Below are 56,207 nucleotides of genomic sequence, written 5' to 3'. Positions count from 1 at the left end.
TACGTCACCATCGGCGCGTCGGTGATGCTGGCCAGCCTGTCGGGCTCGGCCATCGCCGATACCGCGGCGCTCGCCACGCTGCTGATCCCGATGATGCGCGACCACGGCTATCCGGTGCCGCGCGCCGCCGGCCTGATCGCGTCGGGCGGCATCATCGCCCCGATCATCCCGCCCAGCATGCCCTTCATCATCTTCGGCGTGACCACCAACACCTCGATCAGCGCGCTGTTCATGGGCGGCATCGTCCCCGGCCTGCTGATGGGGCTGGGCCTGATCGGCGCCTGGATCTTCGTCGTCCGCGACATGACGGTGAAGCTGCAGCCCAAGGCGAGCGGGCGGGAACGGGTGAAGGCGCTGATCGACGGCATCTGGGCCTTGGCCCTGCCGGTCATCATCATCGGCGGCCTGCGCGGCGGCATCTTCACGCCGACCGAGGCCGCGGTGGTCGCCGCCGTCTATTCGCTGCTGGTGGCGCTGTTCGTCTACCGCCAGGTCACGCTGCCGCAGCTGGTGCCGCTGCTGGTCCAGGCGGCGCGCACCACCAGCACGGTCATGTTCCTGTGCGCCGCCGCGCTGGTGTCGTCCTACATGGTGACGCTGGCCGACCTGCCGCAGCAGATGACCGAGCTGCTGGCCCCGCTGATGAGCCATCCCAAGATGTTGATGCTGGCCATCGCCGTCCTGCTGCTGGCCGTCGGCACGGTGATGGACCTGACGCCGACCATCCTGGTGCTGGGTCCGGTGCTGACCCCGCTGGCGATCAAGGCCGGCATCGACCCGACCTATTTCGGCGTGATGTTCGTGCTGATCGGCACGCTGGGCCTGATCCATCCGCCGGTCTGCACGGTGCTGAACGTGGTGTGCGGCGTCGCCCGCATCTCGCTGGAAAGCGCCACCAAGGGCATCTGGCCCTTCCTTTTGACCTACATCGTGCTGGTCGGGCTGCTGATCGCCGTGCCGGAGATCGTCACCGTGCCGCTGCACATCTTCCACTGACGCCTACAAGATCAAACACAACGAAACACCAGACGGTTAAGGGAGACCGACACCATGTTCCGCAAACTGCTGCTCGCCACCGGCATCGCCGCCGCCCTGCTGGCTCCGGTCGCCGCCGCCACGACCGCCTCTGCCCAGGACGTGAAGTCCCGCATCATCCGCTTCGGCTACGGCCTGTCGGAGAACAGTAACCAGGGCCGCGCCGTCAAGTTCTTCGTCGAGGAGGTGTCCAAGCGCAGCGGCGGCAAGCTGAAGGTGAAGGGCTTCGGCGACAGCAGCCTCGGCAGCGACATGCAGATGCAGAACACCCTGATCGGCGGCGCGCAGGAGATGATGGTGGGCTCCACCGCCACCCTGGTCGGCGTCGTCAAGGATTTCGGCGTCTACGACCTGCCCTTCCTGTTCAACAACGAGAAGGAGGCGGATGCCGTCCTCGACGGCCCGTTCGGCGAGAAGCTGATGAAGGCGCTGGACGACAAGGGGCTGGTCGGGCTGGTCTATTGGGAGAACGGTTTCCGCAACCTGACCAACAGCAAGCGGCCGATCACCAAGGTCGAGGACATGGGCGGCATCAAGCTGCGGGTGATGCAGAACCCGGTCTACATCGACATGTTCAACAGCTTCGGCGCCAACGCGGTGCCGCTGGCCTTCTCCGAACTGTTCACGGCGATGGAGACCGGCACGGTCGACGGCCAGGAGAACCCGGTCACCACCATCCAGTCGTCCAAGTTCTATGAAGTGCAGAAGTACCTGACGATCTCCCGCCACGTCTACAGCCCGTGGATCATGCTGGCCAGCAAGCGCTGGTGGGACGGCCTGTCGGCGGACGAGAAGAAGATCCTCAAGGACGCCGCCGTCGCCTCGCGCGACTTCGAGCGCAAGGACAGCCGCGAGGCGTCGGCCCAGAGCGTGGCCTACCTGAAGGAGAAGGGCATGCAGATCAACGAGCTGAGCCCGGCCGAGCTGGAGCGCATGCGCGAGATGGTCAAGCCGGCCTTCGACAAGTACGCCGCCGACGGCGGTGCCGAGGTGCTGAAGGACCTGCAGGCCGCCATCGCCGCCGCCCGCAAGTAATTAAGGCGACGCATACCCGTGAGGGTGCAGGGGGGCGGACCGGGACGACCGGTCCGCCCCCTTCGTCTTTTGGGCTGCTTCCCGGACTTGCTTCAGCAGTCGAAGAACACCGTCTCCCGTTCGCCCTGGATGTGGATGTCGAAGCGGTAGACCACGCCGCCGGGTACCTCGGCGCGCTTCGCGATCAGGGTGTCGCGGCGGTCGGCCGGGACGGTCGCCAGCACCGGATCCGCCGCATTCGCCGCCGTCTCGTCGGAGAAGTGCAGGCGGGTGAAAGCGTGGCTCAGCATGCCGCGGGCGAAGACGGCGACCGCGATGTGTGGGGCGTGACCCTCGTCGCAGGCGCCGGGCTTCACCGTGTCGAAGAAATAACGGCCCTGGTCGTCGGTGCCGCAGCGGCCGAAGCCGGCGGCACCGGGGGCGTGGCGGCCGTCGGCGCCGGCCTGCCAGATCTCCACCACGCAGTCGCGGACGATCTGGCCCTCGCCGTCATGGACGGTTCCTTCGATGCGGATGTGCTCGCCCGGCATGTCGCGGGTGGCCAGCCGGTTGGTCGCCAGCGGGCGGCGGCCGTAGAGTTCCGGCGTCCAGGCATAGGCGAAATAGGGACCGACGGTCTGGGACGGGGTCTGTTTCAGCATCTGGCTCATGAGGGTCAGCCTTCCATCGGCGTGGCTTGGCGTCCGCGCAGGACGATGTCGAACTCGTAGCCGAGCGCCCACACCGGCTCGGTCACGTCGATGGAGAAGCGCGAGACCAGCAGCTCGCGCGCGCCTTCCGGTACCCCGTTGTAGATGGGGTCGAGCGGCAGCAGCGGATCGCCCGGGAAATACATCTGGGTCACCAGCCGGGTCAGGAAGGACGGCCCGAACAGCGAGAAATGGATGTGGGCCGGGCGCCAGGCGTTGTGGTGGTTGCCCCAGGGATAGGCGCCGGGCTTGATCGTGGTGAAGCGATAGCGGCCTTCGGCGTCGGTGAGGCAGCGGCCGGCCCCGAAGAAGTTGGGGTCGAGTGGCGCATCATGCTGGTCCCAGCGGTGGACGTAGCGGCCGCAGGCATTGGCCTGCCAGATCTCCAGCAGCGTGTGCGGCACCGGCCGGCCGCTTTCGTCCAGCACGCGGCCGGTGACGATCATGCGCTCGCCGATCGGCTCGCCGTTGACGCGGCCATTCTTCGTCAGGTCGTGGTCGAGCGGATCGAGGCTGTCCTGGCCGAAGACCGGGCCGCTGCGCACCGACAGGCCCTGCTTCATCGGGATCAGCGGCTTGCGCGGCGAGCGCAGCACCGTCGATTTGTAGAGCGGCGACAGGTAGGGCGGGTGCTGTGCCCAGTCGCGGGGGCCGAAATCGCCCTCCGTCTCGTGAACGACCGTGTCCATCTCGGGACGCCTCCTTGGAAAATTGCAGGGATCCGGCCTTGAGCGGCCTGTTGGGTTCATTATGGACCTCTGGTCCATTTTTCAGAAATGCGAAGACTGGACCGCGATGGTTCACTTTTCGGACTTTCAGTCCTGCTGACGCTTTGCGCCTCTATGGTCCGTCAGAACGCGCTCGATGAAATGGCCGGCGGAACCGGTGTAGCGCAGCGGGTTGAACAGGCGGTCGAGACCGTCGGCGCCCAGCGCCTGCATCACCTCGGCATCCTCGGCCAGCACGTCGCGCAACGGACGGGCGGCTTCGGCGGCGCGGCGGCTGGCTTCGGCGACGCGGGAATGGGCGGCCATGCGGCCCATGCGGTCGCCGAGCGCCATGGTGACGGCCTCTGCCAGGATCAGGCCGCGGGTCAGGTCCAGGTTGGCCCGCATGCGCTCGGCGTCGACGGTCAGGCCGGCGACGGTCTCGCGGGCATGGCGGGCGGCCCCGGCGGCGAGGCGGCAGAGGTCGGGCAGCGCTTGCCATTCGGCATGCCAGCCGCCAAGGCCGCGCTCATGCTCCTGCACCTGCGCCGCCAGCAGCCCGCCGACCAGCGCCGGGGCGCGGATCGCGGCGGAGAGCAGGACGGCGCAGGACACCGGGTTGCGCTTGTGCGGCATGGTGGAGGAGCCGCCGCGGCCGGGGCCGGCCGGTTCGAACGCCTCGCCCACTTCCATCTGCATCATCAGCGAGATGTCGCGGCCGAGCGTGCCCAGCGTGCCGGCGAGGATGCCGAGCGCCGAAGCCGGTTCGGTGACACGGTCGCGGCTGGCGTGCCAGGGCAGGGCGGGCAAGGGGAGGTCCAGTTCCGCTGCCAGCGCCTCCGCCACCGCCGGGCCGGCATCACCGAGCGCGGCCAGCGTGCCGGCGGCACCGCCGAATTGCAGGGCGAGGCGGGCACGGGCGGCGGCGATGCGCTGGCGGTCGCGGCCCAGCGCGTCGAGCCAGCCGGCGGCCTTCAGGCCGAAGGTGGTGGGCAGGGCGTGCTGAAGCCAGGTGCGGGCGACCATCGGCGTGGCACGGTGGCGGTCGGCGAGGTCGGCCAGGCCGTCGGCGAGGGCCGCCAGATCGGCGTCGAGGGCGTCGAGGAAGCGGCGCAGTTGCAGCATCAGTCCGCTGTCCATGGCGTCCTGGCTGGTGGCGCCCCAATGGACGTAGCGGGAGGATTCCTCGTCGGCGGCCTTCACCCTGCGGGTCAGGTGCTTGACCATCGGGATGGCGGTGTTGCCGGCCAGCGCCGCTTCCGCCCCCAGCGCGTCGAGGCGGTAAAGCCCGGCCTTGCAGGCCGCCTCGATGGCGGCGACGGCATGGGAGGGGATGACGCCGACCGCCGCCTCCGCCCGCGCCAGCGCCGCCTCGAAATCGAGCATGCCCTGTAGCCGTGCCGCGGGGGAGAAAGCGTCGGCCGCCGCGTCGGTGGTGAAGAGCGGGTCGAGCAGCGGGTCGGCCCAAGGGGTGGCGGTGCGATTGTCGGAACGAGGGTCGGTCATGGGCTTCACCCCTTCTTCGCGTCCTCTTCATCCATCTCGGCGTAGACGGCGCGGGCCAGCGCGATGGCGTGGTTTCCGGCCGGGACGCCGGCATAGACGGCGGCCTGCATCAGGATTTCCTTCACCTCGGCGCGGGTGACGCCGGTGTTGCGGGTGGCGCGGATGTGCAGCTTCAACTCGCCGTCCTTGCCGAGCGCCGCCAGCATGGCGATGGTCAGCATGCTGCGTGTCCGGATGTCCAGCCCCGGCCGGGTCCAGATCTGGCCCCAGGCGGTCTTGGTGATGAATTCCTGGAAATCGGCGTCGAAATCGGTGGCGCGCTCCAGCGAGCGGTCGACATGGGCGTCGCCCAGGACCGAACGGCGCACCGCCATGCCGCGGTCGTAGAGGTCCTTATCCTTTATTTCACGGTCGGCCATCACAGATCCCCCAGGAAGCCATCGATCAGGGCGGCCAGTTCCGCCGGCTTCTCGACGCCGGGGATGTGGGCGGCGCCGGGCAGCAGTTCGAAGCGGGCGCCGGGGATGCCGGCGGCCAGTTCGCGGGCGACGCCGGGCGGGGTCGCCACGTCCTCCGCGCCGCAGATCACCAAGGTGGGGGCGGCGATGGCGGCGTTGGCGGCGCGCAGGTCGGCGTCGCGGATCGCCATGGAACAGCCGACATAGCCGTCCTCGGTGGTGCGGGCGACCATGGCGGTGTAGCCGCGGATCTGGTCGGGCCGGCCGTCGCGGAACCCTTGCGTGAACCAGCGGGCCATCACCCCGTCGGAAATCGCGGTCATGCCGCGGGCGCGGATGGCGGCGATGCGGTCGGCCCAGATCGATTGCGGGCCGATGACGCCGGCGGTGTCGCACAGGATCAGGCCATGCACGCGGGCCGGCGCCTTGACGGCGAGGCGCTGGGCCATCATGCCGCCGATCGACAGGCCGCAGACATGGGCCCGCGCGATGCCGAGGGCGTCGAGCAGGCCGGCGGCGTCGTCGGCCAGCAGGTCCATGCTGTAGCCGGACGCTTCCGTCACCGGCGTCACCTGGGTCAGGCCGTGGCCGCGCATGTCGTAGCGCAGGATGCGGTAGCGCTGCGACAGGTGGGGCACCACGGCGTCCCAGATGTGGAAGCTGGTGCCGATCGAGTTGGCGAACAGCAGCACCGGCGCGTCGGCCGGGCCGGTCAGGTCGTAATGCTGGGTGATGCCGGCGGCTTCGATGAAGGGCATGGGGCCCGCCTGTGGTTGTTGTTCTGGTCAGGTATCGGCTGACGGTGCCCCCACCCTAACCCTCCCCCGCTCTCGCGGGGGAGGGGACAAGCGCTTGTCTGGGAGGGCGGCGGCAGTCCCTCCCCCACCCAGTGGGGGAGGATAGGTGGGGGTCTAACGTTGACGGCTACACCCGCTCGATCATCACCGCGATGCCCTGGCCGACGCCGATGCACATGGTGCAGAGCGCGGTCCGGCCGCCGGACTGTTCGAGCTGGTGGACGGCGGTGGTCGCCAGACGGGCGCCGCTCATGCCGAGCGGATGGCCGAGCGCGATGCCGCCGCCGTTCGGGTTCACATGGGCGGCATCGTCGGGCAGGCCAAGCTCGCGCAGGACGGCCAGCGCCTGGGCGGCGAAGGCCTCGTTCAGCTCGATCAGGTCGATGCCGGCGATGGTGCGGCCGAGCCGTTCCAGCAGCTTGCGGGTGGCGGGGACCGGGCCGATGCCCATGACGCGGGGCGGCACGCCGGCGGTGGCGCCGCCGACGATGCGGGCGCGCGGGGTCAGGCCGAAGCGCTTCACCGCCGCTTCCGACGCGATCAGCAGGGCGGCGGCGCCGTCGTTGACGCCGGACGCATTGCCGGCGGTGATGGTGCCGCCGGGGCGGACGATGGGCTTCAGCGCCGACAGCGCCTCGATGGTGGTGGCGCGGGGATGCTCGTCGGTCGTCACCACCGTCTCGCCCTTGCGGGTCCGGATGGTGACGGGGACGATCTCGCGGGCCATGCTGCCGTCGGCGATGGCGCGGGCGGCGCGGTCCTGGCTGCGCAGCGCGAAGGAATCCTGGTCGGCGCGGGCGATCTTCCAGTCGTCGGCGACGTTCTCCGCCGTCTCCGGCATCGAATCGACGCCGTAGGCAGCCTTCATCGCCGGGTTGACGAAGCGCCAGCCGATGGTGGTGTCGAAGATCTCGGCCTGCCGGGAGAAGGGAGCGTCCGCCTTGCCCATGACGAAGGGGGCACGGCTCATGCTCTCCACCCCACCGGCGATCATCAGCTCGGCCTCGCCCGCCTTGATGGCGCGGGCAGCGGTGGCGAGCGCGTCGAGACCGGAGCCGCAGAGCCGGTTCATCGTCGTGCCCGGCACCGCGTCGGGCAGGCCCGCCAGCAGCGCCGACATGCGGGCGACGTTGCGGTTGTCCTCGCCGGCCTGGTTGGCGCAGCCATAGATGACGTCGTCCACCGCCGCCCAGTCGACCGCGGGGTTGCGCTGCATCAGTGCGCGGATCGGCACGGCACCGAGATCGTCGGCGCGCACCGACGACAGGGATCCTGCATAGCGGCCGACGGGGGTGCGGATGGCGTCGCAGATGTAGGCTTCGGTCATGATGTCATCCTTCCCCGCCGCCACCGGCTTGGCCGTGGGCGGCGGCGGTGCGGGCCTGGAGGTCGCGCAGCGCGGCCAGCGCGCCGGCGTCCGGGATCTCGGTCGTCTTCAGGTCGGGCGCGATCTTCAGCTCCCAGCCGGTGGCCGCCTTCACCTGCTCCACCGTCACGCCGGGATGGATGCTGGTCAGGGTCAGTTCCTTGGTCACCGGGTCGGGGGTGAGGATGCCGAGATCGGTGATGACCGCGGTCGGCCCGGCGCCGGGGATGCCGGCCCTGGCCCGCGCGTCGCCGCCGTCGAGATAGCCCGCCGAGGTGACGAAGGGCAGCTTGGCGACGAAGGCCTTCGGGCTCTGCTTCAGGACGATGAAGACCTCCTTGGCCTGGGAGGCGATCTCCGGCGCCCCGCCGGCACCGGGCAGCCGCACCTTGGGCGTGTCGTAGGGGCCGATGACGGTGGTGTTGATGTTGGCGAAGCGGTCGACCTGGGCAGCGCCGAGGAAGCCGACATCGATCCGCCCGCCCTGCAGCCAGTAGCGGAAGATCTCCGGCGTGCCGACCACGGTGTCGGCGGTCAGCGCGAGGTCGCCGTCGCCGATCGACAGCGGCAGCACCGTCGGCTTGGCGCCGATCGGACCGGATTCATAGATCAGCACCACGTCCGGCGCATGGGTCAGCCGGGCGAGGTTGGCGGCGGTCGACGGCAGGCCGATGCCGACGAAGCAGACGGTGCCGTCTTTCAGCAGGCGGCTAGCCGCCACCGTCATGATCTCGGTCGCGGTGAAATCGAGAGTTTCGGCGTTGGCTTCGGCCGGCATCACGCGGTCTCCTTCATGCTTTCGGCCAGCACGCGGCGGAAGCCGGCGAAATCGTCGGTGTCCAGCACATGGCGCTGCATCCAGGCCTGGAAGGTTTCGCGCGAGCGGGCGATGGGGTCCCAGGCCTTGTAGAAACGGTTGTCGCGTTCCGAATAGCCCTGAGCGTAGGACGGATAGGCGCCGCCGGGGACGGGACAGACGGCGGAGAGCGCCCAGCTCGGCAGCACGCAGGCGTTGGGCGGCGCCTCCAGGTCGTCGACGATCTCCTCCACCGTGACGATGGAGCGCTTGGCGGCCAGCACCGCCTCCTTCTGGACGCCGAGGATGCCCCAGATCAGGACGTTGCCGCGGCGGTCGGCCTTCTGGGCGTGGATCACCGTCACGTCGGGGCGGACCGACGGGATGGCCGCCAGCTTCTCCCCGGTGAAGGGGCATTCGACGAAGCGGATGTTGGGATTGACCTTCGGCAGGTCGGAGCCGGTGTAGCCGCGCAGCAGGGCGAAGGGCAGGTTGGAGGCGCCGGCGACATAGGCGTTCGCCATGCCGGCATGGCTGTGCTCTTCGATGGCGAGCCGCTGCGGCCAGCCCTGTTCGACCGCGTCGCGGAAGCGGTGGAGCGAGCCGACGCCGGGATTGCCGCCCCAGGAGAAGATCAGCTTCGCCGCACAGCCCATGCCGATCAGCTGGTCGTAGATCAGGTCCGGCGTCATGCGCACCAGCGTCAGGTCGCGCCGGCCCTGCCGGACGATCTCGTGGCCGGCGGCATGGGGAATCAGGTGGGTGAACCCTTCCAGGGCGACGGTGTCGCCGTCGTGCACGAGGCTCGCCACCGCCTCGCGCAGGGGCGTGATGTTAGCCATATGACCTCCCGAATGTGCGGAAACCGCACGAGTATTCGTCTTTAAGCCCAGAGTGGCGACGGTGTTCGGCGGCTGTCAAGGGCGAAAAACATACATAATGTACGATTATCGCCCATATTGCGGCGCAGCATTGGGAATTTCCGATAGTACGGCTGGAATGAAAGCTGGAAATCCCAATATTTCAATTGGATAACCGAGACTGTAAGTTCGTGCGATTATAGAACTTTAAGCCAAGTATCGAACTTGACGGTTCGGGCATCCCTCAGTACGGTTGGCGAAACAGTCGCCGACCGGGACGAAGGTTTCCGGTACCGGACAATGGTCACATGTGGGAGGGACGATGACGAGGACTCTGCGCAACGCGCTGCTGGGCACGGCGTTCGGCCTGGCGCTGGCGGCCGGTCCGGCCGGAGCCGCCACCATCAAGGTCGGCGTCGTGGCGCCCTTCTCCGGGCCGTTCGGCGTCGCCGGCAAGACCTTCCGGGAGGCGATCGAGGTCTATCAGGCCCAGCATGGCAAGACCGTCGGCAACGACACGGTGGAGTTCGTCTACAAGGATCTCGATCAGGCGAATCCGGCACAAAGCAAGGCGCTGTCGCAGGAGCTGATCGTCAAGGAGAAGGTCTCCTTCCTCGCCGGCTATTTCTTCACCCCCGACGCGCTGGCCGTCGCCCCGCTGATCGACGAGGCGAACATTCCCTGCGTGATCTTCAACGCCGCGACCTCCGCCATCACGGAGAAGTCGCCGCGCTATGTCCGCACCTCCTTCACGCTGTGGCAGAACACCGTGCCGCTGGCCGAATACATGGCCAAGCAGGGCATCAAGAAGGCGGTGTCGGCGGTCAGCGACTATGGTCCCGGCCTCGATGGCGAAGCCGCCTTCAAGACCACCTTCGAGAAGCATGGCGGCACGGTGGTGGACAGCATCCGCATGCCGCTGAAGTCGACCGACTTCGCCCCCTTCATGCAGCGCATCAAGGATTCGGGCGCGGAAGCGGTCTACGCCTTCCTGCCGGCCGGCCCGACGACCCTGGCCTTCACCAAGGCCTTCAGCGACACCGGCCTGAAGGCGGCCGGCATCAAATTCTTCGGCCCCGGCGACCTGACCCAGGAACCGGACCTGCCGGCGCTGGGCGATGCGGCGCTGGGCGTCACCACCAGCTTCAACTACAGCCGCGCCCACGATTCGGCGATGAACAAGGCCTTCGTCGCCAAGCACAAGGAGATGTTCGGCTCGACCGACACCGTCACATTCAGCTCGGTCGGCGCCTATGACGGCGTGCACGTCATCTATCAGATGATCAAGAACGGCGGCGGCGGCAAGATCGACGGCGCCAAGGCGGTGGAGTCGGTGAAGGGCATGAGCTGGGAAAGCCCGCGGGGGCCGCTGACCATCGATCCCGACAGCCGCCACGTCACCCAGACTATCTATCTGCGCACGGTCGAAAAGGTCGACGGCAAATTGGAGAATGTCGAGAAGGAGGCGTTTCCGAAGCAGCCGGACTATGGGTACAAGGTGGCGAAGTGAGGGGGGAGTTTCCCTCTCCCAACCAATAGAGAGTCCCCTCTCCCCCCTGGGGAGAGGGTTGGGGTGAGGGGGATGCGCGGCAGGATTTTCGGGCAAGGCACGCGGTGCTTCCCCCTCACCCCGACCCTCTCCCCGGGGGGGAGAGGGAGATTGGGCTGACGGAGAGGCATCATGGAAACCATGTTCGGGATCGCCGTCGACGGGGTCGCCTACGGCATGATCCTCTTCATCATCTCCGTCGGGCTGTCGGTGACGCTGGGGCTGATGCGGGTGGTCAATCTGGCGCATGGCGCCTTCGCCATGGTCGGCGGCTATGTCGCCTCCTATGCCGCGCAGACAGCCGGGCTGTCCTATGGGCTGGCGCTGGTCGTGGCGGTGGCGCTGACGGTGCTGGCGACCCTGCCGCTGGAACGGCTGCTGTACCGGCGCATCTACGGCTCGGCCAACGAGCTGGCGCAGGTGCTGCTGACCATCGGCCTGACCTTCGTCATCGTCGCCGGCATCAACTATCTGTTCGGCCCGACGCTGAAGCGCATTCCGCTGCCCGAGATGCTGACCGGCACGGTGGAGCTGGGGCCGAAGGCGATCCCGACCCACCGCGCCTTCGTGATCGCCGCCGGGGCGGCGACCCTGCTGGGGCTGTGGTGGCTGCTGGAGCGCACCGATTTCGGCATCCGGCTGCGCGCGGCGGTCGATGATCCCGCCATGGCGGCGGCGCTGGGCATCCGGACCGAACGGCTCTATCTGGCGACCTTCGCGCTCGGCACCGGGCTGGCGGCGCTGGGCGGCGTGCTGGGGGCGGAGCTTCTTCCGCTGGAGCCCTACTACGCCATCCGCTACATCGTGCTGTTCCTGGCGGTGGTGGCGGTCGGCGGGGCCGGCAGCATCTTCGGATCGGCGGCGGCGGCGCTGGCGCTTGGCATCGTCGACACCGCCGGCAAATACCTGATCCCGAATTTCGGCGAGTTCTTCTTCTATGCCGCGCTGATCCTGATCCTGTTCCGCTGGCCCCACGGCTTCTTCAAAGGGAGGGCGGCATGACGAGCGTCGCCGAGCGCCCCGACCCGATGAGCGATCCGGTGAGCCGGCACACCCCGCCGGCGGCCCGCCGCGATCTCGGCTGGATCGGCATCCCGCTGGTCGCGGCGGTCGGGCTGGCCGCCTACTGGCTGCTGCCGGACGATCTGGCTCTGCTGACCCGCATCGCCGCCTCGGCGCTGTTCGTGCTGTCGCTCGACCTCGTGCTCGGCTATGGCGGGATCGCCACGCTGGGGCAGGCGGCGATGTTCGGCACCGGCGCCTATGCCGCCGGCATCGTCGCGGTCAACTGGATCAACGATCCCTTCGCCATGCTGGCGGCCGGCGGGATTGCCGGCGGGGGAATCGCGCTGGCGACCGGCGCGCTGATCCTGCACGCCCGCGGGCTGACCCTGCTGATGCTGACCATCGCCGTCGGGCAGATCGTGCAGGAGGTCGCCAACAAGGCGCGCGACTGGACCGGCGGCAGCGACGGGCTGTCGGGCATCGACCCGGCGCCGGTGCTGGGGCTGTTCCGCTTCGACATGTTCGGCCGCACCTCCTACCTGTTCGCGCTGGCGGTGCTGGTGGCCGGGCTGCTGGTGGCGCGGCGGATCATGCGCTCGCCCTTCGGGCTGGCCTGCCGCGGGGTTAGGGAGGATCCCCTGCGGATCTCCGCCATCGGCGGCTCGCCGAAATCCTATCTGGTGGCGCTCTATGCCGTCGCCGGAGTGTTCGCTGGGGTGGCGGGAGCGCTGACCGCGGTGACCAGCGGCATCGTTGGGCTGGACAGCGCCGGCTTCCCCTGGTCGGCGGAGGCGCTGGTGATGCTGGTGCTGGGCGGCACCGGGCGGCTCTATGGCGCGGTGATCGGCACGGCGGCCTTCATGGGCATCCACCACATCCTGGCCGCCAGCGACCCCTTCCACTGGATGGGCTTCATCGGCCTGTTCCTGATCGGCATCGTCCTGTTCCTGCCCGGCGGCATCGCGTCGGGTTTGGAGCGGCTGGGCGGGCTGCTTCGGAGGAAGGAGGACCGGGCATGACGAAGCTTCTGGAAGTCGAGGGGTTGGCCAAGAATTTCGGCGGCCTCCAGGTGTCGGCCGACATCTCCATGACGCTGAATGCCGGCGACCGCTGTGCCCTGATCGGGCCGAACGGCGCGGGGAAGACGACCTTCGTCAACCTCGTCACCGGGGTGATCCCGCCCAGCGCCGGCACCATCCGGCTGGCCGGCCGCGACATCACCAGACTGCCGGCGGCGGAGCGGGTGCGGCTGGGGTTGATCCGCAGCTTCCAGGTCGCGCGGCTGTTCAAGTCGATGACGGTGCGCGAGCATCTGGAGCTGGCCGTCCTGCAACGCGACCGCCGCACCTTCCGCCTGTTCGCCAGCGTCGGCAAGGTGGCCGGGCTGGCCGACGAGGTGGCGGGGCTGCTCGACACCATGGGGCTGACCCAGGCGGCGCACACGGCGGTCGGGTCGCTGGCCTACGGGCAGCAGCGGCTGCTGGAGATCGCGCTGGCGCTGGCGATGAAGCCGAAGGTGCTGATTTTGGACGAGCCGGCGGCCGGCGTGCCCCATTCGGAAAGCCAGCGCATCCTCGACGCCATCGACCGGCTGCCCGAGGATCTGGCGGTATTGATGATCGAGCACGACATGGACCTCGTCTTCCGCTTCGCCAGAACCATCGTCGTGCTGGCGCAGGGGCGGCTGCTGTGCAGCGGCACCGCCAAGGAGATCGTCGCCGACCCGCGCGTGCGCGAGGTCTATCTGGGGAGCCGCGCCGATGCCCGCTGAACCGGTCGGATCGCTTGAGGTCGTGGAATTGCGGGCCGGCTACGGCAAGACGCTGATCCTCGACGGCATTTCCTTTGCCGTGCCGACGGGCGGGCGTCTGGCGCTGCTCGGCCGCAACGGGGTGGGGAAGACGACGACGCTGGCGACTCTGGTCGGCCAGACCACGCGCCATGGCGGCGGTATGAAGCTGGATGGGGTGGAGCTCGGCGGGATGAACAGTTCGGGTCGTGCGGCGGCCGGGCTGGGCTATGTGCCGCAGACCCGCGACATCTTCAAGTCGCTGACGGTGGAGGAGAACCTCGTCGCCGGGCTGAAGGGCCGTCCGCGCTCGGCGCTGGAGGAGGCCTACGCGCTGTTCCCCCGGCTGGGCGAGCGGCGGCGCAACGGCGGCGGCGAATTGTCGGGCGGCGAGCAGCAGATGCTGTCGGTCGCCCGCGCGCTGCTCGGCAAGCCGACGGTGCTGCTGCTGGACGAACCGCTGGAGGGGCTGGCGCCGGTGATCTGCGACACGCTGATGGCGGCGCTGTCGAAACTGGACATGACCATCGTCCTGGTGGAGCAGCAGGTCGACCGGGCGCTGGACTTCGCCGACCGCGTGGTCTTCCTCGACCGCGGCCGGGTGGTGCATGCCGGGCCGGCGGCGCAGGCGAAGGCCGATCCGGCGCTGCTGGAGCGGCATCTCGGCGTGGCGCTGGCGGCGTAGGGGGAAAACACCCTCTCCCGTCCCGGGAGAGGGAAGGGGCCCAAGCGAAGCTTGGGAAGGGTGAGGGGGCGTGCAAGGAACCATGCGGTTCGGGATTCTTGGCATCCCCCTCACCCTCCCGCCTGCGGCGGGTCCCTCCCTCTCCCGGGGCGGGAGAGGGCATTTTTCACCTAAACGGCGGCGCGTAGAGCAGGCCGCCCTGGGTCCAGGGCTTGTTCTGGCCGCGGTCCATGCCGTAGGGGACGCCCAGGTTGCGGTCGAAGATCTCGCCGTAATTCCCCACCTGGGCCAAGGCCTGCAAGGCCCAGTCGTCGGGCAGGCCGAGCGTGCGGGAGACGCTGCCGGCGTGGCCCAGCATGCGATGCAGCTCGGGGTCGTCGGGAATGCGGCCGGCCTGCACGTCCGCCGCGGTGACGCCCTTCGCGTCGGCCAGGACGATGGCGTGGAGGACCCAGCGGGTGATGTCGTACCAGTTGCGGTCGCCGCGCGCGATGTAGGGCGTCAGCGGCTCGCGCGAGATCACGTCGGGGTAGATATAGATGTTCATCCCCGCCTGCCGGTAGCCGGCCAGAGAGGTGACCAGCACCGTGCGGTCGGTGGTCAGCAGGTCGCATTCATGGGCGAGGAAGGCCTGCAAAGCCTCGTCCAGCGTCTGGAAGGTGCGGATCGTCCAGGGCAGGTCGGATTTGCGGATATGGTCCTCAAGGTTGCGGACCGTGGTGGTGGCGGTCTTGACGCAGACGGTGCGTGGACCCAGCCGGTCGAGCGGCGGTGGTGGCGTGGCGTCGCTGTGGATGGCGAAGCCCTGGCCGTCGTGCAGCAGCGGCATCAGGAACTCGATGTCGTGCGATAGCTCGCGGCTGAAGGTCCAGGTCGTGGTGGTCAGCGCCACGTCGACCTCGTGCTTCTCCACCGCCTGGAACTCCTGCGGCTTTTCCGGCAGGCGGACGACGCGGATCGCCTGGGCGTTGCCCAGCGTCGCGGCGGCGAAGACCCGGCAGACATCGACCAGGAAGCCGTCGAGATGCCCCTGCGGGTCGGAGAAGGAGATGCCGCTGACGCCGCTGCGCAGGCCGCAGACCAGGAAGCCGCGGCCGTGGATGCGCTCCAGCGTGTCGCCGTCCCCGGCCAGCGCCGATGGGGCGAGTGCCGGCGGGGCCAGCACCAGCGCCAGCAGCAGAAGCAACACCAGCCGCATCCCGACACCCATCCCCCAGATCCGCCTCATCCGCCGCACCCTTGCGGCGGGCGGGATCAGGCGGCCTGCCCGGCGCGCAGCGTGCCGAGCAGACTATGCAGCGAAGCGGCTTCCTCGGCCAGCGTGTTCGCCGTCCGGGTCAGCGAGGCCGCGATGTCGCCGGTGCGCGACGCCTGGGCGTTGACGCCGTCGATCAGGGACGCCACCTCGCCGGTGTTGCCGGCGATCACGCCGACGCGGCTGCGGATGTCGGTGGAGGAGGCGGTCTGGCGGGCCACCGCCTCGCCGATCAGGTCCTGCACCTCGTTGATGCGCTCGACCGAGCCGGAGATGCGGGCGAAGCTGCCGACGGTGTTCTGGATGCTGCCGTTGATGGCGCCGACCGAGCTGGCGATCTGCACGGTGGCGTTGGCGGTCTCCTCCGCCAGCTTCTTCACCTCTGCCGCCACCACGGCGAAGCCGCGTCCGGCCACGCCGGCGACCGCCGCCTCGATGGTGGCGTTCAGCGCCAGCAGCTTGGTCTGGTGGGCGATGCCGGTGATGACGTCGACGATGCGGCGAATCTGGTCGGTGTTCTCGCCAAGCTGGCCGACCACCTCGCGGGCGGCGGTCAGCTCGCCCAGCGTGGCGCCGACCACCCCGGCCGCCTCGGTCGCCAGGCTGGAGACGCTGCCGATGGTGTCCATCAGCATCTCCGCGCTGTCGTTGCAGGTGTTGGCGTTGCGGTTGCTCTCGGCGACGAAGCTGCCGGCGCTGACCGTGCTGTCGATGGTGCCGGCCGATTCCCGGCGCAGCGCGTCAGCCAGCTCGCGCAGCTGGCCCGACTGGGTGGCGACGCCCGACGCCACCTGATGCACCTCGTCCATCAGCTGGCGGGCCAGGGCGGCGGAGCGCATCTGTTCGGACACGTCGGTCCAGGACAGGGTCTTGCCCAGCACGTTGCCCTGGTCGTCGAACACGGTATCGACATGGGCCTCCACCGTCGTCGCGTCCACCGTCAGGGTGCGGCGCGGGATCGGCGGGCGGGCGGGGTCGGTGCAGGCGGCGGTGAAGTCCGGCCCCTGGGCCAGCAGGTCGGGACCGGCCGGGTCGATGCCGTGCGCCTCGCAGAAGGTCCGGGCGGCGGGGTTGACGAAACCCACCTGACCATCGGTGCGCAGGAGCGCCGTCGGGACCGGGCTGCTGTCGACCATCCGCTTCATCAGCAGCACCTGCTCGACGCTGCCGCGCAGGTGACGGAGCGCCGTCGCCATCACCGCCAACTCGTCGCGGCCGGTGCGGGGGACTTCGATCGACAGATCGCCGGCGGCGATCTGCTCCATGGCGCGGGCGAACTTGCGCAGGTTGGCGAAGACGGCGACGCGCAGAAGCAGGGCGGCGGCGATGGCGACGGCCAGGGCGAAGGCGGCGACCATCTTCAGGGCGTCGTCGCGCAGGGCCTCGGTCGCACCGACGAAGTCGGAGACGTCGCGCGAGATCTCGGCCGTCGCCCAGGGCAGGCCGCCGTCGCCGCCGAGCGAGACGGTGGTGGTGGAGAGCTGGGCATGGGCCGACGGCTCATTGCCCTTGGCCTCGAACAGCACCCCGCCCTTGCCATCGGTGAAGCGGATGTCGGCGTCCAGAACGGCGCCCAGGCTGGACAGGGCGGGCAGCGGGTCGGTCACCACCTCGAGGAATCCCAGGACGCGGAAGCCGCCGATGGGGACGATCATGCTGAACAGCGGCCGGCCCTGGCCGTCGCGCCACAGCAGGCTGGCCGGGCGGCGCTTGTCGGCGATCTCGCGCGCCTTCAGCGCCTCGAACAGCGGGGCGACGGTGGCGACGCTGTCCTGCTCCCCGCCGGTCGTCGCGACGCGGGTCATCTCGGCGTCGAACACGGCGACCGAGAGCAGCCGCACCTCGCGGTCGACCACCACGGGCCGCGCGTTGATGTTCTTCAGCGCCAGCATCGTCTTGGCCGGATCCTTCTGGTTGATGCTGTCGACCAGGAAGGCGTCGCGGCTCCATTCGTTGGCATGGCCCTGGAGCCAGTCCGTGTAGTTCTTGCGGATGCGGTCGTTGGCGAGCACGCGCAGGGTCGCCGACGCACTGCTGTCGAAGGTGGCGAGCGCGAAGTCGGTGTAGCGTTGCGACACCCAGGCCTGGCTGGCGATCAGCGCCGCCACCAGCACGCCCACCACCGACACCATGGCGCGGCGCAGGGTCCAGAAGCGGTATCGGGTGCCGCCCTCGTCCAGGGAGCCGCCCGCCTTCGTCACGCCTGCCTTCGTCGAGATCGCCGTCATGCCCCAAACCCCCGCCGCCAATAACGGTTTCACGGATTGCTACGCGCACATCGTCGCAGGGCCCTTTGAACGGTTTAGCGTCAAATTGTGAACAGTTCGTGTCTTTTTGTTTGCATTTGAGACAAGTGAAGCGCCCGGAGAAAAAGAACACGGTGATTTTTTCAGCAGATGAACGATCCGTGACTTCCATTTTGGAGGGGATGCAAAGATGAAAAGCCGCCGCTTGTGGCGGGTTGACTTTAAAACAGGCGGATCGTCCGGCCTGATGCATAAAAATATGGCCACGGGAACGGCGAAAAATTTTCGCGATTCCCGTGGCCCAGGCTGCCGAGCGCGTGGCCGCCGCGAGACTGAGGCGACGGGGGAGTTTGCTCGGGGTAGTTCTCCCTCTCCCCCCGGGGAGAGGGGCGGGGTGAGGGGGATGCATAGGGTGGATTCGGTGGCGAATGGGGAGTGCGCGGCTCTTGAAGATCCTCGCCGCGCGTCCCCCTCACCCTAACCCTCTCCCCGGGGGGGGGAGAGGGGATCCTGGCCGGTTCGAAGAACTCCTCACCCGTCCTGCGTGACGTCGCCGGCGAACAGGTAGCCGGTGCCGTGGACGGTCACGATCAGCCGGGGGTCGGCGGGGTCGGTCTCGATCAGGCGGCGCAGGCGGCGGACCAGGCTGTCGATGGTGCGGTCGGTGGCGTCGGTCTTGCGCCGCGTCGTCGCCGTCAGCAGATAGTCGCGGTTCATCACCCGTCCGGGGCTGCAGACGAAGGTCGACAGCAGTTCGAACTCCGCCCCCGTCAGCCGCACCGGATTGCCCTGCGGGTCGGTCAGGCGCATGCGGTCGAGCCACAACGTCCAGCCGGCGAAGCTGCGCCGGCGGTCGTCGCGCTGGTCGCCCGGCGCCTTCAGCCGGCGCAGCAGGTTCCGCACCCGGGCCAGGATCTCGCGCGGCTCGAAGGGCTTCGCGATGTAGTCGTCGGCCCCCATCTCCAGCCCGATGATGCGGTCCAGCTTCTCCGCCCGGCTGCTGACCAGGATGATGCCGATCTCCGACACCGCGCGAAGCTCGCGGGTCAGGGTCAGACCGTCCTGGCGCGGCAGCCGGATGTCGAGCAGCACGAGGTCCACCGCGGCGGTTGCCAGCAGATCCTTCAGCTCCTCCGCGCTGCGGGCCAGCAGGACGTCGAAGCCCTCGTCCATGAGGTAGGACTTCAGCGTCTCGCGCGTCACCGCGTCGTCGTCGGTGATGGCAATGGTCGCCGGCATGGGCCTTTTGTCCGCTTCCTCGCGCCTTACCGCCTCAATGCTCCAGGATCTGGCCCAGGAACTGGCGGGTGCGCTCGCTTTTCGGGTTCTCGAAGAATTCGGCCGGCGACCCGCTCTCGATGATCGAGCCTTCGGCCATGAAGACAATAGAGTCGGCGACCTGCCGGGCGAAGCCCATTTCGTGGGTGACGCAGACCATGGTCATGCCCTCGCCGGCCAGCTCGGTCATGACGTCCAACACCTCCTTCACCATCTCGGGGTCGAGCGCCGAGGTCGGCTCGTCGAACAGCATGATCTCCGGGCGCATGCACAGCGCGCGGGCGATGGCGACGCGCTGCTGCTGGCCGCCGGAAAGCTGGCCGGGGAACTTGTGCGCCTGGTCGGGGATGCGCACCCGCTTCAGGTACATCATGGCGATTTCCTCGATCTCGGACTTCGCCATGCCGCGGACCCAGATCGGGGCCAGCGTCAGGTTCTGCAGGACGGTCAGGTGCGGGAACAGGTTGAAGTTCTGGAACACCATGCCGACCTTGCGGCGGATCTTCTCCACCGCCTTGACGTCGTCGGTCAGCTCGATGCCGTCGACGACGATATGGCCGGTCTGGTGCGCCTCGAGCCGGTTGATGCAGCGGATCATCGTCGACTTGCCCGAGCCCGACGGGCCGCAGACGACGACCTTCTCGCCCTTGGCGACGGACAGGCTGACGTCGCGCAGCGCGTGGTAGCTGTTGTACCACTTGCCGACCTTGCGGAGTTCGATGATGGCGGTCTCGGTCATTGCTCGGTCTCCAGAGGACGGGTCAGCGGCGGGTGTAGCGGTTGGCCAGACGCTCCAGCCACTGGCTGTAGCGCGACATGCTGAAGCAGAAGATCCAGAACATCAGCCCGGCGAAGACATAGACCTCGGCGAAATAGGGACGCCATTCGGGGTCGGTCGTCGCCACGGTGGCGGCGGTCAGCAGGTCGTACAGGCCGACGATGGTGACCAGCGAGGTGTCCTTGAAGGCGCTGATGAACTGGTTGACGATGGGCGGAATGACGATGCGCAGCGCCTGCGGCAGGACGATCAGCATCGTCTTCTGCCAGTAGCCGAGGCCGAGCGCGTCGGCGGCCTCGTACTGGCCCTTGGGGATCGCCTGCAACCCGCCGCGCACCGCCTCGGCCAGATAGGCGGCGGTGAACAGGGTCATGCCGGCCAGCGCGCGCAGCAGCTTGTCGACGGTGACGCCTTCCGGCAGGAAGAGCGGGAACATCACCGACGCCATGAACAGCACGCTGACCAACGGCACGCCGCGCATCGCCTCGATGAAGCCGACGCAGAAGGTGCGGATGGCCGGCAGCGACGACTGGCGGCCCAGCGCCAGCAGGATCGACAGCGGGAAGGCCAGCGCGATGGAGAAGACCGACAGCATCAGCGTGATCGGCAGCCCGCCCCAGCGGTCGTTCGGCACATAGGTCAGGCCGGCGACGCCGCCCCACATCAGCACGCCCATGCCGACCAGGGTCAGCGCCCAGGCACCGGCCAGCCAGGGCCGCCAGAAGGCGCGGACGCCGCTGGCGCCCAGCATCGCCACGAACAGGGCGCAGGCCAGGAAGGGGCGCCACTGCTCGTCGTAGGGATAGGTGCCGAAGAAGATCAGCCGGTGCTTGACGACGATCACCGACCAGCAGGCGCCGGCCGCCTCGCGGCAGGCTTCCGAGCTGCCGGACCAGCTGGCGTTCAGCAGCAGCCAGTTCGCCATCGGCGGCACCACCAGCCACAGCAGCACCAGGCAGGCGACGGTCAGCGCCGTGTTCAGCGGGGTGTTGAACAGGTTGTCCTTCGCCCAGCCGAAGGGCTTCAGCGCCGTCATGCCGTTGGCTTGCGGCGGGGTCGAGGCCTGGCTCGGTTCCTCCTCGTAGGAGGCGGCCCAATGGGCGGGGGGAACGGGAGCGGTGGGGATCGGGGCCTGATCGGCGGGGGAATGCTTGCTCATCGGGTCACCAGGGCCACGCGGCGGTTGTACCAGTTCATGAAGCCGGAGATCGCGAGGCTGATGATGAGGTAGACGACCATCATCATCGCCACCGCCTCCACCACCTGTCCGGTCTGGTTGGCCGAGGTGTTGGAGACGCTGACCAGATCCGGATAGCCGATGGCGACGGCCAGCGAGCTGTTCTTGGTCAGGTTCAGATACTGGCTGGTCAGCGGCGGCACGATGACGCGCAGCGCCTGCGGCAGGATGACGAGGCGCAGGATCTTGCCCGGCGACAGGCCCAGCGCCAGCCCGGCCTCGGTCTGGCCATGCGGCACGGCGAGGATGCCGGAGCGCACGATCTCGGCGATGAAGCCGGCGGTGTAGACCGACAGGCCGATCAGCAGCGCGGTGAATTCCGGGGTGACCGCCCCGCCGCCCTCGAAGTTGAAGCCGGCCAGGACCGGCACGTCGAAGGCGAGCGGCGCGCCGGTGGTGATGAACGCCGCGGCCGGCGGCAGCAGCAGGGCGGCGATGACGGCCGGCAGGGTGGGGAAGGGCTTGCCGGTGGCCTCGCGGTGGCGGCGGCCGTAGCGGACGGCGGCGATGGCGGCGGCGATGCCGGCGAGCAGGGCCAGCAGGATCCAGCCATGGCCGGCATGCTCCACCAGGACCGGGAACTTCATGCCGCGGTTGCTGAGGAAGATGCCCGGCAGCACCTCCAGCGCCTCCCGCGGGCTGGGGAGCCGGTTCAGGATCGTGTACCAGACCACCAGCTGCAGCAGCAGCGGCACGTTGCGCACCGTCTCGACATACAGGGTGGCGAAGCGGTTCACCATCCAGTTGGACGACAGCCGCCCGATGCCGATCAGCACGCCCAGCACGGTCGCCAGCACGACGCCGGCGGCCGACACCGCCAGCGTGTTCAGCAGGCCGACCACCAACGCCGTCAGATAGGTGTCGGAGGCGGAATAGGGCAGCAGGCTCTCGCCGATCTCGAATCCGGCCTCGCGCTGGAGGAAGCCGAAGCCGGTGGCGACGCCGCGGGTGGCGAGGTTGGTCAGCGTGTTGGAGACGAGATACCAGGCGACGGCGAGGGTGCAGGCCAGAAACAGCGCCTGATACAGCCACCCCCGCACGCGCGCGGAGTTCAGCGCCTGGACCGGGTTTGTCATGGTGTTCTCCGTGCGGGGGAGTGAGGCAGGCAGACACTTGCCCCCACCCCGGCCCTCCCCCGCTGGGCGGGGGAGGGAGTCTGTCGTAGGGCGGCGGAGTTCCCTCCCCTGCGATCGGACCGGCCTCTGGCCGGCCGAGGGCGGGGGAGGGTTAGGGTGGGGGCAATACGCGGCCTTACTTCATCGGCGGCGCGTACATCAGGCCGCCTTCGGTGTAGAGGGCGTTCTGGCCGCGCGGCATCTTCAGCTTGGAGCCGGCGCCGACGTTGCGCTCATAGCTCTGGGCGTAGTTGCCGACCTGCTTGATGATGGCGTAGGCCCAGTTCTCCTCGACGCCCAGCGCCTTGCCGTTGCCGGCGGTGACGCCCAGCAGGCGCTTCACGTCCGGGTCGGGGGAGGTCATGGCGGCGTCGACGGTCTCCGACGTCAGGCCCTTCTCCTCGGCCTGGACCATCGTGTAGAAGGCCCAGGTGACCAGGTTCATCCACTCCTCGTCGCCCTGGCGGACGGCCGGGGACAGCGGCTCCTTGGAGATCAGCTCGGGCAGGATGACGTAGTCGTTGGGGTTCTGCACCTCGGCGGCGCGGATGGCCGCCAACTGCGAGGCGTCGGAGGTCAGGGCGTCGCAACGGCCGGCGAAGAAGGCCTTGTTCAGCTCCTCGTTCTTCTCGATGACGACCGGCTTGAAGGTCATCTTGTTGGCGCGGAAGTAATCCGACACGTTCTGCTCGGTCGTGGTGCCGGGCAGGACGCAGACGGTGGCGCCGTTCAGCTGCTTGGCGCTCTTCAGCCCCAGCTTGGCCGACACCATGAAGCCCTGGCCGTCATAGTAGTTGGTCGGCGCGAAGTTCAGGCCGTTGGCGGTGTCGCGGGTCAGGGTGCGGGTGGTGTTGCGGGCCAGCAGGTCGATCTCGCCGGACTGGAGCGCCGGCAGGCGCTGCTGGGCCGACAGCGGGGTGTACTTCACCTTCTCGGCATCGCCGAACATCGCGGCGGCGACGGCGCGGCACATGTCGACGTCCAGGCCCGACCACTTGCCCTTGTCGTCCGGGGCGGAGAAGCCGTACAGGCCCAGGTTGACGCCGCACTGGACGTAGCCCTTCTGCTTCACGCCGTCGAAGGTGGCGCCGGCCTGGGCGGTACCGGAGAGGACGAGGGCGGAAACGGACAGGGTGGCCGCGATGGCGAGCGCGCTCAGATGGGACTTCACGGGGCGTGGCTCCTTCAGCCTTGGTCTTTCCAGGGGCGCCGGGGCGAAAGGCTCCGGCCGCCGCGTGTGGCCACAATCGCTCCGTGGATTGAACAAAGTGCCCGCCCGGCATGAACGGTTGTGGCGGAGATGTGAACAGCTTTGGACGGATCGGCTTCCCAGGCGGCGAGTCCGGCCGCCGGGCTTCGCCCGCGAATGGTCACGCCGTCCGGCCGATATTTAACGTGCGCCGGCTTTCGGCCGGCCCTACAAGCGATAGGAACCGGTCATATATCCAGAGGCCGGAATTGCGGGGATGTCGACGTCGATGGGGTCCGATCGGCCGGTCTGGCAATGGATCGCGCGTTTTTCGCTGCTGCGGCGGGGTCCGATAGCGCGTTACGGCATGGCCGTGCTGGCCACCGCCGCCGCCCTGCTGCTGCGCCTTGCCGTCGATGGCACCATGGCGTCGGGTTTTCCCTTTCTCACCTTCTTCCCGGCAGTGATCCTCACCGCCTTCATGGCCGGGCGGGGTCCCGGGGTGGCGGCGGGGGTGCTGTCGGGGGGGGCGGCCTGGTACTTCTTCATTCCGCCCTACGAGTCCTTCGCGCTGGACGCGTCGGTCGCGCTGGCGCTGGCCTTCTATGCGGTGGTGGTCACGGTGGACGTCGCGCTGATCCACGGCATGCAGACGACGCTGGCCCGATTGCAGGAGGAGCGCGGCCGCACCGCCTCCCTGCTGGACGCACAGACCACCATGTTCCACGAGCTGCAGCACCGGGTCGCCAACAACATGCAGTTCGTCTCCGCCCTGCTGGACCTGCAGAGGCGGTCGGTCGAGCGCTCGCCGGAAGGGGCGGTGGCGGCGCTCGAAGAGGCGGGGCGGCGGCTCCACACCATGGCGCAGGTGCATCGGCGTCTGCACGACCCGCGCTCCGGCGACGATTTCGGCAGCCATGTCGAAGGTCTGTGCCAGGATCTGCTGGCGGCGGCCGGGGCGCCCGGCATCGTCTGCCGCGTGGCGGTGCAGGCGGCGCCGCAATCGCCCGAACGGCTGCTGGCGCTGGCGTTGCTGATCGTTGAGGCGCTGACCAACAGCCTGAAGCACGCCTTCGCCGGCCGCGACGGCGGCATCGTCACCGTCGAACTGCATGCGCTGCCGGACCGGACCGGCCAGTTGCGCCTGCTGGTGGCGGACGACGGCATCGGCCTGCCCGAGGGATTCGACGTCCAGCATCTGTCCAGCCTGGGCTGGAAGATCATCCAGAGCCTGGCCGCCCAGCTGAGCGGCCAGTTGAGCTACGGCCGCGCCGACGACACCGGAACGCGGATCGAGTTGCGCTTTCCGGCTTGACCGGCGCACCCGACTTGGGCTTTTCCGTCGCCAAGGGCCGAACTATCTGTGATCCTGCCGGTTGCTGCGGGGACCGGTCGGCGACAGCGGGAGGGGGTTATGGCGACACTGAAGGAATTCGAGGACGCGCTGAAGGCGGCGGGCAACACGGCTGCGCTGGAGATCCTGGAGTCCCTGAGGGCGCGCGACCGCACCCAGCGTTCGGTCCGCCCGGCCCGGCGCCTGACCGGGCGCAAGATGACGCCGGAACTGGCCACCGAGATCCTGCACCTGCACGAGACCACCAACATGACCCAGCAGGAGATCGCCTTCCAGCTGGGGGTGAACCAGGGCCGGGTGAACGAGGTCATCAAGCGCCGCAAATGGCTGAGCGACGACCCCGCGGCCCCGGAAGCCCAGGCCAGAGACAAGGCCAAGCAGCGCGCCAAGGAGGGCGTCGGCATCGCGCCGAGCCGGCCGTCGCGGAAGAAGAAAACGAAGGTGGAGGCGGTGCCCGAGGTCGCACCGGGATTGCCGCCCGAGGCGGTGCCGACGGAGCCGCAGGCCGTCGCGCCGGCCGAGGAGCCGGCGGCGGAGGTCGCCGCCGCGCCGGAGCCCGCACAGTCCGAGACCGCATCGCCCGAGACCACATCGTCCAAGACTGCATCGCCCGAGGCCGCCGTGCCGGAGCCGGCGGAACCGCCGGCCGAACTGCCGATGCCGATGGCGGCGCCGGAGATGCCGGTGGAGCAGCCCGCCAAGGGCAAGGACAAGCCGAAGGGAAAGGCCGGCGCGCGCAAGCAGGGCAAGGCGGCCGAGGCGCCGGCGCAGCTGCTGTTCAAGGATCTCCTGTAGGGGCGGGCGGGAAACCCCTTCCCCCGAGCCATGTTCATCGCTCATCTCGCATCTGCGGAATTGACGGCCTGCGGCGGATTGCCTCAGCGGGGGGATGGCAAATATCCTGACCTCCGCCCGGCCGCTTCCGATTCCCCCCGCCGCCGGGCCCTCCCATTCCTCATCCAGCGGCGACAGCGGAGAGACGACCATGGCTTCTGCCGGCCATAACGGCGACAGGCGTGCCGAGCCACAGCTGGCCTCGGCCCATCCCGGGCTGGTGCTGCTGGCGCTCGCCATGGGCGGCTTCGCCATCGGGACGACCGAATTCGCGACGATGAGCCTGCTGCCCTATTTCGCCCGCGGCCTCGGCATCGACGAGCCGACCGCCGGCCACGTCATCAGCGCCTATGCGCTGGGCGTGGTGGCGGGGGCACCGGTGATCGCGGTGCTGGCGGCGCGGCTGCCACGGCGGACCCTGCTGATCGGGCTGATGGCGGTCTTCGCCGTCGCCAACGTGGCGAGCGCCTTCTCACCCTCCTACGGCTGGATGCTGGCCTTCCGTTTCATGAGCGGCCTGCCGCACGGCGCCTATTTCGGCGTGGCCGCCCTGGTCGCCGCCTCGCTGGTGCCGCCGCAGCGCCGGGCGCAGGCGGTGGCGCGCACCATGCTGGGGCTGACGGTGGCGACCATCGTCGGCGTGCCGATGGCGAACTGGATCGGCCAGGCACTGGGCTGGCGCTGGGGCTTCGGCGTCGTCGGGCTGCTGGCCCTGCTGACCGTGGTGCTGGTCTGGAGCTTCGCCCCCAACGACCGCCCGCACCCGAACGCCAGCCCGCTGCGCGAGCTGGGCGCGCTGAAGCGGCGGCAGGTCTGGCTGACGCTGGGCATCGGCGCCATCGGGTTCGGCGGCATGTTCGCCGTCTATACCTATGTCGCCTCCACCCTGATGGAGGTGACGCAGGTGTCGCCGGCGGTGGTGCCCGTCGTTCTGGCGGTGTTCGGCGCCGGCATGACCGTCGGCACGCTGGTCAGCGCCTGGGCCGCCGACCGCGCCCTGATGCCGACCGTCGCCTTCATCCTGCTGTGGAGCGCCGGGTCGCTGGCGCTCTATCCCTTCGCCGTCGGCAACATCTGGCTGGTGTCGGCCGTCGTTTTCATGATCGGCTGCGGCGGCGGGCTCGGCACCCCGTTGCAGACCCGGCTGATGGATGTGGCGGAGGATGCGCAGACGCTGGCCGCGGCGCTGAACCACAGCGCCTTCAACGCCGCCAACGCGCTCGGCCCCTGGCTCGGCGGCATGGCGATCGCCGCCGGCTGGGGCTGGGCCTCCGTCGGCTGGGTCGGCGCCGCGCTGGCGCTCTGTGGGCTGGCGGTGTGGGGGGTGGCGATGCTGGACGAGCGTGCCGCCACTGCCCGGCTGGCCGAAGCCTGCGCCGGGGACTGAGTCTTCAGCGCCCCGCCCTGTCTCCCGATATGGTCCAGGCGATGCGGGCCGGATGTTCGCCGAGGTCGAGGGAGCCGATGACGATCTCCCCCCGGCCGGACAGCGGCACCACGTCGCCCAGCTTCAGCAGGCGCTGCTCGCCGGCCTGCGGCACCAGCCGGGTGCCGTTGCGGCTGAGATCCTCCAGCGTGAAGGCGCCGTCGCGCAGCCGCACCGCCGCATGGCGGCGCGAGGCCGAGGCATGGTCCAGCACGATGCCGCAGTCCGCGGCGCGGCCGATCACGACGTCGCCGCCGGCATCGGGCAGCGCCACCGTCCGGCCCTGATAGCTCAGGGTCAGGCGGGGGGCCGGCTTGGCCGGTGGCTGGACGTCGACCGTCACGTCCGGCGCCTGGGCCCTTGCCTGGGACATCGCCCGGGCCGGCGGTCGGGGCGTCGGCCGGGATCCGCTGCGCTCTCCCGCCACCACGCCGGTGCCGGACACCGAAACGCGGCGGTCGTCGGGAATGGTGGCGATCTTGGCGATCAGCCCGTCGGCCAGCGCCCGCGGGATGCCGGCGGCGCGCAGGCGGCGTCCCAGCCCCTCCCGCACCTCCTGGATGGAGGCGCCGGGGGCCGCCAGCTCCGCCGCGGACTTCACCCGGTTGAACTCGTCGGCGACGCGCTGGATGACGGTGCTGATCTTCTTGTGGCCGTAGGGGCTGGCGCCGAGGTCGAGCAGATAGCCCAGTCGTCCCGCCGCCGTGTCGAAGCGGCCGGCCAGCCGCATCATCGTCTCCTCGAAGGGCAGGTCGCTGCCGCCGGCCGCCCACACCGTCTTGCCGCGGCGGGTCAGCGACTCCGCCATCGCCGGGCCGCCCATGAAGCCGTCGAAGCCGACCATGCCGTCGACGATGGCGGAAAAGGCGCGGGCGTCGCTGGCCGCCCCGGTGCGGGTCAACGGCGTCAGCCCGTCCAGCCCGCCGCGGATCCGGTGCAGCAGCGCCTCGCGCGTCCGGGCGAAGCCCAGCCCCGTTCCGTCGGACGCCAGGGCGTTCGACAGGGCCAGCAGCGGTTCGGTGTGGGGCAGCCGGTCGTCCAGGTCGCCGCGCAGCGCCGCCAGCAGCGCCAGGAGGGCGGAGGCGAGGTCGGGCGCATAGCCGATCAGGGCACGGATCGGTTCCCGACCGTCGGTGATCTCCGCCGCGACCTCGTCGACCAGCCGGGTGGTCTCGCCGTCCTCCTCCTGGTGCAGGCGCAGCACGGCGGCCAGCTTGGCGCCCCACTCGCGGTGCGGTTCCAGCAGCGTGCCGAAGGCATGGGTGACGATGCGGTCGCGCTCCTCCGCCGGACGGTCGAGGGCGGCCAGCAGCAGTCCGGAAATCCCGCCGCGCATCAGCGCCTGATCGAAGGGGGCCAGCGTGTCGGATTTCTGGGCGAGATCCTTCAGCGCGGCGAACAGGCGGATGATCTGGTCGTAGCGCTCATGCGGCTTCAGCCCCAGCATCGGCGCCTGGATGGCGGCGAGCCGGCTGACCGCCGGGTTGAACAGCAGCGCCTCGCGTTCGAAATAGCGCAAGGGGTAGTAGCGGTGGAGCTGTTCCGACGGAATGACGCCCTGGTCGTCCCAATAGCCGCGCAGCAGCCGCAGCAGGGTCATCCGGCTGTCGAAGGAGAAGACCTGCAGCACGTCGGTGCAGAGGCTGGCGGTTTCGATCGGCGAGATGGTGGTGAGTTTGGCACCGCCGGAGGAGGATTTCTGGAAGATCGTCTCTTCCCGCCCGGTGCCGGTGACCTTCACCACGCGCACCACCGGGAACTTGGCGAGGCGCAGCAGGAAGTTGGCGCGTTCCGTCGCCGCCTTCTCGTCGTCGAAGACGCCGTCGATGTTGGGCTTGCCGCCCTGTTCGACCACCACCTCGAAGCGCGCCTCGCGCCGCTTGGACATCGCCATACCGTTCCCCCTTGGCCAGCCCCATCCAGCAGCATGGCCGGCGCCACGCCCGGCTACGTCCTTGTTCGCGATTTCCGGCGATTTTTCCGCAAAATACTTTATGGCCAAAATACTTTATGAAAGCTTCCACCAGAAGCGGAAAGACCCGGCCCTTGACCGCAAGCTCCCCATCGGACCGCACGCCCCACCAAGCCCCGCGCCGGCCGGTGCTGGGCCGCCGGCCGTTCCTCGGCCTGCTCGGGGCGATGGTCCTGCCGGCGGTCGGTACCGGGGCCGGGCTGGCGGCATCCGCGGCCGGCGCGTCGGACGGCGCGTCGGTCGGCTATGTCCTGTTCGATCCGGACACTGGACGGGTGGTGGAGGCGCAGGCAGCCGACACCGCCTTCATTCCCGCGTCGGTGGCCAAATTGCCGACCGTGGCGGCGGCGCTGGCCCTGCTGGGGCCGGACCACCGCTTCACCACCCGGCTGCTGGGAAGCGGAGGGCCGATGGGTGGTGGGCTCGCCGGCGGGGTGCTGCGCGGCGACCTGATCCTGCAGGGCGGCGGCGATCCGGCGCTGGCGACAGAAGGGCTGCTGCAAGTGCTGGGCGGACTGGCCGCCGCCGGACTGCGGCGGGTGGAGGGACGCTTCCTCTACGACACCGCCCTGCTGCCTGAACTGGCGGAGATCGATTCCGGGCAGCCCTGGGCCGCTCCCTACAACACCGGGGTCGGGGCGCTGTCGCTGAACTACAACCGCGCCCTGCTGAGCTGGCGGCGCGGATCCGGCGGGATCGGCGGGCCGGAGGTTCTGACCGTCGCCGATGCCGGCCGGCTGCCGCTGGACAGCGTCGCCGTCAAGCCCATGGCGGCCGGCGGCTTCCCGCTGCTGCCGGATGGTGCCGACCGCTGGCTGATGGCGCCGCCGGCCGCGGGGGAGGCGGGGGCCGCCTGGGTACCGGTGGCGCGGCCGGGGCTGGCCGCCGCCATGCTGTTCCGCCGGCTGGCCGCCGATGCCGGCATCGCCCTGCCGGTGCCGGAGGCCGGCCATGCCCCGGCCGGGGCGGCGCTGCTGGCGGCGCTGGACAGTCCCCCCCTGACCGAGCTGGCGCGCGGGGTGCTGCGCCATTCCAACAATCTGTCGGCGGAAGTGATCGGTCTGGCCGCCTCCGATCGGCTGGAGACAAGTCTGGAGATCGGCCGGCGGAACATGCCCGCCCCCCCGCTGGAACGCTCGGCGGCGCTGCTGCAAGGCTGGCTGACCCGGCAGCCGATGGCGGCGGGGCAGGGGAAGGGCTGGAGTGGTCTGCGGCTGGCCAACCATTCGGGGCTGGGCACCGGGTCGCGCGCCACGCCGCGGCAGATGGCGGCGCTGCTGCGGGCCGGCGGACCCGCCCTGTGGGATCTGCTGCCGGGAGAGGAGGACGGCAAGGCGCTGCCCCCCGGCGTCCATGCCAAGTCGGGCACGCTGGCCTACGTCAAGGGTCTGGCTGGGCTGCTGACGGCTGCCGGCGGCCGGCCGATGGGCTTCGTCCTGTTCATCGCCGATCCGGCGCGCCGGGCGGCGATGGACGCCGCGCTCGACCGCCGGGTGACCGCCACGCCCGCGGAGGCGCGCGCCTGGGCAGCCGGCGCCGGCAAGCTGCAGAGCGAAATTCTGGAGAGGTGGGTTTCCACTTATTGACTGACATAGGTCATAAGGGTGAGCGTATCGAATATGCCAAAATGCAGGCCCGATGTTGATTTGCCGGAAATCGGCGCGAAATTGATGGATCGTCCGTCTGCCCGACCCATATCCGTCCGCGTTCAGCAGAGAAAGTCCCAGATCCGATGATGGCAGACAGTTCCGGCACCTCACCCGCGCGCAGCGTCCTGCGCCGCCGGCTGGAACGTCAGGATGTCGCAGCCAACCGCTATCACGACCGGCGGCTGGGGGCGGAGGTCGTCAACATCGTCGTCGGCGGCTGCGTCGTCACCGACGACCCGAACGTCGTCATCACCACCACGCTGGGTTCCTGCGTCGCCGCCTGCCTGTACGACCCGGTGGCGGAGATCGGCGGGATGAACCATTTCCTGCTGCCCGATGCCGGGACCGACACGCTGTCGCTGTCGTCGCGCTATGGCGCCACGGCGATGGAGCATCTGATCAACCGGCTGCTGGCCGTCACCGGCCGGCGCGACCGGCTGCGCGCCAAGCTGTTCGGCGGCGCCAACGTCAACCTGACCACGTTGCGCACCGCCAATATCGGCCAGCGCAACGTCGAGTTCGTGATGGAGTATCTGGCGACGGAAGGCATCCCCACCGTCAGCTGGGACGTCGGCGGCGTCAGTCCGCGCGCGGTGCGCTTCTTCCCCACCAGCGGGCGCAGCCAGCGCCGGCTGATCGGCGACGAGACGCTGCACGACATCGCCCGCCACGAATCGTCCTACATCGAGCATCTGCGAAAGTCGCGGATCGAAGGCGACGTCGAGCTGTTCTGATAAGCTCGACCGGGAGCGCCGGCCTTACCGCCCACCTCCGATCTCCCGCTGCCGATCTCCCGCCGTCCTTCCGCGGAGTCCCTGATGGCCGACACGCTGTTCCGGATCGCCACCTTCAACCTGGAAAACCTGGACGACGATGCCGACGAGCCGCCCTTCGAGGAGCGGATCGCCACCCTGCGCCCGCAGCTGGAGCGGCTGGAGGCCGACATCCTCTGCCTGCAGGAGGTCGACGCCCAGCATCCGGTGAAGAGCGAGCCGCGGACCCTGCGCGCGCTGACCCGCCTGCTGGCAGGCACGCGCTATGCCGGCTATCACGTCACCGCGGGCGACGCCCCGTCGCCGGCCGACCGCCACAACCCGGTGATCGTCAGCCGCTGGCCGATCAGGGCGGCGCGGCTGCTGCGCCATCAGCTCGTCCCGCCGGCCCGCGTGCGCCTCGCCACCGCCGACCCGGTGCCGGAGACGGACACCGAGGTCGGCTGGGACCGGCCGGTGCTGCATGCCGAGGTGGAGATGCCGGACGGCCGCATCCTGCATGTCCTCGACCTGCATCTGCGCGCGCCGATCGCCGCCCCGGTGCCGGGGCAGAAGGCCGGCGCCCAGACCTGGAGGACGGCGGCCGGCTGGGCGGAAGGCTTCTATCTCGCCTCGATCAAGCGGGCGGGGCAGGCGCTGGAGACGCGCATGGCGGTCGACCGGCTGTTCGATGCCGATCCCGACGCGCTGATCGTGGTGGCCGGCGACTGCAACGCCGACCTGGAGCAGACCGCCGTCCGCATCATCCGCGCCGCTCCCGACTTCACCGGCAATCCCGAGCTTGCGAACCGCGTGCTGGAGCCGCTGGAGCAGGCGATCCCGGAGGAGCGGCGCTACACCGTGCTGCATGCCGGCACGGCGGTTCTGCTGGATCATCTGATGACCTCGCCCAGGCTGACCGAGCGTCTGCGCGACGTCGCCATCCACAACGAGGAGCTGACCGACGAGGTCGACCATGCCGACGAGCCGTCGCCGGTCAGCTACCACGCGCCGGTGGTGGCGAGCTTCAGTCTCCAGATCCCCGCTTCCTCCCGAAGAGAGGGTTAGGGTGAGGGGAAGAGGGAGATTATGGGACATCGCACTGGATTCAGCGACGCAACTGGTGGAAAACAGCGTCTTCGGGATTTTTGCGGCGTTCCAGCCCCGTTGAGAGGGCGCGGCGCCATTCAGGGAGACAGCATGTTCACTGCCGCCAGCTTCCGCGTCGGCGACCGCGTGACCATCCGCAGCGGCCAGTCCATTCCGCAATCCATCGCCACGGTGGAGCGCTACACCGACGGGGGGCGCTGCATGGTGCTGTCCGACGGCAGCGAATGGCGGGCCGACGGCCGGCGCCAGTGGAGTTTCCGCGGCAGCTATTACAAGGGCCCGGTGGTCGAGCCGTTCGAGCCCGGCGACGACGAGTTCGTCGCCCGCCGCCGCGTCATCGGTGCGCTGCGCAAATTCGGGGATGGGCTGACGATGGACTCGACCCTGAGCACCGAGGCGTTGCAGCGGATTCTGGAGGCGGTGGATCACGAGAAGGCGGCGGCCGGCAAGGCGGGGTGATCGCCCCCTCTCCCCGGCATCGGCTCTCGGGTGTCAGCTCTTGGCGATCTCGTTCAGCACATCCTTGGCGAGGCTGCGGATGTGCCGTTCCATGGCGGCCCTGGCCTCTGCCGGGTCGCCGCTCTCCAGCGCGGCGATGACGTCGAGATGCTCGTCGCAATCGGGACGGATGCGCGACGGCAGGCCGGACAGCTCGAACAGGCGCGTCGTCACCCGCAGGTCGCGGATGATCTGCGCCAGCACCGCGTTGCCGGACGCCTCGGCGATCAGGGTGTGCAGTTCCTCGTCGGCCGCCCAATGGTCCTCGAAGCGGATCTTGGGCTCGTCGCGCAGCCGCAGCATCTCGGCCTTCATCGCCTGCAAACGGACCGGGTCGATCCGCGACGCGGCGGCGGCGATCGCCTCCCCCTCCAGGATCTCGCGCAGGCGCATGCTCTGGAAATATTCGCGGTTGGAGACCTCGCGCACCCGGTAGGGGCGGTTGAACTCCTTGCGGATCAGCCCTTCGCTGGCCAGCCGCACCAGCGCCTCGCGGATCGGCGTGCGCGAGATGCTGAGCGCCGTCGCCAGCCGGTCTTCGACGATCACCTCGCCGCTGGGGATGCGGCGGTCGAGGATCATCTCCAGGATGGTGCGGTAGGCCATGCTCGCCAGATTCACTCCGGCGGCGGCCGGCGTCGCGGCTTTCGGGCCGTCCGCTTTCGGAGCGTCCATGTCCATGCTCATACCAAGTCCTGCCACCTGACGCTGATCTTTCCCTAACAAAGCAGACGAACCGTTGTCCTGCAAAGGTTCTGATCGGTCTGACCGGTGGGGTCGGGTGCGTCGTCGCGCCCAGCCGGGTTTCAGTGCTGCAGGATCTTGGCGAGGAACTGGGCGGCGCGCTCCGAGCGCTGGGTCTCGAAGAACTCGGCCTTGGTGCAGTCCTCGATGATGCTGCCATGGTCCATAAAGATCACCCGGTCGGCGACCTTGCGGGCGAAGCCCATCTCGTGGGTGACGCAGATCATCGTCATGCCCTCGTTCGCCAGCTCGACCATCACGTCCAGCACCTCGTTGATCATCTCGGGGTCGAGCGCCGAGGTCGGCTCGTCGAACAGGATGGCGATGGGATCCATCGCCAGGGCGCGGGCGATGGCGACGCGCTGCTGCTGGCCGCCGGACAGCTGGCCGGGGAACTTGTGCGCCTGGGTGGCCAGCCCGACCCGCGCCAGCAGCACCTCGCCCTTCGCCTCGGCCTCGGCCGTCTGGCGGCCCAGCACCTTGCGCTGCGACAGGGTCAGGTTCTGCATGATGGTCAAATGGGGGAACAGCTCGAAATTCTGGAACACCATGCCGACGCGGGCGCGCAGCGCCGACATCTTGGTGCCCCGCGCGCCGACATCCATGCCGTCCACCCGGATGCGGCCCGACTGGAAGGGCTCCAGCCCGTTGACGCATTTGATCAGCGTCGACTTGCCCGACCCGGAGGGGCCGCAGACTACCACCACCTCGCCCTTCCGCACGGTGGTCGTGCAGTCCTTCAGGACCTGGAAGGTGCCGTAGTTCTTGCTGACATTCTCGATGGCGATCATGGGGGAGTCTCTTGCGGATGAGGGCGATGGACGGATGAGCGGGCGGGTCAGCGGAACCGGTCGATCAGGAAGGGCGTCGGGTCGATGTCGGTGCGGCCGTCGAGCAGCAGGTCGGCGGTCATGCGGGCGACGACCGGCGCCAGGGTGAAGCCGTTGGACGTCACCGTGTTGAAGAAGCCCGGCAATCCCGGCACCGGGCCGAGGATCGGCGCGCCGTCGATGTTGATGTTCATCGCCGCCCAGGCGCGGACCACATGCAGTCCGGCGATCTGCGGCAGCACATGGCGGGCGACCCACAGGTTGCCCTCGATGCTGGAGCGCGACACCGTGTTGAAGCGCCGCGCCGGGTCGAAGACCGCAGTCCAGGCGCCGCCGATGATCAGCCCGCCGGTGACCGCCTGCTTCAGGCTGAGATGGCGGTCGGCATGGGCGACGAGCTGGCTGACCAGCTTGGGCGCCGGCTCGGTGACGATCATCTGCAGGGGCGCGCTGTGCACCGGCACGTCGATGCCGACCAGCCGCCCGGTCTCGCGCGCCCACGGGCCGCTGGCGTTGACGATCTGCCTGGCGCGGATGCGGCAGCGCGAGGTCTCGACCCGCCAGCCGCCGCCACCAACGCCGGTGACCGCCGGAGCGGCGGCGATGCCGGTGACGTTGACTCCGCGCAGGAAGCGGGCGCCCTGGCGGCGTGCCTGCTCCAGCACCGCGTAGGTCGCCCGCAGCGGGTTGATCTTGCCCTCCTGCGGGGCGTATTCGGCGCCGATCAGCCCGTCCGACAGGGCGGGAGCCAGCCGGCGCAGCTCGGCCGCGTCGATGATGGCGTTCTCGACGCCGTATCGCCGCTCCAGCGCCGCCTTGGCGCGCAGGAACTCCATGCCGGCCGGGCTGTCCGCCACCATCAGGCCGCCGGTGACGGCCAACTCGAAGTCGGCCCCGCAAGCCTTCTCCAGTTCCCGCCACAAGGCGATGGAGCGCGGGCCGAGCGTCAGCGTCGCCGCCGCCGGCCCGCCGCCCGCCTCGGCCTTGGCGCCGAAGTCGAAGGACAGCAGCTGGACATGCAGGCTGCCGGCATTGGCGCCCGACGCCTGCAAATTGGTGTCGCCGCGCTCGACCACCAGCACGTCGCGCCCGGCCTGGGTCAGGTAATAGGCGAGGCAGGAGCCGACCACGCCGCCGCCGACGATCAGGATCTCGGCCTCCTGGTCGGGCAGCGGGCCGTCCTCCAGCGGGCGGGCGAGGTTGGGGGTGATGGCGCGCTGGTGGCCGCCCCATTCCGGCTTCTCGAAGGCGAAGGCGCCGGCCGGCGTCGGCTTGGCCGGCAGGCGTGGCGCCAGATACTGGTCGGGCGCCCGCTTCCTGCCGGTCGCCTGCTCCAGCAGCAGGGCGGCGGTCGCCGCGCAATAGCGGCCCTGGCAGCGCCCCATGCCGAGCCGGGTGTTGCGCTTCAGCGCCGCGAGGCTGTCATGGCCCGCGGCGATCTCGGCGCGGACCCGGCCGAAGGTGACCTCCTCGCAGCGGCACAGCATCGCCTCATCGGGCACGGTGTCGAGCCGCGGCGGCGGCGCTTGGTAGATCGACCACAGCGCTGCCTGGAAGCCCTCGGCCCGCCGCAGATGGGCCAGCGCCCGCCGGCCCTCCTCCGGGTCGCCGTCGGTCAGGCCGAGCTGGGTGGCGGCGGCGATGCCGGCGAGGGTGCCGCGCGCCTGCGCCACCTTCGACCCGCCGAGATCGACGCCGTCGCCGACGGCGAAGACCCCCGGCACGCTGGTGGCGCCATCCACCGCGATCTCGGTGGCGAGATAGCCGAGATGGCGGTCTTCGACCAGCCGGTGGGCGCAGCCGAGCGCGCGGGCGATCTCGGTCGAGGGGATGAAACCGTAGCCGAGGCACAGCGCGTCGGCGGCCGCGGTGACGGCTTCGGCCAGCCGGGGAGCGCCGTCGGAGCCGAGCGGGGCATAGCGCACCTGCTCCAGTCGGCCGTCGCCCTCCGCCGCGACCACCCCGTGCCCCCACAGCACCGGCACCCCGGCGTGCCGCAGTCTCAGCAGGTAGCGGGCGCCGTCGCCGATCAGGCCGGGGGCGGCGCGCAGCGCGGTCAGCATCTGCCGCCATTGGGTGGGCGACGGGCGCGGCGCGCTTTCCAGCACGGCGAGGACCGTGACCCCGCCCTGCACCAGCTCGCAGGCCAGTTGCAGATTGAGCGGACCGTTGCCGGCGACCACCACCCGACGGCCGGGCGCCACGCGATAGGCGCGCGCCAGGGTCTGGCCGGCCCCGGTCGTCATCACGCCGGGCAGCGTCCAGCCCGCGAAGGGCGCCGGCCGCTCATAGGCGCCGCCGGCGATCACCAGCCGGCGCGGCCGGTAGACGGTCTCGCGTCCGTCGATAACGGCAACCACCTCGTCGGGGGCATGGGCGCCCCACACCGTCGCCTCCTGGACGATGGCGGCGCCGGCCGCCTTCGCCGCGTCGAGCAGGGCGAGGCCGGCGCGGAACTGGCGGTCGGTCGGCCGGTCGGCCCGGTGCGAGGGGGCGAGCGGCTTGAAATACTGCCCGCCGCTCTGCGGCCGCTCGTCCAGCACCACCACCCCGGCGCCACGGCGCGCCGCCGCTTCCGCCGCGGCCAGACCGGCCGGGCCGGCACCGATCACCAGCACATCGACCACGCGTTCCTCCGGCGCTTCGCCCACCGGCGGCGGCACCAGCGGGGCCAGCGGATCCTCCGGCGTGCCCGCCGGCGGCTGCGAGCGGATGGTCTGGCCGTCGGCCACCTTGGTCAGGCAGGCGCGCTGGCTTGCCTTGCCGTCCACCGTCACCAGGCATTCGAAGCAGGCGCCCATGCCGCAATAGAGGCCGCGCCGCCCGCCGTCGCGGCTGTGGCGGTAGGCGGCGACGCCGTGCGCCGTCAAGGCCGCCGCCACCGTCTCCCCGGCCAGCGCGGGAATCCGCTCGCCGTCATAGGTGATCTCGATGGGGGCGCCGTCGCGGCGGACGCTTGGATGTTCGAGGCGCATGGGCGGTCGGCTGTGTCCGGATTGCGGTGGAAAGCGGCTTTTCGAGGGGGCGTCAAAATGCGCTGGATTCCTGTATACAGATAGTATACGAGTAGTATTTAGGCAAGGTCAAAAATTAGGCAGGAGCTGGGGGAACCCATGACGGCATTGCGCGGCACCTACACGGTCCTCATCACCCCCTTCACCGCCGACGGCGGCGCGGTGGACGTTCCGGCCTTGAAGAAGCTGGTGAACTGGCAGATCGAGCAGGGCATCCACGGGCTGATCCCGCTCGGCAGCACCGGCGAGTTCCTGTCGATGACCCCGGAGGAGCGGGCGCAGGTCATCGAGATCTGCGTGACCGAGGCGGCGGGCCGCGTGCCCGTGCTGATCGGCACCGGCGCCGAATGGACGCGCGACGCCGTCGCGCTGGCCAAGGAAGCGGAAAGCATGGGTGCCGACGGGGTGATGGTGATCCCGCCCTATTACAGCTCGCCGACCCCCGACGAGCTGTTCGAGCATTACCGCCGCATCGGCGAGGCGATCTCGCTGCCGGTGATGATCTACAACAACCCGGCGACCGCCAACGTCGACCTCACCCCGCCGATCGTCGCGCGGCTCAGCGAGATCGACAACGTCCTCTACATCAAGGAATCGACGCTGGAGGTGACGCGGGTCCGCGACATCATTGAGCTGTGCGGCGACCGCATGACGGTGTTCGCCGGCATCCTCGGCTACGAATCCTTCTGGCTCGGCGCCCAGGGCTGGGTCGCCGTCTGCTCCAACCTGATCCCGCGCGATTCGGCCCGGCTGTTCGAACTGGTGGCCGACCATGGCGACAAGGACCAGGCGCTGGCGCTCTACAAGAAGATGCTGCCCATCGTCCGCTGGGTCGGCGGCCACCGCTACGTCGCCGCCTCGAAGACCGGGCTGGGCATGATGGGGTTGCGGGTCGGCGACCCCCGCGCGCCGCGCCTGCCGCTACCGGAGGCCGACGCCCTGGCCCTTCGCGCCGATCTGGCGGCCTACGGCCTGATCGATTCCCTCGCCTGACCGCTTCGCCCGAATCCGAGATCCGAACCAGAGAGAAGGGGACCACGATGACCATTCGCACCCTGCTGATCGCCGCCGGCCTGACCCTGTTCGCCCTCCCGGCAGCAGCCCAAACCGCCTGCAAGCCGGCGGTCGCCGATTCCGAGCTGGTCAAGCCCGGCACGCTGGTGATGTCGACCAACCCGACCCTGCCGCCGATGCAGTTCGTCGATTCCACCGGCACGCTGAAGGGCATGCGCATCACGCTGGGCAACGAGATCGCCAAGCGTCTGTGCCTGACCCCGGAATATGTCCGCATCGAGTTCTCGGCGATGATCCCCGGCCTGCAGGCCGGCCGCTGGGACCTGATCAACACCGGCATCTTCTGGACCGAGGAACGGGCCAAGATGATGCCGATGATCAACTATGAATCGCAGGCGATCAGCATCTCGGTGACCAAGGGCAACCCGCTGAAGATCGCCAAGCCGGAGGATCTGTCGGGCCGCCCGGTCGGCGTCGAGCTGGGCGGCTTCGAGGAGCGCAAGCTGCGCGAACTCGACAAGATGGTGGTCGCCAAGGGGCTGAAGCCCATCGAGATCAAGACCTTCGACAATTTCGCCACCGCCTATCAGGCGCTGCGCGCCGGCCAGACCGAGGCGTCGGTGGCCATCGACCCGACGGCGGCCGAATACAGCAAGCGCGGCGACTTCGACCGCGCCCTGCACGGCCTGTTCCCGACCCCGGTCGCCCTGGCGATGAAGAGCAAGGCGCTGAGCGAGGCCGTGGTCGGCGTCCTCAACGACATGCAGAAGGACGGTTCGTACAAGAAGCTGATGGACGAATACGGCCTGCTGCCCAACGACGGCGCCTTCAAGGTCAACGGCCCCGGCATGTGAGACGCGGGCGGCAGGGATACAGCGACAGGTGCTGAAAGAAGCCCTTCTCCCCTTGCGGGAGAAGGGTTGGGATGAGGGGTGCAGCCCGGCCGAAGGCCGGGAAGGTCGCTTTGTCCCCTCACCCCAACCCCTCTCCCACAAGGGGAGAGGGGCTTGATGAGCGCCGGGTCTCCCCCCGCCACCTAGGCATCGGACAAGAGTGAAAAGGTGACGGAATGACCAGCGGCTGGAACTGGGACGGTTTCTTCGAGTACCTGTTCAACGGGTACCTGTTCAGCGGAGCGATCACCACCCTGTGGCTGACGCTGGCGGGCATCGCCGGCGGCCTCGTGCTGGGCTGCGTGCTGGCGCTGCTGCGGCTGTCGCCCTACCGCTGGGTCGCCGGGGTGGCACAGACCTATATCTGGGTGTTCCGCGGCACGCCGCTGCTGGTCCAGCTCATCATCATCTACACCGGCCTGCCGCAGATCGGCATCAAGCTGTCGGTGACGGAATCCGCGCTGATCGGCCTGATCCTCAACGAGGCCGCCTATCTGGCCGAGATCATCCGCGGCGGCATCCTCGGCGTCGCTGCCGGGCAGAGCAACGCCGGCCGCGCGCTCGGCCTCAACTCGGCCCAGGTGATGGCCTACATCGTGCTGCCGCAGGCCGTCCGCATCATCATCCCGGCGCTCGGCAACAGCGTGAACGGGCTGCTGAAGACCACCTCGGTGACCTCCGTCATCTCGATGGAGGAGCTGTTGCGCAGCACCCAGCTGCTCATCCAGGAACGCTTCATGGTGCTGGAGCTGTTCACGGTGGCCGCCCTCTACTATCTGCTGATGACCTCGCTGTGGGACATCGTCCAGCGCCGCATCGAGCGCCATTTCGGCCGCGCCTACCGCAACATCACGATCGTCGACGGCCAGTGAAAAGGCGCTCGGCCATGACTCCTCCGCACCCTCCGGCCCTCCCGCTATCCTCCCGGACAGCCAACCTCGGCGACCGCGCCTTCGGGCACCTGCGCGAGCTTATCCTCAGCCGCGAGATCCCCGGCGGCGCCGAGGTGCCGGAGGGGCGGCTGGCCGAGCGGCTGAACGTGTCGCGCACGCCGATGCGCGAGGCGCTGGTCCGGCTGGTCGGAGAGGGGCTGCTGGAGCGCACCAGCGAGCGCAGTTATCGTGTCCGCATCGTCTCGGCCCGCGAGTTCTTCGAATGCATGCAGATGCGCGAGCTGTTGGAATGCCACGCCATCGAAACCGCGGTGCCGCTGGTCGGCGACACGGACCTCGCCGAATTGCGGCGCGGGCTGGACGCGCTGGAGGGCGGCGAGGACGACATGCAGCACTGGCTCTACGACAATCATTTCCACAGCTTCTTCGCCCATGTCAGCGGGAATGCGACGCTGGCCGAGACCATCACGCGCATGCGGGTGGTCGCCCGCCTGTTCCGCATCTCCAGCAGCTTCCACCGCAAGGGCGAGATCGACACGGAGCACCGGGCGGTGCTGGACGCGGTGGAACGGCGGGACGCCGCCGCCGCCAAGGCCGCCATGCTGGCGCATCTGCGCAACCTCCAGGACGACGCCCGCCGCGCCATCGCCGCCGAGGCAAATCCAGGCGGCTATTTCCTGTAATCCCGGTTTTTTTGTGATCCCGGCAACCGCAAGACCCGTCCTTCGGGACCCAGGGAGAGTTCCATGCCGCAGTTCGATACCGTAATCCGCAACGGCACGCTGGCCACCGCGTCCGACGTGTTCGCCGCCGACCTCGGCGTGATCGGCGGCCGCATCGCCGCCATCGGGGCCGGGCTGGGGCCGGGCGCCCGCGAGATCGACGCGACCGGCAAGCTGGTGCTGCCGGGCGGCGTCGACGGCCATTGCCACCTCGACCAGCCGACCAGCGACGGCTCGCAGTCGGCCGACGATTTCGAGACCGGAACCCGCTCGGCGGCCTGCGGCGGGACCACGACGGTCATCCCCTTCGCCTGCCAGTTCAAGGGCCAGTCGCTGCGCGACGCGGTGACCGACTACCACCGCCGGGCCGACGGCAAGGCGGTGATCGACTACGCCTTCCACCTCATCGTCAGCGACCCGACCGACCAGCTGCTCGGCCAGGATCTGCCGGCGCTGATCCATGACGGCTACACGTCGTTCAAGATCTACATGACCTATGACGACATGAAGCTGAACGACCGGCAGGTGCTGGAGCTGCTCAGCGTCGCCCGGCGCGACGGCGCCATGGCGATGATCCATGCCGAGAACGCCGACTTCATCGGCTGGCTGACCGACAAGCTGCTCGCCGCCGGCCACACCGCGCCGCGCTACCACGCCGATTCCCGGCCGATGCTGGTGGAGCGCGAGGCGACCCACCGCGCCATCGCCATGGCCGAGCTGGCCGACGTGCCGATCCTGATCGTCCATGTCTCGGGCCGCGAGGCCATCGAGCAGATCCACTGGGCGCAGGGCCGCGGCATGCGCATCTACGCCGAGACCTGCCCGCAATACATGGTGCTGACCGAGCATGATTTGCACGGCCACGGCATGGAGGGGGCCAAGTGCATCTGCTCGCCACCGCCGCGCGACAAGGCCAACCAGGCGGCGGTCTGGGACGCGCTGGCCGGCGGCACCTTCCACATCGTGTCGTCCGACCACGCGCCCTTCCGCTACCAGGACCCCAAGGGCAAGATGCTGCACGGCGCCAACACGCCCTTCAACTGGATCCCCAACGGCGTGCCGGGCATCGAGACGCGGCTGCCGATCCTGTTCTCCGAAGGGGTGAAGAAGGGCCGCATCAGCCTGCAGCGCTTCGTCGAGCTGTCCTCGACCAACCCGGCCAAGATGTACGGCCTGCACCCGCGCAAGGGCAGCCTCGCCATCGGCGCCGATGCCGACATCGTCATCTACGACCCCGACCGCAAGGTCACCATCACCAACGGCATGCTGCACCACAACGTCGACTACACCCCCTACGAGGGGCTGGAGGTGACCGGCTGGCCGGAGACCGTGCTGTCGCGCGGCGAGGTGGTGGTGGAGAAGGGCGCCTGCGTGGCGCAGCCCGGCCGCGGCGCCTTCCTGCGCTGCGACACGCCGGATCTGGCGCGGCCGAAGGTCGGCGCCGCCTGACGAGACGACTGCCCTTTCCTGAACTTTAGACTTGAGGACCACCACACATGGACGCCCTGACCATCACCGCCGGCCCCTTCACCTTCGGCGCCCGCTTCGAGACGGCTGCCGCGCCGAAGACCTGCGCCAAGTTCCGCAGCCTGCTGCCCTACGAGGGCCAGATCGTCCATGTCCGCTGGAGCGGAGAAGGCGTGTGGATCCCGCTGGGCGACACCGATTTCGGCCTCGGCTACGAGAACCACACCAGCCACCCGGCGCCGGGCCAGTTCATCCTCTATCCGGGCGGCATCAGCGAGACCGAGATCCTGCTGGCCTATGGCGGCGTCCAGTTCTCCAGCAAGATGGGCCAGCTCGCCGGCAACCACTTCATCACCATCACCGAGGGGATGGAGAATCTGGCGGAACTCGGCAAGCGCACCCTGTGGCAGGGCGCGCAGCCGATCCGCTTCGACCTGGCCCGCTGATTTTCGCGCGGGCGGGGTGCCGACAGGAAAAAGCCGGCGGCCCCTCCCGGAGCCGCCGGCTTTCTCAACTCCGCGTCCTCACTCCGCCGCGATCGTCGCCGGGACGGCTTCCTCGGCGGGGACGGTGCGGATCAAGTGGTCGAAGGCGGCGAGTGCCGCCTTCGACCCTTCGCCCATGGCGATGACGATCTGCTTGAACGGCACCGTCGTTGCGTCGCCGGCGGCGAACACGCCGGGCAGCGAGGTCTGGCCGCGGTTGTCGATCTCGATCTCGCCGCGCGGAGTCAGCGCCAGCGTGCCCTTCAGCCATTCGGTGTTCGGCACCAGGCCGATCTGCACGAAGATGCCTTCCAGTTCCACCCGCTTCAGCTCGCCGCCGTTGCGCTCCTTGTAGGACAGGCCGACGACCTTGTTGCCGTCGCCATGCACTTCGGTGGTCTGGGCCGAGAGGAGGACGGTGACGTTGGGCAGGCTGTGCAGCTTGCGCTGCAGCACCGCGTCGGCACGCAGCTGGCTGTCGAACTCGATCAGCGTGACGTGCGAGACGATGCCGGCGAGGTCGATGGCCGCCTCGACGCCGGAATTGCCGCCGCCGATCACCGCCACGCGCTTGCCCTTGAACAGCGGACCGTCGCAGTGCGGGCAGTAGGCGACGCCCTTGTTGCGGTACTCGGCCTCGCCCGGGACGTTCATCGAGCGCCAGCGGGCGCCGGTCGACAGCACCACGGTGCGGGACTTCAGCGAGGCGCCGCTGGCCAGCTTCACCTCGATCAGCCCGCCTTCCTGCGCGGCCGGCACCAGGGCGGTGGCGGTCTGCAGGTTCATCACGTCGACCTCATAGTCCTTGACGTGCTGTTCCAGCGCCGCGGCCAGCTTCGGACCCTCGGTGTGGGAGACCGAGATGAAGTTCTCGATCGCCATGGTGTCGAGCACCTGGCCGCCGAAGCGCTCGGCCGCTACGCCGGTGCGGATACCCTTGCGGGCGGCGTAGATGGCGGCAGCGGCGCCGGCGGGGCCGCCGCCGATCACCAGCACCTCGAACGGAGCCTTGGTCTTGATCTTCTCGGCGGCGCGGGCGACGGCGCCGGTATCGAGCTTGGCGACGATCTGCGCCACGTCCATGCGGCCCTGGGCGAAGGGCTCGCCGTTCAGGAAGACGGTGGGGACGGCCATCACCTGACGCTGCTCGACCTCCTGCTGGAACAGCGCGCCGTCGATGGCGACATGCTTGATCCGCGGGTTCAGCGCGCTCATCAGGTTCAGCGCCTGGACGACGTCCGGGCAGTTCTGGCAGGTCAGCGAGAAATAGGTCTCGAAGCGGAAATCGCCGTCGAGAGTGCGGATCTGCTCCAGCAGCTCCTCGGATTCCTTGGACGGGTGGCCGCCGACCTGGAGCAGGGCCAGCACCAGCGAGTTGAACTCGTGGCCCATCGGCAGACCGGCGAAGGTGACGCCGATGTCGCTGCCGTCACGGACGATGGCGAAGGAGGGGCGGCGCTCGCCGTTGCCGTTGCGGTCCAACGTGATCTTGCCGGACAGCGACGCGATGTCCTCCAGCAGGTCCAGCATCTCCCGCGACTTCGCCCCGTCGTCCAGCGACGCCACCAGCGTGATCGGGTGGGTGATGCGCTCCAGATAGGCCTTCAACTGAGTCTGCAGATTGGCGTCCAGCATGGCTTTCGTTCCCAACGTCTCGTGTCCGGGGCGGATCGCCTGCGCATGGTCGCGGCGGTCCGGGCGGAGAAAATGGTGGCCCGAGCAGGATGAGCCGGTCGGGCGGGCGGCCTGGTTTTGAAACAGCGAAGTGGGTCGAACGTCATCGTCCTCCCCGCGCAGGCGGGGATCCAGGCTTGGAAAAGGCTGCGACAAAAAGCGCCCGGGTGCCCGCCTTCGCGGGGATGGGGAAACCGACGACGGCCGCCGTGAGCGGGAGGGTTTTGAAAAGCCGACCCGTAAAAACCCGCCTTGCGGCCAGCTGGGCCGGCAAGGATACCTGTTGCAAACCCGCGTTTACCGCGGGGGCGGAGACCGGCCGAAGCCGGTCCCCGATCCTCAGGGTTCCCGAAGGAGCCCCCCTGGAAACCTTAGATCTTGCCGACGAGGTCGAGCGACGGGGCGAGGGTCTTCTCGCCTTCCTGCCACTTGGCCGGGCAGACCTCGCCCGGATGGGCGGCGACGTACTGGACGGCCTTGATCTTGCGCAGCAGTTCCTTGGCATCGCGGCCGACGCCGCCGGCGGTGATCTCGACGATCTGGATCTTGCCGTCCGGGTCGACGACGAAGGTGCCACGGTCGGCCAGGCCGACTTCCTCGATCAGGACCTCGAAGTTGCGGCTGATCGCCAGCGTCGGGTCGCCGATCATGGTGTAGCCGATCTTGCCGATGGCCGGCGAGGTGTCGTGCCAGGCCTTGTGGCAGAAGTGGGTGTCGGTCGAGACGCTGTAGACCTCGACGCCCAGCTTCTGGAATTCGGCGTAGTTGTCGGCCAGGTCTTCCAGCTCCGTCGGGCAGACGAAGGTGAAGTCGGCCGGGTAGAAGAACACGACCGACCACTTGCCCTTCAGGTCGGCGTCGGTCACGTCGATGAACTTGCCGTTCTTGTACGCGGTCGCCTTGAAGGGCTTAATCTCGCTGTTGATCAAGGACATTTGTGTTCTCCGATGAATGCGATGATTTGGTTGTCGCCCCAATCCCTGGCGCTGGCCCCGGCCGGTGTCCGTGACATGCCCGACTTAGTGCGGCGCACCGGGTCGAACAAGGGGGCCTGCCGTGTGGCCGGGAGCGGGGCGTCGTTCCGTTGTCCCGTTGACGAATGGAGGAATACGGGAAATCTGTGATCAAGAGAAGTAGAAAATACCAATTGAACTGATCGATTAATCCGATTACATAACCGGGCATGAAACCGCTCCCCACCTTGCGCCAGCTCCGCTACCTCGTCGCCGTCGTCGACCGCTGCCATTTCGGGCAGGCGGCGGAGGCCTGCCTCGTCAGCCAGTCGACGCTCAGCGCCGGTTTGCAGGAGCTGGAGGATCTGCTGGGCGCCACGCTGGTGGAGCGGACGCGCCGGTCGGTGCTGCCGACCCCGCTCGGCCGCGAGATCGCCGAGCGGGCGCGGCAACTGCTGAAGGGGGCGGAGGAACTGGTGGACATCACCCGCTCCGCCGCCGACCCGATGTCGGGGGCGCTCCATCTCGGCGTGATCCCGACCATCGGACCCTTCCTGATCCCCCGGGTGATGCCGGCCCTGCGCGAGTCCTTCCCGCGCCTGCGGCTCTACCTGCGCGAGGACCAGACGGCGCGGCTGCTGGAGCAGCTGAACGCCGGCAAGCTGGACGCGGCGCTGCTGGCCTTGCCCTATCCGATGGGCGACCTGGAAACGGAGGACATCGCCGAGGACCGCTTCTCCTTCGTCTGCCCCACCGGCCACCGGCTGAGCGGCGGCGACCCGGCGCAGCCGGTGACGGTCCCGTCGGAGGATCTGCTGCTGCTGGAGGACGGGCATTGCCTGCGCGACCATGCCATGGCCGCCTGCGCGCTGGACGCCACGCCGCACAACACCGCCTTCCAGGGCACCAGCCTGCACACGCTGGTGCAGATGGTGGCGAACGGGCTGGGGGTGACGCTGCTGCCGCAGATGGCGGTCGATTCCGGCATCCTGCGCGGGCTGGATCTGGCGGTGCGCCCGCTGGCCGGCGACCGGCCGGGGCGGCGGATCGCGCTGGCCTGGCGCCGCACCTCCGGCCGGAAGGAGACCTTCCAGCGGCTGGCCCAAGCGCTCAGGGCGGAGATGACGCGCAACGACGGCTGAGAGGGCCGCCAGAGTTCGGGCGAGAAAGAATCGCTTGGTCCGGCGGGTGCGAGGTGGTTTAAACGGGACGGTTTTTCGCCCGTTCACTCCGCTTTCGGGACACCCAGCGTCATGTCCACCGCCAGCACCGACACCGTTTCCGCTCCCCTGTTCGACCGCGTCGCCATCATCGGCATCGGTCTGATCGGCTCCTCCCTGGCGCGGGCGTTGGCGGAGTATGGGATCGCGCGGCAGGTCGTCTGCGCCGACCGCAGTGCCGATGCCTGCGCCAAGGCGCTGGAGCTGGGCATCGTGGCGGAGGCTTCCACCGATCTGGCGGCGGCGCTGGCCGGCGCCGATCTGGTGGTGCTGGCGACCCCGGTCGGCAGCTATGCCGCGGTGGGCGAAGCGATCGGGCCGCTGCTGAAACCCGGGACCATCGTCACCGACGTCGGTTCGGTCAAGCAGGCGGCGCTGCGCGACATCGGGCCGCATCTGCCCGACGGCGTTCCCCTGATCCCCGGCCACCCGGTGGCCGGCACCGAGCATTCGGGGCCGGAAGCCGGCTTCGCCACGCTGTTCCAGGGCCGCTGGTGCATCCTGACCCCGCCGCCCGGCGCCGACCGCCAGGCGCTGGAGCGGGTGACCGAGCTGTGGCGCCGCGTCGGCTCCACCGTGGAGATCATGGAGGCCAGCCACCACGACCGGGTGTTGGCCATCACCTCGCACCTGCCGCACCTGATCGCCTACACCATCGTCGGCACCGCATCCGACCTGGAGGAGGACACCAAGTCCGAGGTCATCAAGTTCTCGGCCGGCGGTTTCCGCGACTTCACCCGCATCGCCGCCAGCGATCCGGTGATGTGGCGCGACATCTTCCTGAACAACCGCGAGGCGGTGCTCGAGATCCTCCAGCGCTTCACCGAGGACCTGACGGCCTTGCAGCGCTCCATCCGCTGGGGCGAGGGCGAGCAGCTGCAGGACCACTTCACCAAGACCCGCGCGGTGCGCCGCGGGATCATCGACGCCAAGCAGGCGTAAGGGGGAAGGGGGGTGGGTTGACTTCGATTGCCCCCACCCTAACCCTCCCCCGCTGGGCGGGGGAGGGGATTAAGTGCTTGTTTGGGAAGGCGACGGCAGTCCCTCCCCCGCCCAGCGGGGGAGGCTAGGTGGGGGCTAGCTTTTCACGACGCCCGCAACGCTCCCAGGAAGCCGTCGACCTCCTGCCGCATCCGTCCGGCATCGCCAGTGACCGTGTCGACCGAGCGCACCATCACGCCGCTCGCCTGTTCGGCCGAGGCGGCGGCGGCGGTGACGGCGGCGATGTTGTCGGAGACGCTGCGGGTGCCGTCGGCGGCGTCCTGGATGTTGGCGGCGATCTCACCGACGGCGGCGGACTGCTGTTCGACCGCGGCGGCGACTTCGGCGGCGATCTCGTTCAGCCGGGCGATGGTGCGGGTGACGGCGCCGATGGTGTCGACCGCGGTGCCCGACGCGCCCTGGATCTCGGCGATGCGCGCCTGGATCTCGGCGGTGGCCTTGGCGGTCTGGCCGGCGAGCTGCTTGACCTCGCTGGCGACAACGGCGAAGCCCTTGCCGGCCTCGCCGGCGCGGGCCGCCTCGATGGTGGCGTTCAGCGCCAGCAGGTTGGTCTGGCCGGCGATGCCGGAAATCATGTCCACCACCTTGCCGATCTCCTCCGCCGCCTCGGCGAGACTGCCCATCACCGCGGTGCTGCGTTCGGCGTCGCGGGTGGCGTCGGCGGCGATGCCGGCGGAGTCGGCGACCAGCTGGGCGATGCCGGTGAAGCTGGCCGACAGTTCGGCGGTGGCGGCGGCGACGCTGTCGACATTGGCCGACGCCCGGCCGGCGGCCGACGACACCGCGTCGGAATGGCGCGCCGTTTCGGCGGCGCCCTCCGCCATGGCGGTCGAGGCGGACGCCATCTCGGCGGTGGAGGCCGACAGCGCTTCGACGAGACGCTTCACCGTCGCTTCGAAACCGTCGGCGAGCCTGCGCAGTTCGCGGCGGCGTTCCTCGGCGGCGGCGGTCTTCAGCCGCTCCTGCTCCTGCTGGAGGCGCTCGGTGTCGAGCATGGTGTCGCGGAAGACGCGGGCGGCGGTGGCCATGCGGCCGATCTCGTCGCGGCGGTCCTCTTCGAAACTGGCGGTGAAATCGCGGGCGGCCAGCCGCTCCAGCGAGCTGGCGACCTCCAGGATCGGACGGGAGATGCCGCGCACCAGCACGACGCCGAAGCCCAGCGCCAGCAGGGTGCAGAGGGTCACTCCGCCCAGAACCATGCCATGGGCGTTGCTGTAGACCGCCGCTCCCTGGTCGGCGACGGTGCCGGCATCGGCCATCGTGCCGTCGACCAGCGCGTCGAGCGCCTCCTGCACGCGGGTGAAGGCGACGGCGCTCGGACGCTTGAAGACGCTGACGGCCGACTGGGCGTTGCCGTCGCGCGCTTGGCTGCGGACGCGGTCGGCCGCGGCGGCATAGGCGGTCCACGCCTCGTCGAACGCGGCAAGCCGGGCGGCACCCTCGCCGCCGGCAAAGCGGGATCCGGCCGCCTGACGGCGGGCCGCCACCTCGGTCACCGCCTCGGTCCAGCCCTTTTCCGCCTGGTTCACCTGCATCTCGTTGGTGGCGAGCGCATAGGCGGCCTCGGCGATGCGGTGGCTCTGCGCGGCGGAGGTCAGTTGACCGGCCAGCTGGGTCGCGGGCAGCGAGCGGCTGCGCATCGTCTCGGCGGCATTGTTTAGGATTTCGAGCCGGCTGAGCGTAAACAGGCCGAAGGCGCCGGCCATCACCACGGTGCCCAGCACCGCGACAATGATCTTGGCACGGATTGTGAGTCGTCCGAATGCACGAATCTTAGCCATTCTGCCCACACTCCCGCCAAGCCTTCGGCAGGGGACTTCCCGCTCGAAGGAATTATCCGACCCTCAACCTTACTAATCCGACTTACTAATCCGAACGTTTAAAATTATCAACGCGGAAGGTGAGTGATTTCGTCGGAGATCGGGCGTGGACGGTCAATGGTCACAGCGGAGAACCGAAGGATCCCGAAANGCACCGTTTCGGTGCGGCGTCCGTTTCGGGACCGTCTGAGGATGGAATCAGGCGGCCTTGCGAACGGAACCCAGCTCGGTGAACAGCTTCACCACGGCTTCGACGAACTCGTTCAGCTGGTCCTGGCCCAGCGCCGAGACCGTGATGTCGTCGACGACCAGCGCCTCTTCGCTGATCTTGCCGCCGGCGGCGGTCAGATCGGCGCGGTAGGCTTCCGGGGCGGCCAGCAGGCGGCCGCGCAGCTTGCCGGGGATCGCCAGCAGCTGGATGCCCTGGTCGATGGCGGCGATCGGCTTGCCGGCATCGAGGAAATGGCCGACGATGCGGCGGGTGTGGGCCGACTGCTGCAGCTTCGCCACGCTGCGCTCACCACCCGGCAGCAGCAGCATGTCGAAGTCGGCGCCGAGCGCCTCGCTCAGATGCTTGTCCACCGGGAAGTAATGGCCCCAGGACTTGCCGTGCCAGCCGTTGACCAGACCCGTCTCGGTCGAGATGGTACGCAGCGTGGCGCCGGTCTTGATCAGGGCGCGTTGCGGCTCGGTCATCTCCGCTTCTTCGAAGCCGTTGGAGACGAGGATGGCGATGGACTTTCCTGCGAGCGATTGATCCATACTGTCTTGTCCTTTCATCGTTTCACCAATAGAACGCCGGAGCATCTCCGATGGCTGTCGGCCAGGGAGAACCCGCCGGGGGCAAAAGGCGGTCGGGAAACGGTCATCGCCGCGCATGGGGATGCGCGGCGGCCAGTTCCGCCCGCCGGGACCCCGAGGTCGGGTGCCGGCGTGTGGGACCTTTACGTCCCGGATCGGTTTGTTTTCAGCATGCGGACTTAATTGGTCCCGATACCGCCCCAAGTCAACAAGGGATTCCGCGGCGCACCCAAGGCCGCGACCCTGCCGCAACGGTACTCGGCGGTGGATTTTCCGGTGTTTTTCCAGCGCCGTTCAAGACTTTCGGCCGAGCCGGGCCGTACCACGGGTTGATGCGGCGCAGAGCTGCCATACCATGGGGGCGTGGCTTTCCCGACGGGTTATGCCGAAAGAACCGCCAGCGGATGATACGGACATCAGGGACCGGGCATAAAAAAGCGGCCGGGGGGAAGGCCCCCGGCCGTCGGCAAGTCAAAACATCAGCCGTTCGAAAAGATCCAGCTCGCACACTGGATCACGGACCAATCCCGATGATCGGAACCTGCGATCAATGGAACTGATCAGCCTCGGTGGAGTCCTTGTAGGCGGTGGTCGAGGAGGTGCCGCCGGAGATCGCCGTGGCGACCGCGTCGAAATAGCCGGTGCCGACTTCGCGCTGGTGCTTGGTGGCGGTGTAGCCGTCCTTCTCGGCCGCGAACTCGGCCTGCTGCAGTTCGGAGTAGGCGGCCATGCCGCGCTCGGCGTAGCCCTTGGCCAGAGTGAAGGCCGAGTAGTTCAGGCTGTGGAAGCCGGCCAGCGTGACGAACTGGAACTTGTAGCCCATCGCGCCCAGCTCGCGCTGGAACTTGGCGATGGTCGCCTCGTCCAGGTTGGCGCGCCAGTTGAAGGAGGGCGAGCAGTTGTAGGCCAGCATCTTGCCCGGGAACTGCTTGTGCACGGCCTCGGCGAAGCGGCGGGCCTCCTCCAGGTTCGGCTTGGAGGTCTCCCACCACATCAGGTCCGAGTACGGCGCGTAGGACAGGCCGCGGGCGATGCAGTGCTCGACGCCCACGCCCTTCTTCAGGCGGAAGAAGCCTTCGGAGGTGCGGCCGCTGTCGAAGTCGATGAAGGGATGGTCGCGCTCGTCGACGTCGGAGGTGATGAGCTGCGCCGACTCCGCGTCGGTGCGGCAGATCACCAGGGTCGAGGTGCCGCAGGTGTCGGCGGCCAGACGGGCGGCGTTCAGCGTGCGGATGTGCTGCTGGGTCGGGATCAGCACCTTGCCGCCGAGATGGCCGCACTTCTTCTCCGACGCCAGCTGGTCTTCCCAGTGCACGCCGGCGGCGCCGGCCTTGATCATCGCCTTCATCAATTCGAAGGCGTTCAGCGGGCCGCCGAAGCCGGCCTCGGCGTCGGCGATGATCGGCGCGAACCAGTAGGTGTCGCCCTTGCCCTCGGAGGTCTGGATCTCGTCGGCGCGCTTGAAGGTGTTGTTGATGCGCTCGACCACCGCCGGGACCGAGTTGACCGGATAGAGGCTCTGGTCCGGGTACATCTGGCCGGCGGTGTTGGCGTCGCCGGCGACCTGCCAGCCCGAGAGGTAGATGGCCTTCAGGCCGGCCTTGACGGCCTGCATCGCCTGGTTGCCGGTCAGCGCGCCCAGCGTGTTGATGTAGGGCTCGGTGTTCAGCAGCTCCCACAGGCGGCGGGCGCCCAGCTCGGCCAGCGTGTACTCGATCTTGACCGAGCCGCTCAGACGCTTGACGTCGTCCATGGTGTAGTCGCGGCGGATGCCCTCGTAACGGGCGGCGTGGATGGCGGTCTTGGTCTTTTCATCGAGCGACATGGGTCAGGTTCCTTTTGTCCGGTGCGCCCGGTCGATCGGGGCGGAACTGGGTCTCGGGGCGGGCCTTTTGTCGGTCCCTGCGGTCTTGTGTGCAGCGGCGTTTCCTCCCGCCGTAATCAACTGCACCTTTCCGTCTTCGGGGCCGCTTGCGCTTTACAGCGCGGCCATGGATCAAGAGTTAAACCTGGCTTGAGTGCGTTGCAATAAGCCCTTGTTTGTAAAAAGGTCCGTTTGTAAACTGCCGTTTTCGCGATCCTGTAAATCCGTAAATCTTGTAAAGTTCGGATCCGTCGAGGGGGCTGGTTTTGGCGAGCATGGAAAAGAAGGCGATGCTGGGTCCGAAGGTCCGCCGTCTGCGCCGCGACCGTGGCCTGACCCAGGCCCAGATGGCCGAACAGCTCGGCATCTCTCCCAGCTACCTGAACCTGATCGAGCACAACCAGCGCCCCGTCACGGTGCCGCTGCTGCTGAAGCTGGGCCAGCAGTTCGGCGTCGACCTCCAGGCCTTCGCCGAGGACGAGGAAAGCCGGCTGGTGGCCGGATTGCGCGAGGTGTTCGCCGATCCGCTGTTCGACGGCTCCGACATCAAGAACCAGGATTTCCGCGAACTGGCGGCGGTGGCGCCGACGCTGGGGCAGGCGGTGGTGGCGCTCTACCGCGGCTTCCGCGGCGCGCGCGACGACCTGCAGGCCTTGGCGGAGCGGGTGGCCGACCGCGAGAAGCTGCATCTGGTGCAGAGCGCCGGCTTCCCCCAGGACGAGGTGCGCGACCTGTTCCAGGTCCATTCCAACCATTTCCCGGATTTGGAGGCGGCGGCGGAAGGTCTGTGGCAGGACGGCAAGCTGGAGCGCGGCGACCTCTATCGCGGCCTGGTCGACTGGCTGAACACCCAGCACAGCGTCCGCGTCCGCCTGCTGCCCTCGGAGGTGATGGGCTATGCCGTGCGCCGCTTCGACCGCCACAGCCGCCGCATCCTGCTGTCGGAGATGCTGGCGCCGTCGGGCCGCACCTTCCAGCTCGCCTGCCAGATCGCCCTGCTGCGCCATCGCGACCTGCTGAACGGCATCGTCGACGCCGCCAACCTGTCCGGCGACGAGGCGCGGCGGCTGGCCCGCATCGGGCTGGCCAATTATTTCGCCGCGGCGGTGCTGATGCCCTATGCCCGCTTCCACGAGGCGGCGACCCAGCTCCGCTACGACATCGAGATCCTGCGGCGGCGCTTCGACGCGTCCTTCGAGCAGGTCTGCCACCGGCTGACCACGCTGCACCGGTCGGGAGCCAAGGGCGTGCCCTTCTTCTTCATGCGGGTGGACAGCGCCGGCAACGTGTCCAAGCGCTTTTCCGGAGCCGGCTTCCACTTCGCCCGCTTCGGCGGCGGCTGTCCGCGCTGGATCGTCTATGACGCGTTCCGCACGCCCGGCAAGATCCACAGCCAGATGGCGGAGATGCCGGACGGCACCGCCTACTTCTCCATCGCCCGCACGGTGGTGAAGGCCGGCGGCGGCCATCGCAGCCCGCCGCAGCAGTTCGCCGTCGCACTCGGCTGCGACGTCCAGCATGCGGCTCAAGTCACCTATGCGGATGGGTTCGACCTGTCCAACACCGACGCGGCGACGCCGATCGGTATGAATTGCCGGCTCTGCCCGCGGCTGGACTGCTCGCAACGGGCATTTCCGCCGCTGAATCATCGGCTTATCGTCGACGAGAACCTGCGCGGCCTGTCGCCCTACCTGTTCGCGCCGCCCAGTGCGGAATAGGGAGTCAATTGACCGGGATCAATGTTGTACGGCGGTTCTTGTGTTGTTTGCTGGAAAGCCCGTCATTCGACTGGTATAAATCCGTGGCCTTCGACCGGGTTTGTTGATAGGTTTCGGCCGTTGCGTCGCGGCAGCTCCGCTCGCGTGCTTGCGCACCGGCCACCTGAACGCAGCGTCCCGGACAATGGCTAGAACAGTGCCAACGGAGTTGGCCTCGACAGGTTTTGGAACGCCCATGAGCAACTTGATCAAAGAGCGCGTGCTGACCGTTCACCACTGGACCGACACGCTGTTCAGCTTCACCACCACGCGCGATCCGTCCTTCCGCTTCCTGCCGGGGCAGTTCACCATGATCGGGCTGGAGGTCGAAGGCCGGCCCCTGCTGCGCGCCTACAGCCTGGTCAGCGCGCATTACGAGGAGACGCTGGAGTTCTTCAGCATCAAGGTTCAGGACGGCCCGCTGACCTCGCGTCTGCAGCACCTGAAGGAAGGCGACACGCTGCTGGTGAACCGCAAGGCGACCGGCACGCTGATCACCGACAACCTGCTTCCCGGGCGGAACCTGTATCTGCTGAGCACCGGCACCGGCCTGGCGCCGTTCCTCAGCATCATCAAGGACCCGGAGATGTATGAGAAGTTCGACCGGGTGATCCTGACCCACGGCACCCGCACCGTGGCGGAACTGGCCTATGACGACCTGATCCACCACAGCCTGCCGGAGAACGAGTTCTTCGGCGAGCAGGTGAAGGAGAAGCTGCTCTATTACCCGACCGTGACGCGCGAACCCTTCCGCAACCAGGGCCGCCTGACCACGCTGATGGAGACCGGCAGGCTGTACGAAGACCTCGGCCTGCCGGAGCTGGACGGCGAGAAGGACCGCGTGATGATCTGCGGCAGCCCGGCGATGCTGGCCGAGACCACGGCGATGATGGAGAAGCGCGGCTTCGTCATGGGCACCAACGGCGAGCCGGGCGGCTTCGTCATCGAGAAGGCATTCGTCGAGCGGTGAGAGGATCGGCTTTCGGGCCGCGCTGGAGTTTCGTGCGTTCTACCGGAGTCCGTCAGGCGTTCACGGAAGTGCCTGATGGACTCCAGGCTCCCGGTTTTCCGTATGATCGTCTCACGCGGTCCCGCTTGAGCCGATAATATCCCGGAGTCCGTTCGCTCTTCCCAGGTTGATTGGATTTGATGACCGGGAGGCTCGGTTGCAGCCCGGAAGCGTCGTTATGGCGGTGCGATGACAGACACGGCCGATCAAATCATCGGGATTTACCGAAGACATGGCCTTGCGTGGGAGGCCGGTCGGAGCCGAAGCCTTTTCGAGAAGGTCTGGCTCGATCGTTTCCGAGCGCTTCTGCCATGTGGGGGCACTGTCCTGGATCTGGGCTGTGGGAGTGCCGACCCCGTGGCGGGTTATTTCATTGAGCGCGGGTTCGCGGTGACGGGGATCGATACGTCTCCGCCTCTTCTCGGACTTGCCCGGGAGCGGTTTCCCGAGCATCGCTGGCTCTTGTCGGACATGCGCGGACTGTCCTTGCCCAGGCGTTTTGACGGCATCCTGGCCTGGAACAGCTTCTTTCATCTGCGCTGGGATGACCAACGGCGGATGTTCGAGGTTTTTCAGCGCCATGGGGCGCCGGCCGCTGCTCTGATGTTCACCAGTGGCCCCGCGCATGGAGAGGCGATCGGTGCTCTCCAGGGCGAACGCCTGTTCCATGCCAGCTTGGACGGGGATGAATACCGTGCGCTGCTGGATGCGCATGGGTTCGACGTCGTAGCGTATGTACGAGAGGATCCTGACTGCAACGGTCACACGGTCTGGCTGGCGCGTGCCCGATCGGGCTGAGGAGGCCGGACTGATGAGGCCGGAAGGTTGAGCCGAGTGCGGACCGCCGTTTTCCTGTCTCGGGGAGACAACCCACCGAGATTTTTGCTCCCGGCCGTCTTGAAGGCCGGCTCGCTGTCGCCGGCATCGCCGCTCCCCCGCTGAATGGAGGGGACAGCGAACACACTACGGCCGTCGCCTCAACTCCCTTCCAGACCGCGAGAGTCAGAAGTTTCCGGATGAGCAACTGTCTTGTTCATGGGTTGGCTGGAATGGCAGCCAGTGCGTCGCGGACCCG

The 56,207-nt window shown here is 68.8% G+C and carries 49 protein-coding genes (1 of these 49 running past the window's edge); 25 read left to right on the top strand and 24 right to left on the bottom strand.

Features of this window, described 5'->3' with window-relative positions; genetic code table 11:
* Together JHL17_RS00245 and JHL17_RS00240 are read left to right on the top strand one after the other, a co-directional pair.
* Positions 1-996 carry the 3' portion of a TRAP transporter large permease gene (locus tag JHL17_RS00245; RefSeq protein ID WP_200190049.1) on the top strand. 282 nt of this gene lie to the left of the window's left edge, so the window shows 996 of its 1,278 coding nt (coding positions 283-1,278); the start codon falls outside the window, past its left edge; its stop codon occupies positions 994-996.
* Between the two features lie 54 nt (positions 997-1,050).
* Positions 1,051-2,070 (top strand): TRAP transporter substrate-binding protein, encoded by a 1,020-nt coding sequence (locus JHL17_RS00240; RefSeq protein WP_200190048.1) that lies wholly within the window; start codon positions 1,051-1,053, stop codon positions 2,068-2,070.
* A 92-nt stretch (positions 2,071-2,162) separates the two neighbouring features.
* Here JHL17_RS00240 and pcaG read toward each other — a convergent pair whose 3' ends face one another.
* From pcaG to JHL17_RS00200, 8 genes are all read right to left on the bottom strand, one after another.
* The gene (pcaG, locus tag JHL17_RS00235; protein ID WP_200190047.1) at positions 2,163-2,720 is read right to left on the bottom strand and encodes a protocatechuate 3,4-dioxygenase subunit alpha; all 558 of its coding nucleotides are present in this window, start codon (positions 2,718-2,720) and stop codon (positions 2,163-2,165) included.
* Between the two features lie 5 nt (positions 2,721-2,725).
* Entirely contained in the window at positions 2,726-3,448 is a 723-nt protein-coding gene (gene pcaH / locus JHL17_RS00230) for a protocatechuate 3,4-dioxygenase subunit beta (protein WP_200190046.1), read from the bottom strand.
* 126 nt (positions 3,449-3,574) lie between these two features.
* Positions 3,575-4,972, bottom strand: a complete 1,398-nt coding sequence (locus JHL17_RS00225) for a 3-carboxy-cis,cis-muconate cycloisomerase (RefSeq protein ID WP_200190045.1) — start codon at positions 4,970-4,972, stop codon at positions 3,575-3,577.
* Between the two features lie 5 nt (positions 4,973-4,977).
* Positions 4,978-5,391 carry a 4-carboxymuconolactone decarboxylase gene (pcaC, locus tag JHL17_RS00220; RefSeq protein ID WP_211113253.1) on the bottom strand — a complete coding sequence of 138 codons (414 nt, stop codon included), beginning with the start codon at positions 5,389-5,391 and terminating at the stop codon, positions 4,978-4,980.
* Complete coding sequence (gene pcaD / locus JHL17_RS00215; protein WP_200190044.1) at positions 5,391-6,188, bottom strand: 3-oxoadipate enol-lactonase; 798 nt, start codon at positions 6,186-6,188, stop codon at positions 5,391-5,393. Before pcaD ends, pcaC begins: the two co-directional genes overlap by 1 nt.
* A 166-nt stretch (positions 6,189-6,354) precedes the next feature.
* Positions 6,355-7,554, bottom strand: a complete 1,200-nt coding sequence (gene pcaF, locus JHL17_RS00210; protein ID WP_200190043.1) for a 3-oxoadipyl-CoA thiolase — start codon at positions 7,552-7,554, stop codon at positions 6,355-6,357.
* 4 nt (positions 7,555-7,558) lie between these two features.
* Positions 7,559-8,371 carry a CoA-transferase subunit beta gene (locus JHL17_RS00205; protein ID WP_200190042.1) on the bottom strand — a complete coding sequence of 271 codons (813 nt, stop codon included), beginning with the start codon at positions 8,369-8,371 and terminating at the stop codon, positions 7,559-7,561.
* The gene (locus JHL17_RS00200; protein ID WP_200190041.1) at positions 8,371-9,231 is read right to left on the bottom strand and encodes a CoA transferase subunit A; all 861 of its coding nucleotides are present in this window, start codon (positions 9,229-9,231) and stop codon (positions 8,371-8,373) included. The genes JHL17_RS00205 and JHL17_RS00200 overlap by 1 nt, the downstream gene beginning before the upstream one ends.
* 340 nt (positions 9,232-9,571) lie before the next feature.
* On the opposite strand from JHL17_RS00200, the gene JHL17_RS00195 reads away from it, so the two are divergent.
* The 5 genes from JHL17_RS00195 (at position 9,572) to JHL17_RS00175 (ending at position 14,277) form a co-directional block, all read left to right on the top strand.
* Entirely contained in the window at positions 9,572-10,759 is a 1,188-nt protein-coding gene (locus JHL17_RS00195; RefSeq protein WP_200190040.1) for an ABC transporter substrate-binding protein, read from the top strand.
* A gap of 171 nt (positions 10,760-10,930) precedes the next feature.
* Complete coding sequence (locus JHL17_RS00190; protein WP_200190039.1) at positions 10,931-11,800, top strand: branched-chain amino acid ABC transporter permease; 870 nt, start codon at positions 10,931-10,933, stop codon at positions 11,798-11,800.
* Positions 11,797-12,822, top strand: coding sequence for a branched-chain amino acid ABC transporter permease (locus JHL17_RS00185; RefSeq protein WP_200190038.1), 1,026 nt, complete (start codon positions 11,797-11,799; stop codon positions 12,820-12,822). Before JHL17_RS00190 ends, JHL17_RS00185 begins: the two co-directional genes overlap by 4 nt.
* Complete coding sequence (locus tag JHL17_RS00180) at positions 12,819-13,574, top strand: ABC transporter ATP-binding protein (protein WP_200190037.1); 756 nt, start codon at positions 12,819-12,821, stop codon at positions 13,572-13,574. The genes JHL17_RS00185 and JHL17_RS00180 overlap by 4 nt, the downstream gene beginning before the upstream one ends.
* On the top strand, positions 13,564-14,277 hold the full coding sequence (locus JHL17_RS00175; protein WP_200190036.1) for an ABC transporter ATP-binding protein: 714 nt from the start codon (positions 13,564-13,566) through the stop codon (positions 14,275-14,277). Before JHL17_RS00180 ends, JHL17_RS00175 begins: the two co-directional genes overlap by 11 nt.
* 166 nt (positions 14,278-14,443) lie before the next feature.
* Here JHL17_RS00175 and JHL17_RS00170 read toward each other — a convergent pair whose 3' ends face one another.
* From JHL17_RS00170 to JHL17_RS00140, 7 genes are all read right to left on the bottom strand, one after another.
* Positions 14,444-15,487: an amino acid ABC transporter substrate-binding protein gene (locus tag JHL17_RS00170; RefSeq protein WP_200190035.1), complete on the bottom strand. Its 1,044-nt coding sequence runs from the start codon at positions 15,485-15,487 to the stop codon at positions 14,444-14,446.
* 44 nt (positions 15,488-15,531) lie between these two features.
* The gene (locus tag JHL17_RS00165) at positions 15,532-17,760 is read right to left on the bottom strand and encodes a methyl-accepting chemotaxis protein (RefSeq protein ID WP_200190034.1); all 2,229 of its coding nucleotides are present in this window, start codon (positions 17,758-17,760) and stop codon (positions 15,532-15,534) included.
* Between the two features lie 549 nt (positions 17,761-18,309).
* Complete coding sequence (locus tag JHL17_RS00160; protein WP_200190033.1) at positions 18,310-19,017, bottom strand: response regulator; 708 nt, start codon at positions 19,015-19,017, stop codon at positions 18,310-18,312.
* Between the two features lie 34 nt (positions 19,018-19,051).
* Positions 19,052-19,795 carry an amino acid ABC transporter ATP-binding protein gene (locus tag JHL17_RS00155; protein ID WP_200190032.1) on the bottom strand — a complete coding sequence of 248 codons (744 nt, stop codon included), beginning with the start codon at positions 19,793-19,795 and terminating at the stop codon, positions 19,052-19,054.
* Positions 19,796-19,817: 22 nt separating this feature from the next.
* Complete coding sequence (locus JHL17_RS00150) at positions 19,818-20,993, bottom strand: amino acid ABC transporter permease (protein ID WP_200190031.1); 1,176 nt, start codon at positions 20,991-20,993, stop codon at positions 19,818-19,820.
* Positions 20,990-22,147 (bottom strand): amino acid ABC transporter permease, encoded by a 1,158-nt coding sequence (locus tag JHL17_RS00145; RefSeq protein WP_200190030.1) that lies wholly within the window; start codon positions 22,145-22,147, stop codon positions 20,990-20,992. The genes JHL17_RS00150 and JHL17_RS00145 overlap by 4 nt, the downstream gene beginning before the upstream one ends.
* A gap of 175 nt (positions 22,148-22,322) precedes the next feature.
* Positions 22,323-23,357, bottom strand: a complete 1,035-nt coding sequence (locus tag JHL17_RS00140) for a transporter substrate-binding domain-containing protein (RefSeq protein WP_200190029.1) — start codon at positions 23,355-23,357, stop codon at positions 22,323-22,325.
* Between the two features lie 295 nt (positions 23,358-23,652).
* On the opposite strand from JHL17_RS00140, the gene JHL17_RS00135 reads away from it, so the two are divergent.
* From JHL17_RS00135 to JHL17_RS00125, 3 genes are all read left to right on the top strand, one after another.
* A complete protein-coding gene (locus tag JHL17_RS00135; protein WP_247893216.1) occupies positions 23,653-24,690 on the top strand; it encodes a sensor histidine kinase in 1,038 nt (345 codons plus the stop codon).
* A 99-nt stretch (positions 24,691-24,789) separates the two neighbouring features.
* On the top strand, positions 24,790-25,524 hold the full coding sequence (locus tag JHL17_RS00130) for a hypothetical protein (RefSeq protein ID WP_200190028.1): 735 nt from the start codon (positions 24,790-24,792) through the stop codon (positions 25,522-25,524).
* Between the two features lie 190 nt (positions 25,525-25,714).
* Positions 25,715-26,950, top strand: coding sequence for an MFS transporter (locus tag JHL17_RS00125; protein WP_200190027.1), 1,236 nt, complete (start codon positions 25,715-25,717; stop codon positions 26,948-26,950).
* Between the two features lie 4 nt (positions 26,951-26,954).
* On the opposite strand, the gene JHL17_RS00120 is transcribed toward JHL17_RS00125, so the two are convergent.
* The gene (locus JHL17_RS00120; protein ID WP_200190026.1) at positions 26,955-28,883 is read right to left on the bottom strand and encodes an FHA domain-containing protein; all 1,929 of its coding nucleotides are present in this window, start codon (positions 28,881-28,883) and stop codon (positions 26,955-26,957) included.
* A gap of 152 nt (positions 28,884-29,035) precedes the next feature.
* On the opposite strand from JHL17_RS00120, the gene JHL17_RS00115 reads away from it, so the two are divergent.
* The 4 genes from JHL17_RS00115 to JHL17_RS00100 all read left to right on the top strand — a co-directional run bounded on the left by JHL17_RS00115 (position 29,036) and on the right by JHL17_RS00100 (position 32,931).
* Complete coding sequence (locus JHL17_RS00115) at positions 29,036-30,547, top strand: D-alanyl-D-alanine carboxypeptidase (protein ID WP_247893215.1); 1,512 nt, start codon at positions 29,036-29,038, stop codon at positions 30,545-30,547.
* A gap of 146 nt (positions 30,548-30,693) precedes the next feature.
* Positions 30,694-31,344 (top strand): chemotaxis protein, encoded by a 651-nt coding sequence (locus JHL17_RS00110; protein WP_200190024.1) that lies wholly within the window; start codon positions 30,694-30,696, stop codon positions 31,342-31,344.
* Positions 31,345-31,428: 84 nt separating this feature from the next.
* Positions 31,429-32,430 carry an endonuclease/exonuclease/phosphatase family protein gene (locus JHL17_RS00105; protein WP_200190023.1) on the top strand — a complete coding sequence of 334 codons (1,002 nt, stop codon included), beginning with the start codon at positions 31,429-31,431 and terminating at the stop codon, positions 32,428-32,430.
* Positions 32,431-32,562: 132 nt separating this feature from the next.
* Positions 32,563-32,931, top strand: a complete 369-nt coding sequence (locus JHL17_RS00100) for a hypothetical protein (RefSeq protein ID WP_200190022.1) — start codon at positions 32,563-32,565, stop codon at positions 32,929-32,931.
* A 33-nt stretch (positions 32,932-32,964) separates the two neighbouring features.
* Here JHL17_RS00100 and JHL17_RS00095 read toward each other — a convergent pair whose 3' ends face one another.
* The 3 genes from JHL17_RS00095 to JHL17_RS00085 form a co-directional block, all read right to left on the bottom strand.
* Positions 32,965-33,657: a GntR family transcriptional regulator gene (locus JHL17_RS00095; RefSeq protein WP_200190021.1), complete on the bottom strand. Its 693-nt coding sequence runs from the start codon at positions 33,655-33,657 to the stop codon at positions 32,965-32,967.
* A 119-nt stretch (positions 33,658-33,776) separates the two neighbouring features.
* Positions 33,777-34,505 (bottom strand): amino acid ABC transporter ATP-binding protein, encoded by a 729-nt coding sequence (locus JHL17_RS00090; RefSeq protein ID WP_200190020.1) that lies wholly within the window; start codon positions 34,503-34,505, stop codon positions 33,777-33,779.
* Between the two features lie 47 nt (positions 34,506-34,552).
* Positions 34,553-37,519, bottom strand: coding sequence for an FAD-dependent oxidoreductase (locus JHL17_RS00085; protein ID WP_200190019.1), 2,967 nt, complete (start codon positions 37,517-37,519; stop codon positions 34,553-34,555).
* A gap of 138 nt (positions 37,520-37,657) precedes the next feature.
* Here JHL17_RS00085 and dapA point away from each other — a divergent pair, with 138 nt between their 5' ends.
* The 6 genes from dapA (at position 37,658) to JHL17_RS00055 (ending at position 42,993) form a co-directional block, all read left to right on the top strand.
* Positions 37,658-38,551: a 4-hydroxy-tetrahydrodipicolinate synthase gene (gene dapA, locus JHL17_RS00080; protein WP_200190018.1), complete on the top strand. Its 894-nt coding sequence runs from the start codon at positions 37,658-37,660 to the stop codon at positions 38,549-38,551.
* 47 nt (positions 38,552-38,598) lie between these two features.
* Positions 38,599-39,426, top strand: coding sequence for an ABC transporter substrate-binding protein (locus JHL17_RS00075; RefSeq protein WP_200190017.1), 828 nt, complete (start codon positions 38,599-38,601; stop codon positions 39,424-39,426).
* Between the two features lie 215 nt (positions 39,427-39,641).
* Positions 39,642-40,337, top strand: a complete 696-nt coding sequence (locus JHL17_RS00070) for an amino acid ABC transporter permease (protein ID WP_200190016.1) — start codon at positions 39,642-39,644, stop codon at positions 40,335-40,337.
* A gap of 14 nt (positions 40,338-40,351) precedes the next feature.
* On the top strand, positions 40,352-41,041 hold the full coding sequence (locus JHL17_RS00065) for a GntR family transcriptional regulator (RefSeq protein WP_200190015.1): 690 nt from the start codon (positions 40,352-40,354) through the stop codon (positions 41,039-41,041).
* 63 nt (positions 41,042-41,104) lie between these two features.
* Positions 41,105-42,529, top strand: coding sequence for a dihydropyrimidinase (hydA, locus tag JHL17_RS00060; protein WP_200190014.1), 1,425 nt, complete (start codon positions 41,105-41,107; stop codon positions 42,527-42,529).
* A gap of 47 nt (positions 42,530-42,576) precedes the next feature.
* Positions 42,577-42,993, top strand: a complete 417-nt coding sequence (locus JHL17_RS00055) for a DUF3830 family protein (RefSeq protein ID WP_200190013.1) — start codon at positions 42,577-42,579, stop codon at positions 42,991-42,993.
* A gap of 78 nt (positions 42,994-43,071) precedes the next feature.
* Here JHL17_RS00055 and ahpF read toward each other — a convergent pair whose 3' ends face one another.
* Together ahpF and ahpC are read right to left on the bottom strand one after the other, a co-directional pair.
* Entirely contained in the window at positions 43,072-44,667 is a 1,596-nt protein-coding gene (gene ahpF, locus JHL17_RS00050) for an alkyl hydroperoxide reductase subunit F (RefSeq protein ID WP_200190012.1), read from the bottom strand.
* 410 nt (positions 44,668-45,077) lie between these two features.
* Positions 45,078-45,641 carry an alkyl hydroperoxide reductase subunit C gene (gene ahpC, locus JHL17_RS00045; RefSeq protein ID WP_042697589.1) on the bottom strand — a complete coding sequence of 188 codons (564 nt, stop codon included), beginning with the start codon at positions 45,639-45,641 and terminating at the stop codon, positions 45,078-45,080.
* A 248-nt stretch (positions 45,642-45,889) separates the two neighbouring features.
* On the opposite strand from ahpC, the gene JHL17_RS00040 reads away from it, so the two are divergent.
* A complete protein-coding gene (locus JHL17_RS00040) occupies positions 45,890-46,801 on the top strand; it encodes a hydrogen peroxide-inducible genes activator (protein WP_200190011.1) in 912 nt (303 codons plus the stop codon).
* A 111-nt stretch (positions 46,802-46,912) separates the two neighbouring features.
* Positions 46,913-47,821, top strand: a complete 909-nt coding sequence (locus JHL17_RS00035; protein ID WP_200190010.1) for a prephenate/arogenate dehydrogenase family protein — start codon at positions 46,913-46,915, stop codon at positions 47,819-47,821.
* Positions 47,822-47,964: 143 nt separating this feature from the next.
* Here the strand turns inward: JHL17_RS00035 and JHL17_RS00030 are convergent, their stop codons facing one another.
* The 3 genes from JHL17_RS00030 to aceA form a co-directional block, all read right to left on the bottom strand.
* Positions 47,965-49,662, bottom strand: coding sequence for a methyl-accepting chemotaxis protein (locus JHL17_RS00030; protein WP_200190009.1), 1,698 nt, complete (start codon positions 49,660-49,662; stop codon positions 47,965-47,967).
* A 237-nt stretch (positions 49,663-49,899) separates the two neighbouring features.
* Positions 49,900-50,463 (bottom strand): DJ-1/PfpI family protein, encoded by a 564-nt coding sequence (locus JHL17_RS00025; protein WP_200190008.1) that lies wholly within the window; start codon positions 50,461-50,463, stop codon positions 49,900-49,902.
* 586 nt (positions 50,464-51,049) lie between these two features.
* Positions 51,050-52,327: an isocitrate lyase gene (gene aceA / locus JHL17_RS00020; RefSeq protein WP_200190007.1), complete on the bottom strand. Its 1,278-nt coding sequence runs from the start codon at positions 52,325-52,327 to the stop codon at positions 51,050-51,052.
* 314 nt (positions 52,328-52,641) lie between these two features.
* On the opposite strand from aceA, the gene JHL17_RS00015 reads away from it, so the two are divergent.
* From JHL17_RS00015 to JHL17_RS00005, 3 genes are all read left to right on the top strand, one after another.
* Positions 52,642-54,084: a helix-turn-helix domain-containing protein gene (locus JHL17_RS00015; RefSeq protein WP_200190075.1), complete on the top strand. Its 1,443-nt coding sequence runs from the start codon at positions 52,642-52,644 to the stop codon at positions 54,082-54,084.
* A 235-nt stretch (positions 54,085-54,319) separates the two neighbouring features.
* Complete coding sequence (locus tag JHL17_RS00010; protein ID WP_200190006.1) at positions 54,320-55,093, top strand: ferredoxin--NADP reductase; 774 nt, start codon at positions 54,320-54,322, stop codon at positions 55,091-55,093.
* Positions 55,094-55,321: 228 nt separating this feature from the next.
* Entirely contained in the window at positions 55,322-55,930 is a 609-nt protein-coding gene (locus JHL17_RS00005) for a class I SAM-dependent methyltransferase (protein ID WP_200190005.1), read from the top strand.
* Positions 55,931-56,207 lie beyond the last annotated feature (277 nt).

Source organism: Azospirillum endophyticum (assembly GCF_016595245.1).
Taxonomy (GTDB): domain Bacteria; phylum Pseudomonadota; class Alphaproteobacteria; order Azospirillales; family Azospirillaceae; genus Azospirillum; species Azospirillum endophyticum.
This window is presented reverse-complemented; position numbering and strand designations above follow the sequence as displayed.

Coding starts and splice junctions, on each gene's coding strand:
- JHL17_RS00130 (WP_200190028.1), top strand. CDS start 24,790: ATGGCGACACTGAAGGAATTCGAGGACGCGCTGAAGGCGGCGGGCAAC.
- JHL17_RS00240 (WP_200190048.1), top strand. CDS start 1,051: ATGTTCCGCAAACTGCTGCTCGCCACCGGCATCGCCGCCGCCCTGCTG.
- JHL17_RS00160 (WP_200190033.1), bottom strand. CDS start 19,017: ATGCCGGCGACCATTGCCATCACCGACGACGACGCGGTGACGCGCGAG.
- JHL17_RS00100 (WP_200190022.1), top strand. CDS start 32,563: ATGTTCACTGCCGCCAGCTTCCGCGTCGGCGACCGCGTGACCATCCGC.
- JHL17_RS00065 (WP_200190015.1), top strand. CDS start 40,352: ATGACTCCTCCGCACCCTCCGGCCCTCCCGCTATCCTCCCGGACAGCC.
- JHL17_RS00175 (WP_200190036.1), top strand. CDS start 13,564: ATGCCCGCTGAACCGGTCGGATCGCTTGAGGTCGTGGAATTGCGGGCC.
- JHL17_RS00165 (WP_200190034.1), bottom strand. CDS start 17,760: ATGACGGCGATCTCGACGAAGGCAGGCGTGACGAAGGCGGGCGGCTCC.
- JHL17_RS00125 (WP_200190027.1), top strand. CDS start 25,715: ATGGCTTCTGCCGGCCATAACGGCGACAGGCGTGCCGAGCCACAGCTG.
- JHL17_RS00145 (WP_200190030.1), bottom strand. CDS start 22,147: ATGACAAACCCGGTCCAGGCGCTGAACTCCGCGCGCGTGCGGGGGTGG.
- aceA (WP_200190007.1), bottom strand. CDS start 52,327: ATGTCGCTCGATGAAAAGACCAAGACCGCCATCCACGCCGCCCGTTAC.
- JHL17_RS00035 (WP_200190010.1), top strand. CDS start 46,913: ATGTCCACCGCCAGCACCGACACCGTTTCCGCTCCCCTGTTCGACCGC.
- JHL17_RS00155 (WP_200190032.1), bottom strand. CDS start 19,795: ATGACCGAGACCGCCATCATCGAACTCCGCAAGGTCGGCAAGTGGTAC.
- JHL17_RS00090 (WP_200190020.1), bottom strand. CDS start 34,505: ATGATCGCCATCGAGAATGTCAGCAAGAACTACGGCACCTTCCAGGTC.
- JHL17_RS00030 (WP_200190009.1), bottom strand. CDS start 49,662: ATGGCTAAGATTCGTGCATTCGGACGACTCACAATCCGTGCCAAGATC.
- JHL17_RS00070 (WP_200190016.1), top strand. CDS start 39,642: ATGACCAGCGGCTGGAACTGGGACGGTTTCTTCGAGTACCTGTTCAAC.
- JHL17_RS00095 (WP_200190021.1), bottom strand. CDS start 33,657: ATGAGCATGGACATGGACGCTCCGAAAGCGGACGGCCCGAAAGCCGCG.
- JHL17_RS00225 (WP_200190045.1), bottom strand. CDS start 4,972: ATGACCGACCCTCGTTCCGACAATCGCACCGCCACCCCTTGGGCCGAC.
- JHL17_RS00085 (WP_200190019.1), bottom strand. CDS start 37,519: ATGCGCCTCGAACATCCAAGCGTCCGCCGCGACGGCGCCCCCATCGAG.
- JHL17_RS00110 (WP_200190024.1), top strand. CDS start 30,694: ATGATGGCAGACAGTTCCGGCACCTCACCCGCGCGCAGCGTCCTGCGC.
- JHL17_RS00185 (WP_200190038.1), top strand. CDS start 11,797: ATGACGAGCGTCGCCGAGCGCCCCGACCCGATGAGCGATCCGGTGAGC.
- JHL17_RS00135 (WP_247893216.1), top strand. CDS start 23,653: ATGTCGACGTCGATGGGGTCCGATCGGCCGGTCTGGCAATGGATCGCG.
- JHL17_RS00075 (WP_200190017.1), top strand. CDS start 38,599: ATGACCATTCGCACCCTGCTGATCGCCGCCGGCCTGACCCTGTTCGCC.
- JHL17_RS00005 (WP_200190005.1), top strand. CDS start 55,322: ATGACAGACACGGCCGATCAAATCATCGGGATTTACCGAAGACATGGC.
- JHL17_RS00015 (WP_200190075.1), top strand. CDS start 52,642: ATGGAAAAGAAGGCGATGCTGGGTCCGAAGGTCCGCCGTCTGCGCCGC.
- JHL17_RS00180 (WP_200190037.1), top strand. CDS start 12,819: ATGACGAAGCTTCTGGAAGTCGAGGGGTTGGCCAAGAATTTCGGCGGC.
- JHL17_RS00190 (WP_200190039.1), top strand. CDS start 10,931: ATGGAAACCATGTTCGGGATCGCCGTCGACGGGGTCGCCTACGGCATG.
- JHL17_RS00105 (WP_200190023.1), top strand. CDS start 31,429: ATGGCCGACACGCTGTTCCGGATCGCCACCTTCAACCTGGAAAACCTG.
- ahpF (WP_200190012.1), bottom strand. CDS start 44,667: ATGCTGGACGCCAATCTGCAGACTCAGTTGAAGGCCTATCTGGAGCGC.
- ahpC (WP_042697589.1), bottom strand. CDS start 45,641: ATGTCCTTGATCAACAGCGAGATTAAGCCCTTCAAGGCGACCGCGTAC.
- JHL17_RS00025 (WP_200190008.1), bottom strand. CDS start 50,463: ATGGATCAATCGCTCGCAGGAAAGTCCATCGCCATCCTCGTCTCCAAC.
- JHL17_RS00055 (WP_200190013.1), top strand. CDS start 42,577: ATGGACGCCCTGACCATCACCGCCGGCCCCTTCACCTTCGGCGCCCGC.
- dapA (WP_200190018.1), top strand. CDS start 37,658: ATGACGGCATTGCGCGGCACCTACACGGTCCTCATCACCCCCTTCACC.
- JHL17_RS00120 (WP_200190026.1), bottom strand. CDS start 28,883: ATGGCGATGTCCAAGCGGCGCGAGGCGCGCTTCGAGGTGGTGGTCGAA.
- JHL17_RS00150 (WP_200190031.1), bottom strand. CDS start 20,993: ATGAGCAAGCATTCCCCCGCCGATCAGGCCCCGATCCCCACCGCTCCC.
- pcaH (WP_200190046.1), bottom strand. CDS start 3,448: ATGGACACGGTCGTTCACGAGACGGAGGGCGATTTCGGCCCCCGCGAC.
- pcaC (WP_211113253.1), bottom strand. CDS start 5,391: ATGGCCGACCGTGAAATAAAGGATAAGGACCTCTACGACCGCGGCATG.
- JHL17_RS00200 (WP_200190041.1), bottom strand. CDS start 9,231: ATGGCTAACATCACGCCCCTGCGCGAGGCGGTGGCGAGCCTCGTGCAC.
- JHL17_RS00195 (WP_200190040.1), top strand. CDS start 9,572: ATGACGAGGACTCTGCGCAACGCGCTGCTGGGCACGGCGTTCGGCCTG.
- pcaF (WP_200190043.1), bottom strand. CDS start 7,554: ATGACCGAAGCCTACATCTGCGACGCCATCCGCACCCCCGTCGGCCGC.
- pcaG (WP_200190047.1), bottom strand. CDS start 2,720: ATGAGCCAGATGCTGAAACAGACCCCGTCCCAGACCGTCGGTCCCTAT.
- JHL17_RS00040 (WP_200190011.1), top strand. CDS start 45,890: ATGAAACCGCTCCCCACCTTGCGCCAGCTCCGCTACCTCGTCGCCGTC.
- JHL17_RS00205 (WP_200190042.1), bottom strand. CDS start 8,371: ATGCCGGCCGAAGCCAACGCCGAAACTCTCGATTTCACCGCGACCGAG.
- hydA (WP_200190014.1), top strand. CDS start 41,105: ATGCCGCAGTTCGATACCGTAATCCGCAACGGCACGCTGGCCACCGCG.
- JHL17_RS00170 (WP_200190035.1), bottom strand. CDS start 15,487: ATGGGTGTCGGGATGCGGCTGGTGTTGCTTCTGCTGCTGGCGCTGGTG.
- pcaD (WP_200190044.1), bottom strand. CDS start 6,188: ATGCCCTTCATCGAAGCCGCCGGCATCACCCAGCATTACGACCTGACC.
- JHL17_RS00010 (WP_200190006.1), top strand. CDS start 54,320: ATGAGCAACTTGATCAAAGAGCGCGTGCTGACCGTTCACCACTGGACC.